General features: G+C 42.9%; 56 protein-coding genes, 1 riboswitch and 1 other annotated feature (2 of these 58 running past the window's edge). Of the genes, 55 read left to right on the top strand and 1 reads right to left on the bottom strand.

The features are described 5' to 3' along the window. The 42 genes from ftsA to AKG37_RS12615 all read left to right on the top strand — a co-directional run. On the top strand, positions 1–379 hold the 3' portion of the coding sequence (ftsA, locus tag AKG37_RS12815) for a cell division protein FtsA (RefSeq protein ID WP_060699154.1). The gene continues 944 nt to the left of window position 1, outside the view; only the last 379 of its 1,323 coding nucleotides appear in the window; the start codon falls outside the window, past its left edge; its stop codon occupies positions 377–379. A gap of 33 nt (positions 380–412) precedes the next feature. Continuing rightward, entirely contained in the window at positions 413–1,558 is a 1,146-nt protein-coding gene (ftsZ, locus tag AKG37_RS12810; protein WP_024424252.1) for a cell division protein FtsZ, read from the top strand. 302 nt (positions 1,559–1,860) lie between these two features. Next, positions 1,861–6,177 carry a S8 family peptidase gene (locus AKG37_RS12805; protein ID WP_060699153.1) on the top strand — a complete coding sequence of 1,439 codons (4,317 nt, stop codon included), beginning with the start codon at positions 1,861–1,863 and terminating at the stop codon, positions 6,175–6,177. 238 nt (positions 6,178–6,415) lie between these two features. Beyond that, positions 6,416–7,345 carry a sigma-E processing peptidase SpoIIGA gene (gene spoIIGA / locus AKG37_RS12800; protein WP_060699152.1) on the top strand — a complete coding sequence of 310 codons (930 nt, stop codon included), beginning with the start codon at positions 6,416–6,418 and terminating at the stop codon, positions 7,343–7,345. Positions 7,346–7,403: 58 nt separating this feature from the next. After that, on the top strand, positions 7,404–8,123 hold the full coding sequence (gene sigE, locus AKG37_RS12795) for an RNA polymerase sporulation sigma factor SigE (protein WP_060699151.1): 720 nt from the start codon (positions 7,404–7,406) through the stop codon (positions 8,121–8,123). Positions 8,124–8,266: 143 nt separating this feature from the next. Further along, a complete protein-coding gene (gene sigG, locus AKG37_RS12790; protein WP_034317964.1) occupies positions 8,267–9,046 on the top strand; it encodes an RNA polymerase sporulation sigma factor SigG in 780 nt (259 codons plus the stop codon). 150 nt (positions 9,047–9,196) lie between these two features. After that, positions 9,197–10,135, top strand: a complete 939-nt coding sequence (locus AKG37_RS12785; RefSeq protein ID WP_060699150.1) for a sugar-binding transcriptional regulator — start codon at positions 9,197–9,199, stop codon at positions 10,133–10,135. Between the two features lie 243 nt (positions 10,136–10,378). Further along, a complete protein-coding gene (locus tag AKG37_RS12780; RefSeq protein ID WP_060699149.1) occupies positions 10,379–11,623 on the top strand; it encodes an NAD(P)H-dependent oxidoreductase in 1,245 nt (414 codons plus the stop codon). A 12-nt stretch (positions 11,624–11,635) separates the two neighbouring features. After that, positions 11,636–12,067: a transcriptional regulator GutM gene (locus AKG37_RS12775; RefSeq protein WP_060699148.1), complete on the top strand. Its 432-nt coding sequence runs from the start codon at positions 11,636–11,638 to the stop codon at positions 12,065–12,067. 18 nt (positions 12,068–12,085) lie between these two features. Then, positions 12,086–12,616, top strand: coding sequence for a PTS glucitol/sorbitol transporter subunit IIC (gene srlA / locus AKG37_RS12770; RefSeq protein WP_060699147.1), 531 nt, complete (start codon positions 12,086–12,088; stop codon positions 12,614–12,616). Between the two features lie 13 nt (positions 12,617–12,629). Next, complete coding sequence (srlE, locus tag AKG37_RS12765) at positions 12,630–13,640, top strand: PTS glucitol/sorbitol transporter subunit IIB (RefSeq protein WP_060699146.1); 1,011 nt, start codon at positions 12,630–12,632, stop codon at positions 13,638–13,640. Between the two features lie 26 nt (positions 13,641–13,666). Next, positions 13,667–14,023 carry a PTS glucitol/sorbitol transporter subunit IIA gene (locus AKG37_RS12760; RefSeq protein ID WP_060699145.1) on the top strand — a complete coding sequence of 119 codons (357 nt, stop codon included), beginning with the start codon at positions 13,667–13,669 and terminating at the stop codon, positions 14,021–14,023. A gap of 131 nt (positions 14,024–14,154) precedes the next feature. Beyond that, positions 14,155–14,931, top strand: coding sequence for an ABC transporter ATP-binding protein (locus AKG37_RS12755; protein ID WP_060699377.1), 777 nt, complete (start codon positions 14,155–14,157; stop codon positions 14,929–14,931). Positions 14,932–15,010: 79 nt separating this feature from the next. Next, entirely contained in the window at positions 15,011–15,247 is a 237-nt protein-coding gene (locus tag AKG37_RS12750) for a YlmC/YmxH family sporulation protein (protein WP_008344958.1), read from the top strand. 284 nt (positions 15,248–15,531) lie between these two features. Then, entirely contained in the window at positions 15,532–16,323 is a 792-nt protein-coding gene (gene pgeF / locus AKG37_RS12745) for a peptidoglycan editing factor PgeF (RefSeq protein ID WP_060699376.1), read from the top strand. Positions 16,324–16,329: 6 nt separating this feature from the next. Then, on the top strand, positions 16,330–17,019 hold the full coding sequence (locus AKG37_RS12740) for a YggS family pyridoxal phosphate-dependent enzyme (protein ID WP_060699375.1): 690 nt from the start codon (positions 16,330–16,332) through the stop codon (positions 17,017–17,019). A 1-nt stretch (position 17,020) separates the two neighbouring features. After that, complete coding sequence (sepF, locus tag AKG37_RS12735; protein WP_003212271.1) at positions 17,021–17,479, top strand: cell division protein SepF; 459 nt, start codon at positions 17,021–17,023, stop codon at positions 17,477–17,479. A 6-nt stretch (positions 17,480–17,485) separates the two neighbouring features. Continuing rightward, the gene (locus AKG37_RS12730; RefSeq protein WP_060699144.1) at positions 17,486–17,767 is read left to right on the top strand and encodes a YggT family protein; all 282 of its coding nucleotides are present in this window, start codon (positions 17,486–17,488) and stop codon (positions 17,765–17,767) included. Positions 17,768–17,820: 53 nt separating this feature from the next. Continuing rightward, on the top strand, positions 17,821–18,597 hold the full coding sequence (locus AKG37_RS12725) for a YlmH family RNA-binding protein (RefSeq protein ID WP_060699143.1): 777 nt from the start codon (positions 17,821–17,823) through the stop codon (positions 18,595–18,597). A 26-nt stretch (positions 18,598–18,623) separates the two neighbouring features. Further along, positions 18,624–19,118 carry a DivIVA domain-containing protein gene (locus AKG37_RS12720; protein WP_008344947.1) on the top strand — a complete coding sequence of 165 codons (495 nt, stop codon included), beginning with the start codon at positions 18,624–18,626 and terminating at the stop codon, positions 19,116–19,118. 59 nt (positions 19,119–19,177) lie between these two features. After that, positions 19,178–19,415: a binding site (T-box leader), on the top strand. A 59-nt stretch (positions 19,416–19,474) separates the two neighbouring features. Next, positions 19,475–22,240, top strand: a complete 2,766-nt coding sequence (gene ileS / locus AKG37_RS12715; RefSeq protein ID WP_060699142.1) for an isoleucine--tRNA ligase — start codon at positions 19,475–19,477, stop codon at positions 22,238–22,240. Positions 22,241–22,400: 160 nt separating this feature from the next. Continuing rightward, entirely contained in the window at positions 22,401–22,775 is a 375-nt protein-coding gene (locus tag AKG37_RS12710; RefSeq protein ID WP_060699141.1) for a TraR/DksA family transcriptional regulator, read from the top strand. 94 nt (positions 22,776–22,869) lie between these two features. Further along, positions 22,870–23,337 carry a signal peptidase II gene (lspA, locus tag AKG37_RS12705; RefSeq protein ID WP_060699140.1) on the top strand — a complete coding sequence of 156 codons (468 nt, stop codon included), beginning with the start codon at positions 22,870–22,872 and terminating at the stop codon, positions 23,335–23,337. Continuing rightward, the gene (locus AKG37_RS12700; protein ID WP_060699139.1) at positions 23,334–24,248 is read left to right on the top strand and encodes an RluA family pseudouridine synthase; all 915 of its coding nucleotides are present in this window, start codon (positions 23,334–23,336) and stop codon (positions 24,246–24,248) included. The genes lspA and AKG37_RS12700 overlap by 4 nt, the downstream gene beginning before the upstream one ends. Before the next feature lie 170 nt (positions 24,249–24,418). After that, on the top strand, positions 24,419–24,961 hold the full coding sequence (gene pyrR / locus AKG37_RS12695) for a bifunctional pyr operon transcriptional regulator/uracil phosphoribosyltransferase PyrR (protein ID WP_007499718.1): 543 nt from the start codon (positions 24,419–24,421) through the stop codon (positions 24,959–24,961). A gap of 153 nt (positions 24,962–25,114) precedes the next feature. Continuing rightward, on the top strand, positions 25,115–26,443 hold the full coding sequence (locus AKG37_RS12690) for a uracil-xanthine permease family protein (protein WP_060699138.1): 1,329 nt from the start codon (positions 25,115–25,117) through the stop codon (positions 26,441–26,443). A 130-nt stretch (positions 26,444–26,573) separates the two neighbouring features. Further along, positions 26,574–27,497: an aspartate carbamoyltransferase catalytic subunit gene (locus AKG37_RS12685; protein ID WP_060699137.1), complete on the top strand. Its 924-nt coding sequence runs from the start codon at positions 26,574–26,576 to the stop codon at positions 27,495–27,497. Further along, entirely contained in the window at positions 27,481–28,767 is a 1,287-nt protein-coding gene (locus tag AKG37_RS12680) for a dihydroorotase (RefSeq protein WP_060699136.1), read from the top strand. The genes AKG37_RS12685 and AKG37_RS12680 overlap by 17 nt, the downstream gene beginning before the upstream one ends. Continuing rightward, the gene (locus AKG37_RS12675; protein WP_060699135.1) at positions 28,764–29,858 is read left to right on the top strand and encodes a carbamoyl phosphate synthase small subunit; all 1,095 of its coding nucleotides are present in this window, start codon (positions 28,764–28,766) and stop codon (positions 29,856–29,858) included. The genes AKG37_RS12680 and AKG37_RS12675 overlap by 4 nt, the downstream gene beginning before the upstream one ends. Further along, positions 29,843–33,058 carry a carbamoyl-phosphate synthase (glutamine-hydrolyzing) large subunit gene (gene carB, locus AKG37_RS12670; protein ID WP_060699134.1) on the top strand — a complete coding sequence of 1,072 codons (3,216 nt, stop codon included), beginning with the start codon at positions 29,843–29,845 and terminating at the stop codon, positions 33,056–33,058. Before AKG37_RS12675 ends, carB begins: the two co-directional genes overlap by 16 nt. Continuing rightward, positions 33,055–33,831, top strand: coding sequence for a dihydroorotate dehydrogenase electron transfer subunit (locus AKG37_RS12665; RefSeq protein WP_060699133.1), 777 nt, complete (start codon positions 33,055–33,057; stop codon positions 33,829–33,831). Before carB ends, AKG37_RS12665 begins: the two co-directional genes overlap by 4 nt. Then, positions 33,825–34,757, top strand: a complete 933-nt coding sequence (locus tag AKG37_RS12660; protein WP_060699132.1) for a dihydroorotate dehydrogenase — start codon at positions 33,825–33,827, stop codon at positions 34,755–34,757. The genes AKG37_RS12665 and AKG37_RS12660 overlap by 7 nt, the downstream gene beginning before the upstream one ends. Then, positions 34,729–35,433 carry an orotidine-5'-phosphate decarboxylase gene (pyrF, locus tag AKG37_RS12655; RefSeq protein ID WP_060699131.1) on the top strand — a complete coding sequence of 235 codons (705 nt, stop codon included), beginning with the start codon at positions 34,729–34,731 and terminating at the stop codon, positions 35,431–35,433. The genes AKG37_RS12660 and pyrF overlap by 29 nt, the downstream gene beginning before the upstream one ends. 7 nt (positions 35,434–35,440) lie before the next feature. Continuing rightward, a complete protein-coding gene (pyrE, locus tag AKG37_RS12650) occupies positions 35,441–36,079 on the top strand; it encodes an orotate phosphoribosyltransferase (protein ID WP_060699130.1) in 639 nt (212 codons plus the stop codon). A gap of 167 nt (positions 36,080–36,246) precedes the next feature. Then, positions 36,247–36,349: riboswitch (SAM riboswitch) on the top strand. 116 nt (positions 36,350–36,465) lie between these two features. After that, positions 36,466–36,570: a DUF2292 domain-containing protein gene (locus AKG37_RS18580; protein WP_369810469.1), complete on the top strand. Its 105-nt coding sequence runs from the start codon at positions 36,466–36,468 to the stop codon at positions 36,568–36,570. Positions 36,571–36,614: 44 nt separating this feature from the next. Next, on the top strand, positions 36,615–37,316 hold the full coding sequence (locus tag AKG37_RS12645; RefSeq protein WP_060699129.1) for a phosphoadenylyl-sulfate reductase: 702 nt from the start codon (positions 36,615–36,617) through the stop codon (positions 37,314–37,316). Positions 37,317–37,329: 13 nt separating this feature from the next. Further along, positions 37,330–38,394, top strand: coding sequence for an inorganic phosphate transporter (locus tag AKG37_RS12640; protein ID WP_047202130.1), 1,065 nt, complete (start codon positions 37,330–37,332; stop codon positions 38,392–38,394). Positions 38,395–38,451: 57 nt separating this feature from the next. After that, positions 38,452–39,588, top strand: a complete 1,137-nt coding sequence (sat, locus tag AKG37_RS12635; protein WP_060699128.1) for a sulfate adenylyltransferase — start codon at positions 38,452–38,454, stop codon at positions 39,586–39,588. A gap of 13 nt (positions 39,589–39,601) precedes the next feature. Beyond that, the gene (cysC, locus tag AKG37_RS12630) at positions 39,602–40,195 is read left to right on the top strand and encodes an adenylyl-sulfate kinase (RefSeq protein ID WP_060699127.1); all 594 of its coding nucleotides are present in this window, start codon (positions 39,602–39,604) and stop codon (positions 40,193–40,195) included. A gap of 28 nt (positions 40,196–40,223) precedes the next feature. After that, complete coding sequence (gene cobA / locus AKG37_RS12625) at positions 40,224–40,979, top strand: uroporphyrinogen-III C-methyltransferase (RefSeq protein ID WP_060699126.1); 756 nt, start codon at positions 40,224–40,226, stop codon at positions 40,977–40,979. 73 nt (positions 40,980–41,052) lie between these two features. Continuing rightward, on the top strand, positions 41,053–41,838 hold the full coding sequence (locus AKG37_RS12620) for a sirohydrochlorin chelatase (RefSeq protein ID WP_060699125.1): 786 nt from the start codon (positions 41,053–41,055) through the stop codon (positions 41,836–41,838). Beyond that, complete coding sequence (locus AKG37_RS12615; RefSeq protein WP_060699124.1) at positions 41,819–42,322, top strand: precorrin-2 dehydrogenase/sirohydrochlorin ferrochelatase family protein; 504 nt, start codon at positions 41,819–41,821, stop codon at positions 42,320–42,322. Before AKG37_RS12620 ends, AKG37_RS12615 begins: the two co-directional genes overlap by 20 nt. Positions 42,323–42,352: 30 nt before the next feature. Here the strand turns inward: AKG37_RS12615 and AKG37_RS12610 are convergent, their stop codons facing one another. Next, positions 42,353–44,062: an Rqc2 family fibronectin-binding protein gene (locus tag AKG37_RS12610; protein ID WP_060699123.1), complete on the bottom strand. Its 1,710-nt coding sequence runs from the start codon at positions 44,060–44,062 to the stop codon at positions 42,353–42,355. 165 nt (positions 44,063–44,227) lie between these two features. Here AKG37_RS12610 and AKG37_RS12605 point away from each other — a divergent pair, with 165 nt between their 5' ends. The 13 genes from AKG37_RS12605 to pknB form a co-directional block, all read left to right on the top strand. Continuing rightward, positions 44,228–46,903 (top strand): calcium-translocating P-type ATPase, SERCA-type, encoded by a 2,676-nt coding sequence (locus AKG37_RS12605; RefSeq protein WP_060699122.1) that lies wholly within the window; start codon positions 44,228–44,230, stop codon positions 46,901–46,903. Between the two features lie 83 nt (positions 46,904–46,986). After that, on the top strand, positions 46,987–47,862 hold the full coding sequence (locus AKG37_RS12600) for a YicC/YloC family endoribonuclease (RefSeq protein WP_060699121.1): 876 nt from the start codon (positions 46,987–46,989) through the stop codon (positions 47,860–47,862). A gap of 76 nt (positions 47,863–47,938) precedes the next feature. Beyond that, positions 47,939–48,208: an extracellular matrix/biofilm regulator RemA gene (gene remA, locus AKG37_RS12595; protein WP_008344898.1), complete on the top strand. Its 270-nt coding sequence runs from the start codon at positions 47,939–47,941 to the stop codon at positions 48,206–48,208. Between the two features lie 9 nt (positions 48,209–48,217). Further along, positions 48,218–48,832 carry a guanylate kinase gene (gene gmk / locus AKG37_RS12590; RefSeq protein ID WP_060699120.1) on the top strand — a complete coding sequence of 205 codons (615 nt, stop codon included), beginning with the start codon at positions 48,218–48,220 and terminating at the stop codon, positions 48,830–48,832. Positions 48,833–48,835: 3 nt separating this feature from the next. Further along, entirely contained in the window at positions 48,836–49,039 is a 204-nt protein-coding gene (gene rpoZ / locus AKG37_RS12585; RefSeq protein WP_008344896.1) for a DNA-directed RNA polymerase subunit omega, read from the top strand. Positions 49,040–49,156: 117 nt separating this feature from the next. After that, positions 49,157–50,374: a bifunctional phosphopantothenoylcysteine decarboxylase/phosphopantothenate--cysteine ligase CoaBC gene (gene coaBC, locus AKG37_RS12580; protein ID WP_060699119.1), complete on the top strand. Its 1,218-nt coding sequence runs from the start codon at positions 49,157–49,159 to the stop codon at positions 50,372–50,374. Next, entirely contained in the window at positions 50,368–52,779 is a 2,412-nt protein-coding gene (gene priA / locus AKG37_RS12575) for a primosomal protein N' (protein ID WP_239686116.1), read from the top strand. Before coaBC ends, priA begins: the two co-directional genes overlap by 7 nt. A 15-nt stretch (positions 52,780–52,794) precedes the next feature. Next, positions 52,795–53,277: a peptide deformylase gene (def, locus tag AKG37_RS12570; protein ID WP_060699117.1), complete on the top strand. Its 483-nt coding sequence runs from the start codon at positions 52,795–52,797 to the stop codon at positions 53,275–53,277. Between the two features lie 5 nt (positions 53,278–53,282). Further along, positions 53,283–54,236 (top strand): methionyl-tRNA formyltransferase, encoded by a 954-nt coding sequence (gene fmt, locus AKG37_RS12565; protein WP_060699116.1) that lies wholly within the window; start codon positions 53,283–53,285, stop codon positions 54,234–54,236. Beyond that, positions 54,223–55,566, top strand: a complete 1,344-nt coding sequence (gene rsmB / locus AKG37_RS12560) for a 16S rRNA (cytosine(967)-C(5))-methyltransferase RsmB (protein ID WP_060699115.1) — start codon at positions 54,223–54,225, stop codon at positions 55,564–55,566. Before fmt ends, rsmB begins: the two co-directional genes overlap by 14 nt. A gap of 3 nt (positions 55,567–55,569) precedes the next feature. Continuing rightward, on the top strand, positions 55,570–56,652 hold the full coding sequence (gene rlmN / locus AKG37_RS12555; protein WP_060699114.1) for a dual-specificity RNA methyltransferase RlmN: 1,083 nt from the start codon (positions 55,570–55,572) through the stop codon (positions 56,650–56,652). A 3-nt stretch (positions 56,653–56,655) separates the two neighbouring features. Next, a complete protein-coding gene (locus AKG37_RS12550) occupies positions 56,656–57,426 on the top strand; it encodes a Stp1/IreP family PP2C-type Ser/Thr phosphatase (RefSeq protein WP_060699113.1) in 771 nt (256 codons plus the stop codon). Continuing rightward, positions 57,420–57,671, top strand: the 5' end (the start) of a protein-coding gene (pknB, locus tag AKG37_RS12545) for a Stk1 family PASTA domain-containing Ser/Thr kinase (RefSeq protein ID WP_060699112.1). Its footprint extends 1,704 nt past the window's final position; the window shows 252 of its 1,956 coding nt (coding positions 1–252); its start codon is at positions 57,420–57,422; the stop codon falls past the right edge of the window. The genes AKG37_RS12550 and pknB overlap by 7 nt, the downstream gene beginning before the upstream one ends.

Below are 57,671 nucleotides of genomic sequence, written 5' to 3'. Positions count from 1 at the left end.
CCATGATTTGCCTGGCGGATTTGTTCTAACAGGTGGACAGGCAGCCATACCAGGCATCCTTTCTCTTGCACAAACGGTCTTGCAAAACAATGTAAGAATTGCAAGTCCAAATTATATTGGGGTGAGAGAGCCTCAATATATGACAGGAGTGGGTCTGATCCACTTTGCTTATCGCAATGCAAAGATTCAGGGTAGACAGGTTGGATTCCAAATGCCGGATGAGGCGTTTCATGAAGTGGGCGCATCCATGGAGCCGGTGTCTTCTGCACCACAAGTGAAAGAAGCGCAGCCAAGACCGAAAGTAAAACAAAAAGCACAACAAGAGACAAATAAAAAACCGGGCAAAATGAAAAAACTATTTAATATGTTCTGGGAATAGAATTAGATTTTCGACGGATTAGGAGGATTCAGCATGTTGGAGTTTGAAACAAATATAGACGGCCTAGCATCAATTAAAGTAATCGGAGTAGGTGGAGGCGGAAATAACGCTGTCAACCGAATGATCGAAAATGACGTACAAGGTGTCGATTTCATTGCAGTCAATACAGATGCACAAGCGTTAAATCTATCAAAAGCAGAAACAAAAATGCAAATCGGTGCTAAGCTGACAAGAGGGCTTGGAGCAGGTGCGAATCCTGAAGTCGGTAAAAAAGCTGCTGAAGAAAGCAAAGAACAGATTGAAGAAGTATTAAAAGGCGCAGACATGGTCTTTGTTACTGCTGGTATGGGCGGTGGAACTGGTACGGGTGCTGCACCTGTCATTGCAAAAATCGCAAAGGATTCTGGTGCATTGACAGTTGGAGTTGTGACTCGTCCTTTCACATTTGAAGGAAGAAAGCGTCAGCTTCAAGCTGTTGAAGGAATTGCTTCTATGAAAGAAGCAGTTGACACATTAATCGTGATTCCAAACGATCGCTTGCTTGAAATTGTTGATAAAAACACACCAATGCTTGAAGCATTCCGTGCAGCAGATAACGTGCTAAGACAAGGTGTTCAAGGGATCTCTGATCTTATTGCAACACCAGGTTTGATTAACCTTGACTTTGCTGACGTGAAAACTATCATGTCCAATAAAGGATCTGCTCTTATGGGTATTGGTGTCGCAACAGGTGAAAACCGTGCCGCTGAAGCAGCGAAAAAAGCCATTTCTTCACCACTTCTTGAAACGGCAATCGACGGTGCACAAGGTGTCATCATGAATATTACCGGTGGAACGAACCTAAGTCTTTATGAGGTACAAGAAGCAGCGGATATTGTTGCTTCTGCATCTGACGAAGATGTAAACATGATTTTCGGGTCTGTCATTAATGATAACTTGAAGGATGAAATTGTGGTCACTGTGATTGCAACTGGATTTATTGAGCAAGAGCCAGAGGTGACAAAACCACAAAGAAATCCATTAGGACAAGGATTAAAGCAAAACCAATCCATTCCTCAAAAGCGTGAAGTGAAACGTGAGGAGCATCAGCAGCCATCATCTCAGCCGAGACAAAATACACAATCAAGCGATGATACGCTGGATATTCCAACATTCTTGCGCAACCGCAATAAACGCTAATTGAGTATAGCTCATCCCCTTCCAATGGAAGGGGATTTTTTCATGCCTAAAAGAGAACGGGACTTGCACTTTTCTGATCAAAAAGTCTTGAGGGTGCTTGAATCATTTCATTTTTCATATGTATTTTGACTTATGGTGATTAAGGAAAAAGAATCATTTTTGATTCCTATTACAAAAAACGACAAAATGATGAACTTGATTTGACTACATTAAATAGAACACCATGAATCTTGTCATGAACAAAAGAAATGAGAGGAGTGAGACCTGCACTCTGTTTGGCCAATTGAGGAGGAGGGATTTGATTGAAAGTGAAATTTCGCAAAACCGCCGGCTATCGTTTGATGAGTCTTTTGGTGATTGGTACTTTAACAATGACAAACTTTGGGATGGTTCAAGCAAAATCGACTTCTACCTCATATCAGGAGGAAGCAGTTTCCTCCAAGAAAACAAAAGCAAAGATCTCATCTAGATTAATGAAACAGTTTCAGCAAAATGACAAGGTGACTTTTTTAGTCAAAATGAAGGAACAAACAAATACGCAAAAAGTGGCGAAGGATGCTGTTTCCAAAGCCAAAAAACAGAAATTAACAGCGGCTAAAACGCAGTACACAAAAAGGTCAGCTGTCGTATCAGAACTAAGAGCCACGTCTGAAGAGACACAGGGAGCGCTGCTTGCGTATTTGCAAAAGGAGCAAAAGAAAAAGCAAGTGAAGGATATTCATTCGTACTATATTGTGAATGGTCTTGCTGTGACGGGAACGAAAGAAGTCATGGAAAAGGTGGCTTCCTTTCCAGAAGTAGATCAAGTGCTGCCAAATGAAATTCGTCAAATCCATCGTCCTGTAGATTTGAAGATTTCAAAGCCGAATAAACAAATCAAAGCAGCAGATGGAGTCGAGTGGAACATTTCTCAGGTTCATGCCCCAGAAGCGTGGGCTTTAGGTTATGACGGTACTGGTACTGTTGTGGCAAGCATTGATACAGGTGTGGAATGGGAGCATCCTGCATTAAAAGAAAAATACCGCGGATTTGATCCAGCACGTCCGAATGAACCCTCTCATGAATTCAATTGGTACGATGCAACGACAGGATCTGAAACGCCATACGATGATTTAGAGCATGGTACACATGTGACGGGAACGATGGTTGGCTCTGAGCCAGATGGAGAGAATCAAATCGGAGTCGCACCAGGAGCAAAATGGATCGCGGTGAAAGCTTTCTCAGATGATGGTGGGACAGATGCTGATTTGCTTGATGCAGGTGAATGGATTTTAGCGCCAAAAGATGAAAGCGGAAACCCTCATCCAGAAAAGGCGCCAGACGTGGTCAATAATTCTTGGGGCGGTGGGCCTGGTCTTGATGATTGGTATAAAGATGTGGTCAATGCTTGGAGAGCAGCGGACATCTTCCCAGAGTTTTCAGCTGGCAACACCGATTTATTTAACCCTGGTGGTGAGGGATCAATTGCAAATCCTGCAAACTATCAAGAAGTTTTTGCGACGGGTGCAACGGATCAAAACAATAAATTGGGGTCTTTCTCTTTGCAAGGTCCATCTCCATATGGCGTGATGAAACCAGATATTGCGGCCCCAGGGGTAAACATTCGTTCTTCTATTCCTGGGAAAGGGTACGAGGATGGCTGGAATGGGACATCGATGGCAGGTCCGCATGTTTCAGCTGTTGTGGCTCTTCTACGCCAAGTACAGTCAGATCTTTCTGTTGAAGAGATCGAACAAATTCTCATTGATACAGCAAAGCCGTTGACAGATCAGCAATTCCCGGAATCCCCTAACAATGGCTATGGGGCAGGTTTAGTTGATGCCAGAGAGGCAATCATGGCATTAACAGATGGTATTGGCAAGGTTGAAGGACAGGTCACAAAAGAAGGAGAAGATTCTGAACCACCGGTTTTTTCTCATAAAGGACCGAATGAAATCTTTGCCTCTACACCAACACCTTTGACCATCACAGCAGAAGATGAAGTAGCTGTGACACATGTATCCTTGACTTACCGAGTAGATCAAGGGGAATGGGAGACGCTGCAAGCAAAACGTACGGATGGACATCATTTAAAAGGGACCTATGTTGTCCAGCTTCCTGAACTTGAGGGTGAAAACGTCACATACAGATGGATTGTGAAAGATTTTGGAGAAAATGAAGCCCCATCAGAACCGTATACGATTCCGATTAAAACATCCATCACGACTGGCTACTCGCAAGATTTTGAAGCATGGCCAAGTGGATGGTTCAGTGGTGGAACAAAAGATCCTTGGCAGTGGGGAAAACCGTCGACAGGTCCGAAGCAAGCCTTTACTGGAGAGCATGTCTACGCCACAAACCTAGACAGTTCTTATGAAAATCAAACAGATGCTCATTTATCCATGCCGATGATTGCTGTACCTGAGTCAGGCTCGTCCTTTTTACAATATCAATACTGGCATGACCTTGAAGCAAATTATGACTATGTGTATATCCATGTGCAGCCTGAGGGGGAAGAGGCTGTCCAAGTGGCAGCTTACACAGGCAAAACAAATGGATGGACAGCTGGCGAAGTTGATTTATCTGCATACAAAGGTCAAAACGTAAGGGTTATTTTTCAGCTCAGAACGGATGGCAGTGTGACAAAAGATGGTTTTTATTTAGATGATGTGAACATAACAGATCAAGCTCTGCCTCAAAAAGCAAAGAAACAACTTGGCGTTATCAAAAAAGAAAAGTCTCTACAGCAGCATAAGAAATCCGTCGATCCGAAAAGTGCAAAGCCTGCTAAAATAAAAGAAAAGCATGTCCGGATGAAAAAGGAAAAAAGCTTAGATGCTCCGTCTATTAAAGCTCTTCCAATGAAGGCAGAAATCAGTGTGCTTGAAAGCGGCAAATCTACGTACACAGATGAAGCGACAGGGAGATATCAGCTTTCTCATGGTGCGGGAGAATTTACATTAAAAGCTGAAGCATACGGCTTTGAATCACGCACCCAAAAGGTCAATATTTCCTCAAATAACGCGGCAGAGGCGAATTTCTCTTTGCAGCCACTTGAGAAACGAACGATTTCTGGCACCATTGTAAGCGAAACAACGGGTGAAAAAGTAAAGGGTGCCACCGTTTATCTTGTAGAGGATGCGAAAATTGAGCCGGTGAAAACAGATGAATCCGGTGAGTTTTCTCTAGAGGCATTGAGTGGTGTGTATACAGTCAAAGTTTTTGCGAAAGGGTTTAAAGGATATTCTTTCACAGCAGATGTGAGAGAAAAACCGCTTGAAAAAGCCATTCAATTAGAGCCTTTCATCGGTTTTGCCGGCGAAATTGGCTATGATGACGGAACAGCTGAAAATGCACGTGCTTTCTATGATCCTGGCAATGGATGGGCTGTGAAATTTTCATTAGAAAAGGGGAAGAAACAAGCGCAAGTGACAGGGGGGCTTTTCCGTTTTTGGACATCAGAGTGGCCAGCTCCCGGCGGAAATGAATTTGCGGTTGAAGTGTACGATGCTTCTGGGAAGGATGGAGCTCCAGGTGAGAAAATTGCCGGGCCTCTAAAAGCGAATGCGCTGCGTAATGGTGAATGGACAAAAGTCGATTTAGAGGATCAAGCCATTACGGTAGATGGTCATTTCTATCTTGTCTACATTCAAACGAAAAAAAATACTGAATCTCCTGGACTTGCAACAGATGAAGATGGGCCGAATGCTGAAAGAAGCTGGCAGCTGACAAGCGGTGCCTTTTCTCCTTCTCCAAAAGAAGAGGGCAATTATATGATTCGTGCGCTTGTTGACTATGAAGCAGATGTGCCAGAGATTATATCTCCAAAGGCAGGAACGATAACGAATAAAAATGAACTGGAGATTGAAGGAAATGCCTCTCCTGGACTTGATGTAGCGCTCTATCAAAACGATGAAGAGGTTGCCAAAGTAAAGGCTGACCAGTCAGGTGCTTTTAAAGAGAAGCTCACAGTTTCAAGTGGAGAGCATGTATTCACGGCAGCGACTGTTACAGAGAAAGGCTCAACAAAACGATCCGAACCAGTAAAAGTCATCATTGATCAAACAGCCCCATCACTGACGATTGATACACCGAAAAAAGGGGAAAAGTTTAATAAAGAATCGCTCACTGTAGAAGGAAAAGTAACGGATGATCACCTTGATCAAGTCACCGTGAATGGGAAAAAAGCCACCATAAAAGATGGGACATATTCTGCAAGAATACTGCTTGAGAACGGAAAAAATACGATCAATGTAACAGCGAAAGATGCAGCTGGAAACAAAACGACTAAAAAAGTGACGATCGATGTTCAATACGAGGCACCTGAAATTACTCAGCTGACTCCAGAAGAGAATGTCAATCTATCATCAGGAGAATCCGTTAAAATTTCATTTAACAGCAGGGAAAAGCTAGACGCAACATTTGTCATTCATATGCCGCTCACAAATGCGAGATCAAAGTTGCAAAATACAACAGAGCTGCCGCTTCGTGAGGTTGCCAAGGGAATGTATGAAGGCTACTGGACAGCTACTTCTACCGCCAAAGCAAAAGGTGCGGTCATAGAAGTGATTGTGCGGGATGATTATGGAAATGTCACAAGACAAAAGGCTTCAGGTACATTAAATATTAATGAAAAATAATCCTTAAACAAAAGACACGACTCCTTTGAGCGTGTCTTTTTCTTTTTGAAAGCTTGTCCGGGAGAACGTTCACTTGCTTCCCGTCTCATTCCTCGACAAAAACAATAACAATCCACCAAAAGTTCTCTATCATCCCCAACAAGAATTGACAGACTTCCATCTCATGACTGTTTTATACTGGTACAAACAAGTGCAAGTACTGCTTTTGATTCTTTGTTTCAGATGAAAGGAGCAGAAGGTGGTCATATATTTAGATGTGATTTGGCTGTTAAACTTTTGTTTTGATCTATTGCTTCTCTTACTCACGGCATTTATTCTCAAACGACAAGTAAAAAAAAGGCGATATATGTTAGGAGCTCTCATTGGATCGAGCATTGTTCTCTTGCTCTTTACACCATTTGCAATGTTTGTGTCACACCCTTTAGGCAAACTACTTTTTTCTGTCTTAATCGTGCTTGCGACCTTTGGTTTTCAAAGATTTCGTTCCTTTTTTCAAAACCTGTTTGCTTTTTACTTTGTAACATTTTTGATGGGAGGAGGCATGATCGGGGTTCATTCCTTTTTACAAACCAATACAGTCATTCAAGATGGGCTGCTGATTTCACAAAATGATGGCTTTGGTGATCCGATTAGCTGGCTTTTCGTTTTAACCGGCTTTCCTGCGATTTGGCTGTTTTCAAAGAAAAGATTAGGAGAGGTTGGTGCGAAAAAAAGACAGTATGATGAACAAGTGCTTGTAGAGATACACATTCACGGGGAGACCATCCGCTTAAAGGGACTCGTCGATTCTGGCAATCAGCTGTATGATCCTATGACGAAAACACCTGTTATGATCGTTCAGGCTGATCAGCTCATGTCCATTTGCGGAGAGCCGTTTATAGAACTCATAAAGCAGTCTCATCCTGTTGAAGTGATGCAAAAGCTCGATGATCGATTTCCGCTTCTTGATCGTTTAAGACTTGTTCCATATCGAGCAGTCGGTCATGATCATGGGTTTCTGCTGTGCTTAAAACCAGATACGGTCGTCATTTATACAAAAACGCATATGATCCAGCCGGCGAAGTGTTTTGTAGGCATGAGTCTGAGCGGTTTATCAGCAGATCAGGAATTTCAATCCATCGTTCATCCAGATATGTTAGACGGAAAAATCATCGAAGGGGTGTCTTAAGTTTTGGTGATGTCTTTTATCTTACGAGGTCAACTTGACATTTAGAAGGGAGAAGAAGATGAAAAAATTAAAATTTAAATTCACTTACTACTGGTATAAACTCCTCATGAAGCTAGGTCTAAAGAGTGATGAGATTTATTATATTGGTGGAAGTGAGGCGCTGCCGCCTCCATTATCAAAGGATGAAGAGCAGGAACTGCTTGTCAAATTACCAAAAGGTGATCAAACTGCAAGGGCCATTCTGATCGAAAGAAACTTGCGGTTAGTCGTCTATATCGCAAGAAAATTTGAAAACACAGGGATTAATATTGAGGATTTAATTAGTATTGGAACCATTGGCCTCATCAAGGCAGTGAATACCTTTAACCCAGAAAAAAAGATCAAACTTGCAACATATGCTTCCAGGTGTATTGAAAATGAGATTTTGATGTATTTGCGCCGAAATAATAAAATCCGTTCTGAAGTGTCATTTGATGAGCCGCTCAACATTGATTGGGACGGAAATGAACTGCTTTTATCAGACGTACTTGGGACAGATGATGATATTATCACGCGGGATATTGAAGCAAATGTAGATAAAAAATTGCTGAAAAAAGCATTGGAGCAATTGAATGATCGTGAAAAGCAGATCATGGAGCTCAGGTTCGGTTTGGTCGGCGGTGAGGAAAAAACCCAAAAAGATGTTGCTGACATGCTTGGGATTTCTCAGTCGTATATTTCAAGGCTTGAAAAAAGAATTATTAAACGATTACAAAAAGAATTTAACAAAATGGTCTAAAAAAATTTTTTTGAAAGCTCTGTCCCTTTGCTGTCAAAGGAATCAACTTCTTTTCTCATGATTCTCGTCATCCATCGTGCATATTTTTCCATTCCAAGGAGATACTGAACTTTGTATAACAGCTCCTGTAGGGAGGGAAAAAAGTGTCCAGAAATAAAGTGGAAATCTGCGGAGTCGACACCTCCAAACTGCCTGTTCTGAAAAACGAAGAGATGAGAAAATTGTTCAGACAGCTGCAAGATGAGGGTGACGATACAGCAAGAGAAAAGCTAGTCAATGGCAATTTGCGGTTGGTTTTAAGTGTGATTCAGCGTTTTAACAACAGAGGCGAGTATGTGGATGATCTCTTCCAAGTAGGCTGTATCGGATTAATGAAATCAATTGATAATTTTGATTTAAGCCACAATGTCAGATTTTCAACTTATGCGGTCCCTATGATCATAGGAGAAATCCGTCGATACTTGCGTGATAACAATCCGATTCGGGTGTCTCGCTCACTAAGAGATATTGCCTATAAGGCGCTTCAGGTCCGTGAGAGGCTGATTAGTGAGACAAGCAAGGAGCCAACGGCAGAAGACATTGCCAAAGTGCTGGAAGTGCCTCATGAGGAAATTGTCTTTGCCCTAGATGCGATTCAAGATCCTGTATCTTTGTTTGAACCGATCTATAATGACGGAGGAGATCCGATTTATGTGATGGATCAAATTAGTGACGAGCGGAACAAAGATACACAATGGGTAGAAGAATTGGCCTTAAAAGAGGGAATGCGCCGATTGAATGATCGGGAAAAAATGATTCTTCGCAAACGCTTCTTCCAAGGCAAAACACAGATGGAAGTCGCTGAAGAGATCGGGATTTCTCAAGCACAAGTCTCAAGACTTGAAAAAGCAGCCATTAAACAAATGAATAAAAACATCTTTTAAAGCCGCCGCTTATGTGCGGCTTTTTTCATTCTTGTGAGAGAGCACGTCTCTAGTATTGACTCTGTTATTTTTTTCATATAATCTGTTTTTAACAAATGTTATTTTAGATATCATTTGTTAGGGAACACTTAAGCGGAAAGAAGGGTTATTATGACATTCCATGATGAAAGAAGGCTGCTCATAAAGGTTGCGCATATGTATTATGAAGAAGGTGCCACTCAATCTAAAATAGCAGAAGCGGTTGGGGTGAGCCGTTCGCTCATATCGAAATATTTGGCAAAAGCACGTGAAGCAGGAATCGTGGAAATCATTATTCATGATGAAATGAATCAACAATATGGATCATTAGAAAGAAAAATTGAGCGGAAATATGGGCTGCGAGAAGTCGTCTGTGTGGAAACGCTCAGCCAAGAAACAACGAAAAGCCGAATCGGCGCTGCGGCGGCAGGCTTTTTGTTAAAAGTGATAAAGGATGGACAAGTTATCGGTTTTTCCTCAGGAACCACTTTGCATGAAATGGCAAAAGCGCTTACGTCTGTTCAGCATTATCCATCCGTGACATTTGTTCCACTTGTTGGGGGTGTGGGAAATGAAGATGTTGATATCCATGCCAACTATATTATTGGAAGATGCACAGAGGCACTCAAATCTAAATGTGAATTTTTACATGTGCCTGTCATGCTAGATACGAAAGAAGCGAAGGATGTACTAATCCGGCAGCCGTCAATCAAAAAGGTCATTGAACTAGGAGAATCATCAAATATTGCGGTTGTGGGAATTGGAGGGGTTCCGCAGCATTCAACGATGGTGAAATCTTATATGACAAGCGGTGAAGAGGATATTCTTCAAGCGAAGGATGTAGCGGGTGACATTTGTTACAACTTTATTGATCATCAAGGGGAAGTGTATCCTCACCCATGGAACGATCGGGTGATGGGCATAAGCCCGCAAAAGCTGAAAGAAATCCCGCTTGTCATTGGTGTCGCTGGAGGAGAAGAAAAAACGGAAGCAATCCGAGCGGCATTAGAAGGTGGACTAATTCATGTATTAATCACGGATGAACGAACTGGAGATGCTTTATTAACGTAACTACCTAATATGATTAGGTAGTTTTTTTGAGTCTTTAGACTCAAAAAAATTGAAAATTTTATCGATTTTATCTTGACACAAAGTTGACACATCATATAAACTAAATTCATAACAAATGATAAACAAAATAACAAATGTTACAATAAACAGTTTTTTGTTAATTTTTATAACATTTGTTAAAAGTTTCAGATTATTTTTCTAGCAATCTATTGGGAAGCAAGAAAACCTGAAAGGATGATTTAGATGTCAATCTATCAACAGTTGTTAGCTCGAGATCGCAGTGGAGATCCAATTAAAGTAGGGATTATTGGAGCAGGCCAAATGGGCTTTGGACTCATTTCACAAATTTCTAAAATTCCAGGCATGATTGTAGCAGGTGTTTGTGACATTCACCTTAGTGCAGCAGAGAAGGCAGCGAATTTTTACAAGCAGCATGCGCAGCCGCATCAAATGGTTGTCACAAATGATTACAGAGAAGTGATCCAATCAGATTTCGTCGAAGTTGTCGTAGATGCAACAGGTGTTCCAGAGGTCGGAGCAAACATTTCTTTGGAAGCGCTTAATTCGAAAAAACACCTTGTTCTGCTAAATGTAGAAGTTGATATTACGATCGGTTTGGTCATGCATAAATTATTCACAAATGCAGGACTTGTTTACTCAGGATCAGCTGGAGATGAACCGGCTGCAACACTAGAATTATATGAATTTGCGAAAACAATGGGACTTGAGGTGCTCGTTGCTGGGAAAGGTAAGAACAACCCATTCTTCCCAGAAGCAAATCCAGATACGTGTAAAGCAGAAGCAGATAGTAAACATATGAGCGCTCATATGCTCGCTGCCTTCCAAGATGGAACAAAAACAATGGCAGAAATGAACTTATTAAGTAACGCAACAGGGCTTTTGCCAGATAAAGTCGGTATGCACGGAGTCGAAGCGAATTTAGAGAATGTAGCAGATAAATTGAATCAAAAACAACAAGGCGGCGTACTCGATAACTTCGGAGTTGTTGAATATGTAAATGGCCTTGCACCAGGCGTATTTGTTATCGTCAAGAGTGATTTAGAGCCAGTGGATGAAGAGCTTCGTTACTTAAAAGTTGGAAAAGGCCCTCACTACACGCTTTACCGTCCTTTCCACTTAGCAAGTCTTGAAACACCAGTCACCATCGCAAAAGCGGTCTTACAGCATGATTCATCCATCCATCCAATCGGTGTACCAGTGTCAGAAACAGTAGCTGTTGCGAAAAGAGATATTAAAGCAGGGGAATCACTTGACGGAATTGGTGGATACTCCGTAAGAGGTGTACTTGAAACGCACCAAGACATGAAAACGAATGGGCACATTCCAATTGGCTTAATCAGCGGAAAAGTCGTCGCGAAAAAAGATATCAAACTAGGACAATTCCTAACACATGATGATGTAGAGCTTGATTCAAACACAACGGTGTGGAAGCTGCGTTCATTACAAGATCACTTATTCCAATCTTAAGGACGTGAGGCTATGGAAAAATTAGCAATCGTACTTTGTATCATTCTCGTTGTGCAGTATGGCTTATCTTTTATTCAAATCAAATACTACCGTAAAAGCATGGATTCACTCATTGATGACTATAAAGGAAAGCAAGGCTATCACTTGTTTTCTGGAATGGAGCGGCGCAAATTTGGTCCTGGGGCCATTGCGCTCATCATTGTGGATGAATCGTATATCATTCAAAAATGTCATGTACTTGGCGGCGTTTCGATCTTATCTAAATTTAAGGAACTGCCTTCATATGAAGGAAAGCACGTAGGGACGGTGCTGGACGAACACCATATGATGAAGCAAGCATTGAAAAAGCGCAAAAGGGGATCAGCTGTGATGCAGGCACTTTCCATGGCAGCTGAGCAGGCGCTTGTCTCGATTTCGAAAAAAAATATAACAAATGTGAACTAAAGAAAGGGGAGATGAAACATGGAATGGATTCAATGGTTTGGAGAGCACTTTATCGGAATGTTTGAAGCCGGCGGAAAGCAATTCATGGGTCTTGTTACAGGTATCGTTCCAACGCTTGTTGTATTACTTACTTTCACTTATGCTGTCATGAAGTTTATTGGAGAAGAGCGAGTGAATAGAGCCATTCAGTTTGCAGCGAAATATACCATTTTACGCTACACGTTAATGCCGATCTTATCCGTTCTTATTTTGACAAACCCAATGGCTTATACGTTTGGCCGCTTCTTACCTGAAAAACAAAAACCAGCATTCTATGATTCAGCTGTTTCATTTGTTCATCCGGTCACATCACTGTTCCCTTATGCCAACGCAGGAGAACTATTTGTCTACTTAGGAATTGCGAACGGAATTAAAGAGGCTGGATATTCAATGTCAGAGCTTGCTGTTCGTTACTTCTTGGTCGGGATCGTCGTTATTTTACTACGCGGAGTCATTACAGAATGGATTACAAAATATTTAGCAGGAAAAATGAAAGCGAATTCACAATAGGGGAGGGTTAGACATGACAAACCACAAAGTATTTGTTGCAAAAGGTGCTGGCGGATGGGGAGAAGGCTTAGAGCTTGAGCCAACCGGTAAAAAAAGAAAGGTTGTTTCCATTACAGGGGGAGGCATTCACCCGGTTGCACGTAAAATTGCAGAAATGACAGGGACGGAAGCATGTGACGGCTTTAAAAACTCCATACCAGAAGATGAAATGATGTGTGTTGTCATTGACTGCGGAGGAACTGCACGGATCGGACTTTATCCAATGAAGCGCATTCCAACTGTAGACGTTTTGGCATCCTCTCCTTCTGGACCGCTTGCAAAACATATTACAGAGGATATCTTCGTATCAGGCGTTACAGAAAAAGATATTTCCTTTGCGGAAGCATCTGATGGTGAGGCAAAAGCAGAAGGTCAGGAAAACAGTGAGTCGATTGACAAAGAGAATTTTAAAGAGACGTATGCAAAGCTGAAAGAGGAAAATATCGAGCGGCAGGAAAAAGGCAATTTCCTGATGAGATTCTCACGAGGAATCGGGAAAGTCACCGGTACGTTCTACCAGGCTGGCCGTGATTCTGTTGATATGCTTTTGAAAAACATTATTCCATTTATGGCTTTTGTCAGTATGTTAATTGGAATTATCAATTATACAAAAATCGGTGACTTGATTGCTCATTTTCTATCACCTTTGGCAGGATCTCTATGGGGGCTCTTACTGCTCGTTGTGGTCTGTACATTACCGTTTCTATCACCTGTCTTAGGACCTGGTGCAGTCATTGCCCAAGTCATCGGTGTTCTCATTGGTAGTCAAATCGCACTAGGAAACATTCCGCCTCAATTTGCACTTCCTGCACTATTTGCCATCAACGGTCAAGTAGGGTGTGATTTTATTCCAGTGGGTCTCTCACTTGGTGAAGCGAAGCCGGAAACGGTACAATATGGGGTACCAGCTGTTTTGTATAGCCGTCTTATTACAGGGGTTCTATCTGTAGTGATCGCATACGTTGCCAGCTTCGGTATGTATTAAGCGTATTAAAGGAGGAATCGAGATACATGGTAACACAATCTGTTGTAAAAGAAATCGGGATCTTAGTCCCGCAATTTAAAGAAGATAAGCTGGTTGTTTTATTTGGACCCGCAGCGCCGCAGGAATTAAGAGATATGTCCGTCATCCATGAGTTCGAACATGTAGAAGAAGAGCCGCTGAAATTAGGCGGAACCATTCAAGTGGGCGACCAAACGTATACCATTACTGCTCTCGGCAACAAAGCAAATGACAATTTTAAAGAGCTTGGCCATATTTCGATTTACTTCCAAGAGCCGTTTGATGATGTATTACCAGGAGCTGTCTTTGCATCCCCGCACACGTTTCCTGATATAAAAGAAGGCGTACGAATTGAAATTTCGTAACCATGTAAAAAAGCTGTTCCTAAAATAGGGGCAGCTTTTTTTATGTGAGGTTTACCAGAAAGAGCATTTGCGATATGCTGTAAACATTCATTATTTGTATATTCAGAATTTTTACTCAGGGGGAAATGATGGTGTCACTTGAATTGAAGAATGTTTCATTAAAACGAAATGGGAAATGGCTGCTCCAATCTATTGACTGGCAGGTAAACAAACAGGAGCACTGGGTGCTTTACGGTTTAAATGGTGCGGGCAAAACCGCTTTATTAAATATGCTCTGCTCATATTATTTTCCCACGTCAGGTGAGATGACAGTGCTAGGGCATGTCTTTGGCAAGGAGGCTCTTGGTGAAAAGCTAAGGAGGAAAATTGGACTCATCTCTGCGGGACTTAAAAAAAAACTGCACAGAGATGACAATGCATTTGAAATTGTGCTGAGCGGCGCATTTGCTTCTATCGGGCTTTATGAAACCCCGACAGATGACATGCGAGAGAAAGCCATTGATCTATTAAAAGCATTCGGTTCATTCAAATATGCCAACAGAACATATGAAACACTCTCACAGGGAGAGAAGCAAAAGGTCCTGATTGCAAGGGCTTTAATGAATGACCCGCAGCTTTTGATTTTAGATGAACCTGTGACGGGTCTTGATTTTTTAGCAAGAGAGCAAGTGCTGGAAACCATTTCATTCATTGCATCAAAGCCTGATGCACCCACGTTGCTCTATACAACCCATCACGCAGAAGAGATTCTACCTGTTTTTCAGCACACCTTATTATTAAAAGATGGGTCTGTTTTTCATCAAGGAGAAACAAAAGAGATGATGACAAGTGACATGCTTTCTTCGTTTTTTGAATGCTCGGTTGAGGTCATGTGGAGAAATGGTCGTCCTCATTTAAGCAAATTGTAGATAAAAGAAACTATTGGTCTGCGTCCCTGCTTTTCCATCATACATATTATAGTAGAAAACGAAAGGCGGGGAAGGACAGATGATCAGTATTTCTGAATTCCAAATCAAGGATGTCGTCGATGTGTCCAGCGGGAAAAAATTAGGCACGATTGGGGATATTGATATTAATGTCACAAGCGGCAAAATACAAGCGATTATTATTGGCGGCACAGGTAAAATGATGGGATTTTTCGGAAAAGAAGAGGAAATGATTGTCCCATGGCGAAATATAGTAAAAATTGGCGAAGATGTGATACTTGTCCGGCTATCTTCTTAACTCGTATAACTCCTCAATGAACCATTCAATTTTTCCTTAAAATAAAATCTTCATTCTTAGTAAACAATGTCTTTTTCGGGTAAAAAGATTACGTTTTCATATCAATTTGTAAAAAAACCTGCAGAAAGGGCACATTTGAGTGTAATATTTAATGAATCCCACTAACTGTCTATGCATGTCTTGTGGTAAAATAGGAGCGATATAAAGAGAGATGAATGAAAGGTGGGAGGCCAGCTTTGACACACAAATATGACCCCTTTCAGCAGAAATCATCTTATGCAATGATGATTCATGATTGGACGAACATGACTTGTTCTGGTAAAGAGGTATTGGCCGGATTCACGACAAAAAATGGCGGCTTCAGCCTTTCTCCATATCAATCATTGAACACTGGACTCCATGTTGGAGATGATGCTTCTAGTGTCCAAATGAATCGTCAAGTCATAGCAGATGCTGCTGCTGTGCCGCTCTCTGATTGGGTGTTTGCAGACCAAACACACGAGGATCGCATCCTGAAAGTCACCAAGGAGCAAAGAGGAAGAGGAAGTCTTCATTATCATGAAGCACTGCCTGGAACAGACGGCTTATATACGTCCGAACCGAACATAATGCTCGCTCTTTGTTTCGCTGATTGTGTTCCGCTTTATTTTCTAGCTCCGCAAAACGGATTAATTGGAACGGCTCATGCCGGCTGGAAAGGAACCGTCAAGCAAATTGGTGCAAAGATGGTTGATGAATGGGTCAGCCAAGAAGGTGCTAAAGTCGATCATATTCAAGTCGTCATTGGACCATCTATTGGCAGCTGCTGCTACATAGTCGATGACGTGGTCATGGATCAAGTGAAACAGCTTCCTTTTTCAACAGAGGATGTGTATTCCGAGATTTCACAAGGACAATATAAAATTGATTTGAAAACATTAAACAAAAACGTTTTGCTTCATGCAGGAATAAAGGAAGAAAATATACATGTCAGTTCGATGTGCACAAGCTGCAGTGATCAGCTTTTCTTCTCACACCGGCGTGATCAAGGGAGAACAGGACGTATGATGTCTTTTGTCGGGTTTAAGGAGGCATAAGTGCAATTGAATGTACGAGAGAATCTCAGACAAATAAATGAACAAATAAACGAAGCATGTAAAAGAGCCGGTAGACATCCAGCAGATGTATCGGTCGTTGCTGTCACAAAGTATGTCTCAATTGAACGAGCACAAGAAGCCAAGGAAGCAGGAATTTTGCACTTTGGTGAAAATCGTGACCAAGGGTTACTTGAAAAGCAGACGGCCATAACCGATGAAAACATTAGCTGGCACTTCATCGGCAGTTTACAAACACGAAAAGTAAAATCTGTCATTCAGACAATTGACTACTTACATTCGCTCGACAGGATGTCTCTTGCGAATGAAATTGAAAAAAGAGCGGATCATACAGTTCGCTGTTTCGTACAGGTAAACACATCTCAGGAGGAGTCAAAACACGGCTTGAAAAGTGAAGACGTCATTCCATTTGTGAAGCAGCTTGCGGATTTCAAACAGATTGAAATTGCTGGACTGATGACGATGGCTCCATTTACAGATGATCACACTGTGATTCGAAACTGCTTTAAAACATTAAAAAATCTTCAAGAAGAAGTAAAACATCTTAACCAAGTAAATGCACCTTGTCAGCATTTATCGATGGGCATGTCAAATGATTTTAAAATCGCAATTGAAGAAGGTGCGACATTCGTTCGGATTGGCTCTTCACTTGTTGGAAATGAAACAGGAGGTGCGTGACATGAGCATAAAAAATAAGTTTAAAAGCTTTTTCACTCTCGACGATGAAGAGTATGAGTACGAATATATTGATGAAGAAAGAGAACCCGTCCAAGAAGAAAAAGGCACGAAGGATAAAGCAGCATTTCAAGAGCGTCCGCAGACAGGAAAACAAAATGTCGTCAGCTTGCAAAGCGTGCAGAAATCCTCTAAAGTGGTGTTAAGTGAGCCGCGTGTTTATGCAGAAGCGCAGGAGATTGCAGACCATATTAAAAACAGACGTGCAGTCGTCGTGAATTTGCAGCGCATTCAGCACGACCAAGCAAAGCGAATCATCGACTTCTTAAGCGGTACTGTTTATGCAATCGGTGGAGACATCCAGCGTATTGGCTCGAATATATTCCTCTGCACACCTGATAATGTAGATGTATCTGGCACAATATCAGAGCTATTGACAGAGGAAGAACCTCAGAGGTGGTAAACCATAGTGATTCTAAATTTCATTTTTAGTATTTTAGGAACGGTATTAACGATTTACTCATTCGCGATTATTATTTACATCTTTATGTCATGGGTGCCATCTGCAAGAGAAACTGTGTTTGGCCGTTTTTTGACAAATATTTGCGAACCGTATTTAGAACCATTTCGTAAAATTATTCCGCCAATTGGCATGATTGATATCTCGCCAATTGTGGCATTGCTTGTAATTCGTTTTGCATCATCATATGGACTAAATGGTCTTTACAATATGATTGTACGCTTCATGTAAACAGGCTGCCGGGCTTGGCACTGCCAGGCTCTTTTACATAAGAGGGGAACAAAATGAGCGATATCTATCAGCATTTTAGAAAAGACGAACAGCCATTTGTCGACCAAGTGTTAGGCTGGAAAAAAATCGCACTCGACCAGTATCGAATGAAATTAACAGACTTTCTTGATCCGCGTGAGCAATTTATTACCGAGTCCGTCATCCAGCATGCTGATGAACTTGGAATCATGTTTTTTGGCGGGTATGAGGGAGCGGAGCGCAAAAGAGCCCTCATTTATCCTGATTATTTAGAGCCTTCTATTCAGGATGTTGAGCTGGCCTATTTTCAGGTGAACTATGCGAAAAAGTTTATGTCCATAGAACATCCGAAGCTTCTTGGCTCATTAATTGGGACAGGCTTGAAGCGTCAAAAATTTGGAGATCTGTTATTCTCAGAGGAAGATGTGCAGTTTATTTGTACAAGTGATGTTGCCGATTTTGTACGAGCGCAGCTGACGCATGTCGGGAGAGCATCCGTTTCATTAGAGGAAATCACGCAGGCAGATATAAAGCCTGTGATCACGAAGACTGATATCAAAGAAGATACCATTTCATCACTGCGGCTTGATGCTGTATGTGCGGCTGTCAGCCGTCAGTCTCGGCAAAAAGCACAGCTTTTAGTTAAAAATGGACTGGTCAAAGTCAATTGGAAAGTCACTGAGGACCCTTCCTTTACAATCGGTGAAGGCGATCAGCTCTCTGTCCGGGGATTTGGCCGCTTTAGCCTCAAAACGATTGATGGGAAGACGAAAAAAGATAAATTCAAAGTAACATTTGAGCTTCTGACATAACGAACTTGAATCTGGAGGTGGCGAGGTTGCCATTAACACCTAATGATATTCATAATAAAACGTTCACAAAAAGCTTTCGCGGCTATGATGAAGATGAAGTAAACGAGTTTTTAAGCCAAGTACGTAAAGACTACGAGATCGTACTTCGCAAAAAGAACGAGCTTGAAGACAAAGTAAACGAGCTTGACGAAAGACTAGGTCATTTTGCGACAATTGAAGAAACGTTAAACAAGTCAATTCTTGTGGCGCAGGAAGCTGCAGAAGACGTCAAACGTCATTCAGATAAAGAGGCGAAATTGATTATTCGTGAAGCAGAGAAAAATGCAGATCGTATTATCAACGAAGCTTTGTCAAAATCAAGAAAGATTGCGATGGAAATCGAAGAGCTGAAGAAGCAGTCGAAAGTATTTAGAACCCGTTTCCAAATGCTTATTGAAGCTCAGCTTGATCTTCTAAAAAATGACGATTGGGATCATTTACTGGAATATGAAGTTGACGCTGTCTTTGACGAAAAAGAATAAGCGCATCATCTTGACATGACGTGTGCATGTTGCATATAATACCATCATAAATTAACAAGAGATAAACGTTTGAAAGGGACACTCGCAGTTGTCAAATGCGTAATAAAGCGAATCAGGGACGGTGGAAGCCTGACATTACGAGACGCTGCAATGAGATCACCCCTTTAGTTCCTTTTCTGAAATGAATGAGTAAGAAAAGGCGTCTGATCACGTTACGATTTTAGAGTGGATAAGCGGCTGTTTCAGAGCGCTTGTCTAAAAGGGTGGTACCGCGAGACAAGCCTTCTCGTCCCTTATGGGATGAGAGGGCTTTTTTTATTGTTTTTTAATTAGAATTTGCATATGGAGGAATGGGTATGAACTACAAAGACACCTTATTAATGCCGAAAACAGAATTCCCAATGAGAGGGAACTTGCCGAACAAAGAGCCTGAAATCCAAGAGGAGTGGGCAGAGAAAGACATCTATCAAATGGTTTTAGAGCGGACAAAAGGACGCCCGACCTTTATTTTGCATGACGGACCTCCATATGCGAATGGTGACATTCATATGGGGCACGCACTTAATAAAATCCTAAAAGATTTTATTGTCCGTTTCAAATCAATGAATGGTTTCCACGCACCGTACGTGCCGGGCTGGGATACACACGGTTTACCAATTGAAACAGCCCTTACTAAAAATAAAAAAGTCAAACGCAAAGAAATGTCGACAGCTGAATTCCGCAAACTATGCGAGGAGTATGCTTGGAAGCAAATCGAAGGTCAGCGCAACCAATTTAAGCGATTAGGCGTCAGAGCAGACTGGGACAATCCATATGTCACGCTAAAGCCTGAGTATGAAGCACAGCAAATTCTTGTCTTCGGTGAAATGGCGAAGAGAGGCTATATTTACAAAGGGCTAAAGCCTGTTAACTGGTCTCCTTCAAGTGAGTCAGCTCTTGCTGAAGCGGAAATTGAATATAAAGACAAACGCTCACCATCCATTTACGTTTCATTTAAAGTGAAAGATGGAAAAGGCGTACTTGAAAACGGCGAACAATTCATCATCTGGACAACAACACCGTGGACACTTCCTGCAAACCTTGGCATTTGTGTTCATCCAAACCTGGAGTACAGTGTTCTTCAAGTGGGAGCTGAGCGATATGTTGTCGCATCCGAGCTAGTTGAACAAGTGGCAAAAACGCTTGGCTTTGAAGAGTATGAAGTCGTGAAAACACTAAAAGGAAAAGAATTAGATACCATCGTTGCAGAGCATCCGATCTACGGTAGAGACTCTCTTGTGATGCTTGGCGACCACGTGACAACGGATGCAGGAACAGGCTGTGTTCACACAGCACCAGGTCACGGGGAAGATGACTTTATTGTCAGTATGAAATACGGTCTTGATGTACTATGTCCAGTAGACGAAAAAGGTGTCATGACAGAAGAAGCGCCTGGTTTTGAAGGACTATTCTACGAAGATGCCAATAAAGCCATTACAGAACAGCTTGAAGCAAAAGGCGCGCTGAAAAAGCTCGACTTTATCACGCACTCTTACCCGCATGACTGGAGAACGAAAAAGCCAACAATTTATCGTGCAACAGCTCAGTGGTTTGCATCGATTAAAGACTTTAGAGAAGCGCTATTAGACAATATTAAAGAAACGAAATGGGTACCAGCTTGGGGCGAGACACGCCTATTCAATATGGTGCGTGACAGAGGAGACTGGTGCATTTCAAGACAGCGTGTATGGGGCGTTCCAATTCCGGTCTTTTATGCAGAAAATGGTGAGCCGATCATCACGGACGAAACAATCCAGCATGTATCTCAATTATTTAGAGAACATGGCTCGAATATTTGGTTTGAAAAAGAAGCGAAAGAGCTATTGCCAGAAGGCTTTACACATCCAGGTAGCCCGAATGGTGAATTCACTAAAGAGCAGGACATCATGGATGTATGGTTTGATTCCGGTTCTTCTCACCAAGCCGTTTTAGAAGAAAGAGAAGATCTTGTCCGTCCAGCAGACCTTTACCTTGAAGGATCTGACCAATATCGCGGCTGGTTTAACTCATCCTTATCAACAGCAGTTGCTGTCACTGGAAAAGCACCATATAAAGGTGTCCTAAGTCACGGCTTTACGCTTGATAAAGAAGGACGCAAAATGAGTAAATCATTAGGCAATACGATTGACCCAACGAAGGTTGCGAAGCAGCTTGGTGCAGAGATTCTAAGACTTTGGGTATCTTCTGTCAACTATCAAGCCGATCACCCAGTGTCTGATGATATCTTGAAACAAGTAGCAGAGGTCTATCGTAAAATCCGTAACACGTTCCGCTTCCTGCACGGAAACCTATTTGACTTTAACCCAGCAGTCAACGCAGTACCGGTAGAAGAGCTTCGCGAAGTGGATCAATATATCTTGATCAAATTAAACAAATTGATTGATAAAGTGAAAAAAGCTTATGATGATTACGAATTTGCTGTCGTCTATCATGCGATTCACAATTTCTGTACGATTGAGCTAAGCTCTTTCTATCTCGATTTTGCAAAGGATGTCGTGTACATTGAGCATGCGGATCACCCGGATCGCCGCAGCATGCAGACAGTCTTCTATGAAACATTAATGGCATTAGTGAAGCTGACTGCACCAATTCTTCCGCATACTGCAGATGAATTATGGAGCCACTTAAGCTTTGTTGAAGAGCCAAGTGTTCAGTTAACAGATATGCCAGAAGGTGTTACTGTTCCTGAAGCGGAAGCAACAGAAGCGAAGTTTGACCGTTTTATGGAAGTACGTGACGATGTGCTAAAAGCGCTCGAAATTGCGCGTAACGAGAAAGTCATTGGACGTTCTCTTGAAGCAAGTGTGACCCTTTATGCGACAGAAGAAGTGAAAAACCTTCTTGCATCCATTAAAGAAGATGTGAAGCAGCTCTTTATCATCTCTGAATTAACTGTAGAAGATGAGCAGCATGCAGATGCATCAGCGCCTGAATATACATCAGGACGAATTGTGGTTCAAAAAGCAGAAGGAGAACTGTGCGAACGTTCCCGTATTATTTCAAAAGATGTTGGTGCAAATCCGAAATACCCAACATTGTCGCTGAAAAATGCTGAAATCGTGGAGAAATATTACCAGAATTAACAGTGCGAAATCACCAACTAGCGCCCCGTCATATGCGGGGCGTTTTCTTTTTTGAGAAAATGACAGCGTTTAGAACGAAAGGAAAAATCTTATGGCTTTAAAGTGAGCTGGCGGGGCAACAATATGATTATCACGACAGGGCAGGAGTTGAAATAGCGACATGAATGGCGATCTAGAGACGATTTACACGGAACTCCTTCAAATGAAAGATGAACTGCAATCTAAACTGTTTGAATACGCATCATTTCGTTCACCCGCTGAGCATGTCACCTTGAATGAGGTCAAAACGACCACACTTCTTTATCACATCAAAGAAGAGCTGCAAGATGTGTCTCTCGCTATTGCAAAAATCGAGCAAGGAACTTACGGCATATGTGAGGCGACAGGAGATGTGATTCCGCTTGAACAAATGAGTATTCTTCCTACCGCCCGCACGGCTGATGACTTTTTATATCATAAGCAATATGAGAAAAAAGCATTCACTCCTTATCCTTACGAATCAACCGATTCTCATTTTGAAGCCTTCCACATGTAGGGAGGTTTTTGTCTGTCAACTAAAGTTTCTTTACTCCTTCCTGTTTTCTTGATAAAATGCTTAAAGATCAAAGTATGAAGATGGAGGAACGTGTGTGTTCTATTACATAATCGCATTCGTGATAATTTGTTTAGATCAATTAACAAAATGGCTCATTGTTAAAAATATGATGCTCGGAGATTCTGTTCCAGTGATTGATGGATTCTTTTATATCACGTCTCACCGAAATTCAGGAGCTGCATGGGGGATTCTCCAAGGACAAATGTGGTTTTTCTATGTGATCACACTCGTTGTTATTGCGGGAATTGTTTTTTACTTGCAAAAGTATGGACAAAAGGACAAGCTGCTTGGCATAGCGCTGGCCTTAATGCTTGGCGGAGCGATTGGAAACTTTATCGACCGTATTTTCCGTCAGGAAGTGGTTGATTTTGCTCATTTCGTATTTGGGAATTATCACTATCCAATCTTTAATGTAGCAGATTCTTCTCTCTGTGTAGGGGTTATTCTGCTCTTCATTCAAATGCTGTTAGATGGAAAGAAAAATAAGGAGTCAACTACATGAATCAAGTAACTATTGCCGTTTCAGAAGAACAAACGAGTGAACGGCTTGATAAATTTTTAAGCACGACAGAACCAGAATGGTCAAGAACACAAGTCCAGCAGTGGGTAAAAGATGGGCTGATTGAAGTAAATGGGAAACAAGTGAAGGCTAACTACAAAGTACAACCTGGAGATCAAATCAAAGTGGAGATTCCAGATCCAGAAGAACTTGATGTAGAAGCAGAACCAATGGATCTTGATATTTATTATGAGGATGCAGATGTGCTAGTGGTGAATAAACCACGAGGAATGGTCGTCCATCCAGCACCGGGTCATGTGTCAGGAACGCTTGTCAATGGCCTGATGGCACATTGTACAGACTTATCAGGGATTAATGGTGTGATGCGGCCTGGAATTGTCCACCGAATTGATAAGGATACGTCTGGTTTGTTAATGGTCGCAAAAAACGACATGGCACATGAGTCACTTGTTAATCAGCTTGTGGCAAAGACTGTCACAAGGAAATATACGGCTGTTGTCCATGGCATCATCCAGCATGATACTGGCACAATAGATGCACCAATTGGCAGAGACAAAAAAGACCGCCAAAGCATGACGGTCACAAAAGAAAATGCAAAACAGGCCGTCACTCACTTCGATGTGATGGAACGCTTTAAAGACTTTACCGTTGTAGAATGCCGACTTGAAACAGGTAGAACACACCAAATTCGTGTTCATATGAAATATATCGGGTATCCTCTTGCTGGAGACCCAAAATATGGACCAAGAAAAACAGTCGATTTTAATGGACAGCTTCTGCATGCAGGTGTTTTAGGGTTTGATCATCCTAGAACAGGTGAATATATAGAGTTCACAGCACCAATTCCAGCTGATATGCAAGCTTTCATTGATTCATTAAGAAATAACGATTGACAGGCCGTTCTTTTTCTGAAATAATAAACAAAGAAATTGAGATTCTTTAAAACAGTCCAGAGAGGCTGAGAAGGATAACGGATCAATTTGTGCATATGTATGTACAAATGAACGCCCCTCTCTGCCCTTTGCAGAAGGGGCTTTTTATTTGTCAAAAAGAGGTGTAAAAGATGGAACAAAAAGCAGTGATTCTTGATGAACAAGCGATTAGACGAGCGCTTACCCGAATTGCACATGAAATGATTGAGCGCAACAAAGGGATGAAGGATGTCATCCTTGCCGGGATCAAGACAAGAGGCATACATCTTGCAAAGCGCCTTGCAGAGCGCATCGAGCAAATTGAAGGAAACCCAGTAACAGTGGGTGAACTTGATATTACGCTATATCGTGATGACCTGACAAAGAAGACAGAAAATCAAGACCCGCTTGTAAAAGGAGCAGACATCCCAGCTGATATCAATGACAAAACATTGATTGTCGTCGATGATGTGCTGTTCACGGGCAGAACCGTGAGAGCAGCGATGGATGCGCTTGTTGATGTAGGCAGACCGTCATCCATACAGCTTGCCGTTCTCGTCGACCGAGGACACCGGGAGCTGCCGATTCGAGCGGATTATATCGGGAAAAACATTCCGACATCAAAAGCAGAAACAGTTATGGTTCAGCTAAATGAAGTAGATCAAAACGACCTTGTCGCTATATATGAAAAATAACCTTTTTAAATGCATTCCAGAGAGTTTGCAAAGAGGGCAATAACAGAGACACCAAGCACAAGTTAAGTGACGTGTATGGTTTTTCTAGGCCTCTTTGCGCATACTCGCAAAGAGGCTTTTTTAATGAAAAAGGACACATCTAGGAGGAAAATCATGAGTCAGCAAAAAGCCAATTTAGGCATTCGAGATATCCCAAAACCGTTCACATGGCTATCACTTAGCCTTCAGCATTTGTTTGCCATGTTTGGTGCGACCATTCTTGTACCAAAAATCATTGATATGAGTCCAGCCGTCGCGCTCATTTCAAGCGGAGTTGGAACGATTGTTTACTTAATCATTACAAGGGGACAAATTCCGGCGTATCTTGGATCGTCCTTTGCCTTTATCGCCCCCATACTGAATGTCAAAGCAACAGGCGGCCCTGGAGCCGCAATGGTTGGTGCCTTTATGGCGGGTGTCGCTTATGCGCTCATCGCCCTGTTCATTAAATGGCTCGGTACAGGCTGGCTGATGAAGCTTCTGCCGCCAGTCGTCGTAGGACCAGTCATAATGGTCATCGGTCTCGGACTCGCTGGAACAGCAGTCAACATGGCGATGTATGTTGATCCGAATGCCACCGAGCTTGTTTACAGCCTCAAGCACTTAATGGTCGCTGGCTTCACACTGGCTGTCACGATTATCAGCATGATTTTCCTAAGAGGATTCCTTAGTCTAATCCCAGTATTAATCGGTATTATTAGCGGCTATCTCTTTGCCTTAACACAAGGCATTGTGAACTTCCAGCCGGTCATTGATGCAAAATGGTTTGCTGTACCAGACTTCGTCTTGCCATTTGTCGACTATACACCTGCTGTGACCTTAAGCATCCTCACAGTGATGGTGCCGGTTGCCTTTGTTACAATGTCTGAGCATATCGGCCATCAAGTGGTGTTAAGTAAGGTCGTAGGACAAGACTTCATTAAAAAACCAGGTCTTCACCGCTCCATTTTAGGGGATAGTGCAGCGACAATCTTCGCTTCACTCATTGGCGGACCGCCAACAACAACGTATGGAGAAAACATTGGCGTACTTGCCATCACAAGAGTGTTCAGTATCTTCGTCATCGGCGGAGCCGCAGTGTTTGCAATCTGCTTCGGCTTTGTTGGGAAAATTTCAGCATTAATCAGTACAGTGCCGTCCGCGGTCATGGGAGGCGTATCGTTCCTGCTCTTTGGGATCATTGCTTCAAGCGGCCTAAGAATCCTGATTGATCATAAAGTGAATTTTGAAGAAAAGCGTAATCTCATTATTGCATCAGTCATCCTAGTCATCGGAATTGGCGGGGCATTCATTCAGGTAAAACAAATCAACCTCACATTATCTGGAATGGCACTCGCTGCAATTACAGGCGTCCTGTTAAATCTGATCCTGCCGCATCAAAAAGCAGAGGATGACGAGTCAACAGAATCAAATACAGACAACCTTTTAAAAGAAGTCCAGTGAGGCTGACAAGGGTTCTAAATGGAGCAGAAAGTGCGAAAGCGCCGCTGCTTCTTTTGGAGAACCCTAAGCTGCCGAGGCTTAGGGTTTTTTTGAACCTGAAAGTGATGAAAAACTAGAGGGGGAAGAAAAAATGAATGATCTATCGACAATGAGCAGCTTGTCTAAGGAAGAGATTTTACAGCTGATTGAAGAAGCCACTGCCCTTAAAAAAGGGAAACAAGAACATGGATTAGCTGGAGAATTTGTGGCTAACCTCTTCTTTGAACCAAGTACAAGAACACGTTTTAGCTTCGAAGTAGCCGAAAAGAAGCTGGGAATGAATGTCCTGAGCTTAGATGCTGCAAGTACCTCCGTTCAAAAGGGCGAAACCCTTTACGATACGGTAAAAACGCTGGAGTCTATCGGAGTGAAGGCATGTGTGATCCGGGACAGCACCGATGAATATTACAACGAGCTGATCGGGAAGGTTGGGATTCCTATCATAAATGCTGGAGATGGCTGCGGGCAGCATCCGACTCAATCCCTGCTTGATCTCATGACCATTTTTGAAGAGTTTGGCGGCTTTGAGGGCTTAACGATTTCGATTCATGGAGACATCAAACATAGCAGAGTGGCAAGGTCGAATGCTGAAGTTCTCTCAAGACTGGGAGCAACAGTGCTCTTTTCAGGACCTGCTTCCTTCCAGGATGAACAAAACCCGTACGGAACGTATGTCGAAGTAGATGAAGCCATCGCACAATCTGATGTGGTGATGCTGCTCAGAATCCAGCATGAACGACACGCTGAAAAAATAGGCAGTGAAGATTACTTATCGACTTATGGATTAACAGTAGGCAGGGCAAGCCAAATGAAAGAAGGCGCGATTATTATGCATCCAGCACCAGTAAACAGAGGTGTTGAAATAGATGATTCATTAGTAGAGTCAAAGCAGTCAAGAATTTTCAAGCAAATGGAAAATGGTGTTTATATCCGCATGGCGGTATTAAAAAGAGCTTTTCAAAATAGCAGACTACATCAAAAAGGGAGAGATTCTGTCTATGTCATATCTCATTAAAAACGGTTTTATCTTAACAAGTACTGGGGAAAAAGTGCAGCAGGATATTAGGATAGAAGGAGAAGTGATTCAAGCGATTGGTCACTTAGAAAGAGAAGACGGAGAAGAAATCATTGATGCAGCAGGACTATTTGTATCACCAGGCTTAATCGATCTGCATGTACATTTAAGAGAGCCAGGTGGAGAGAAAAAGGAAACGATTGAAACAGGCTCTAAAGCAGCAGCAAGAGGTGGATATACGACCATTGCAGCGATGCCGAATACAAGACCGGTTCCAGATACAAAAGAGCAAATGGAATGGCTCATGAATCGAATCGAAGAAACTTCATCTGTGAGAGTACTGCCATACGCCTCCATCACAACGAGACAAATTGGGGAAGAGATGACGGACTTTGCAGCACTAAAAGAAGCAGGCGCCTTCGCCTTTACAGATGATGGTGTTGGCATCCAAACAGCAGGCATGATGTATGAAGCGATGAAACAGGCAGCTAGTCTTGATCAAGCGATTGTGGCGCACTGTGAAGATAACTCGCTCATTTACGGCGGGTGCGTTCATGAAGGAGAATATTCAAAAGCAAATGGTTTAAATGGAATACCGTCCATTTGTGAATCGGTGCATATTGCAAGAGATGTTCTTTTAGCAGAAGCAGCGAATTGTCATTATCATGTATGTCATATCAGTACGAAAGAATCTGTGCGAGTCGTACGCGATGCAAAAAAAGCAGGTATTCGTGTAACGGCTGAGGTGTCACCGCATCACCTTCTCTTATGTGACGATGACATCCCAGGTCTTGATACAAACTATAAAATGAACCCGCCGCTCAGAGGAAAAGAGGATCGCGAAGCATTGATCGAAGGGCTTTTAGATGGAACGATTGATTTCATCGCAACAGACCATGCACCGCATACAGAGGAAGAAAAGAACGAAACTATGCAGCGTGCCCCTTTTGGAATTGTCGGGCTTGAAACAGCATTCCCTCTTCTGTATACACGATTTGTTAAAACAGGCGAATGGACATTAAAAGAACTCGTTGATTATATGACAATCAAACCAGCAGAAGCTTTCTCCCTTCCATATGGAAAGCTGGAAGAAGGACACATAGCTGATATCACACTCATTGATTTAAACAAAGAAATGGCAATCGATAAAAAAAGCTTCTTATCAAAAGGACAAAATACACCGTTTGACAAATTGACTGTATCAGGATGGCCGGTCATGACACTTGCATCTGGGAAAGTCGTTTATGAAGAGGGGAGACTAGTAAAATGAAGAGACGCTTAGTGCTAGAAAACGGAACAGTATTCGAAGGAACAGGCTTTGGCAGCTTAGAACCGTCAGTCGGAGAAGTCGTCTTTAATACTGGGATGACGGGCTATCAAGAAATTTTATCTGATCCATCATACTGCGGACAAATTGTCACACTCACTTACCCGCTTATCGGCAACTATGGCATTAACCGTGATGATTTTGAATCGATCACACCGTTTGTGAAAGGGCTGATTGTGAAAGAGCTTTGTGAAAAGCCCTCAAACTGGCGCTCTTCATACTCTCTCGATGAATATTTAAAAATGAAAAACATTCCGGGACTGAGCGGAATTGATACACGAAAGTTGACTAGAATGATTCGAAGTGCAGGGACTTTAAGAGGGGCGTTTGCAGGGCCTGATGAACAAGTGGAAGACGTGGTTCGCCGCCTTCAAACTGTGCAGCTGCCAACGGATCAAGTGAGTCAAGTATCTGTGAAAAATGCGTATCCAAGCCCAGGCAGAGGGAAAAGAATTGTCCTTGTTGATTTCGGCATGAAACACGGTATTTTGCGAGAGCTTAATAAACGTGATTGTGATGTCATTGTGGTGCCATACAATATCACTGCAGATGAAGTGCTGCAGCTAAAACCAGACGGCATCATGCTCTCAAACGGACCGGGGGATCCAGTCGATGTACCAGAAGCGGTTGAAATGATTCAGCAGTTGATTGGAAAGGTACCACTCTTTGGGATTTGCCTAGGTCATCAGTTATTTGCTCTAGCGTGCGGCGCAAGTACAGAAAAAATGAAATTCGGTCACAGAGGATCGAATCATCCGGTGAAAGAATTAGCAACTGGCAAGGTGACACTGACGTCTCAAAACCATGGCTACACGGTTAGCAAGATTAACGAAGACGTACTCGAAGTCACACATATTGCGCTAAACGACAATACAATTGAAGGATTAAAACATAAAGAAGCACCAGCATTCACTGTCCAGTACCACCCAGAAGCATCACCAGGTCCAGAAGATGCGAACTACTTATTTGACCAGTTCATGGAAATGATTCATACGACTGAGAAAGAAGGGGAAGAAGTATGCCAAAACGCGTAGACATCAAAAAGATTTTAGTAATCGGATCAGGTCCAATCATCATCGGTCAGGCAGCAGAGTTTGACTATGCAGGTACACAGGCTTGCTTAGCGCTAAAAGAAGAGGGCTACGAAGTCGTTCTAGTAAACTCAAACCCTGCGACCATCATGACAGATACAGAAATGGCCGACAAGGTATACATCGAACCACTGACACCAGAATTTTTAACACGAATCATTCGAAAAGAACGCCCTGATGCGATCTTGCCAACACTTGGCGGACAAACTGGACTAAACCTTGCTGTTGAATTATCAGACCTTGGCGTATTAGCTGAATGCGGTGTGGAAGTACTTGGTACAAAGTTGTCAGCGATCCAAAAAGCAGAGGATAGAGATTTATTCCGTAATTTAATGAATGAACTCAATGAACCTGTCCCAGAAAGTGAGATCATTCATAACCTGGAAGAAGCGATGGCATTCACGGATCAAATCGGTTTTCCTGTTATCGTCAGACCAGCCTATACATTAGGCGGCACAGGCGGCGGAATTTGTACAAATGAGCAGGAACTGAAGGAAATCGTTGAAAATGGTCTGAAGCTAAGCCCAGTCACACAATGCTTACTAGAAAAAAGTATTGCAGGCTTTAAAGAAATTGAATATGAAGTCATGCGTGACAGCGGTGACCATGCGATCGTTGTTTGTAACATGGAAAACTTTGATCCTGTCGGCATCCATACAGGTGACAGTATCGTTGTGGCGCCAAGCCAAACGTTAAGTGACCGTGAATACCAGCTGCTTCGTAATGTATCGCTTAAGCTGATCCGAGCACTTGGCATTGAAGGAGGCTGTAACGTACAGCTGGCGCTTGATCCAAATAGCTTTCAATACTATATCATCGAAGTAAACCCGCGCGTGAGCCGTTCTTCTGCGCTTGCGTCGAAAGCGACAGGCTATCCAATTGCTAAATTGGCAGCGAAAATTGCTGTCGGCTTAACACTTGATGAAATGATGAACCCGGTTACAGGTAAAACCTATGCAGCCTTCGAGCCGGCACTTGACTATATCGTGTCAAAAATCCCGCGCTGGCCGTTCGATAAATTTGAATCTGCCAACAGACGTCTTGGGACACAAATGAAGGCAACAGGTGAAGTCATGGCGATCGGCCGCACTTTAGAAGAGTCTCTTCTAAAGGCTGTACGTTCACTTGAAGCCGATGTTCATCACATTGAATTAAAAGATGAAGCGGACATCACAAACGAAGTGCTTGAAAAGCGGATTATCAAAGCGGGAGACGAACGATTATTTTATATCGCTGAAGCGCTTAGAAGAGGCTATACAGTCGAACAAATACATGAATTCTCAAAAATTGATTTCTTCTTCCTTCATAAGCTGGAAGGTATCATCGCTTTTGAGAAGACATTAAAAGAAAACAAAGGCAATACAGACGTATTAAAAGAAGCGAAAGAAAAAGGCTTCTCAGACATCTACATTAGCCGTGAGTGGAATATGAACGAAGCGGATGTCTACAAGCTAAGACAAGAAGCAGGCATTGTACCTGTATACAAAATGGTGGATACATGTGCGGCAGAATTTGAATCAGAGACGCCATATTTCTACAGCACGTATGAAGATGAAAATGAATCAGAGCGTACAGACAAGAAAAGCGTCATCGTGTTAGGTTCAGGTCCAATCCGAATTGGACAAGGCGTTGAATTTGATTATGCGACCGTTCACTCTGTATGGGCAATTAAACAAGCAGGCTATGAAGCAATCATTATTAACAACAACCCTGAAACGGTCTCAACAGACTTTAGTATTTCGGATAAGCTCTACTTTGAACCACTTACTGTAGAAGATGTGATGCATATTATCGACCTTGAACAGCCTGAAGGAGTCGTCGTGCAGTTCGGCGGGCAAACGGCAATCAACTTAGCAGATGAATTATCAAATAGAGGGGTTAAGATTCTTGGAACTTCTCTTGAAGACCTAGACCGTGCAGAAAACCGGGACAAGTTTGAACAAACGTTAGAAACTCTCGGCGTGCCGCAGCCTAAAGGGAAAACAGCTACGTCTGTGCCTGAAGCTGTAGCAATTGCAAATCAAATCGGTTACCCTGTCCTTGTCCGTCCTTCCTATGTATTAGGCGGTCGTGCGATGGAAATTGTTTACCAAGAAGCCGAGCTTCTTCACTATATGGAAAATGCGGTGAAGGTCAATCCGCAGCATCCAGTGTTAATTGACAAGTATTTGACAGGGAAAGAAATTGAAGTAGATGCCGTGTCTGATGGAGAAACTGTCGTCATCCCAGGCATTATGGAACACATTGAAAGAGCCGGAGTTCACTCTGGTGACTCGATCGCTGTCTATCCGCCGCAAACATTGTCTGAGGACATTAAAGCGAAGATTGCAGAATACACGATCAAGCTTGCAAAAGGACTCAACATTATAGGGCTTTTGAACATTCAGTTTGTTCTATCAAAAGGCGAAGTGTACGTACTTGAAGTGAACCCTCGTTCAAGCCGGACAGTTCCTTTCTTAAGTAAAATTACGGGCATCCCGATGGCGAACCTAGCGACAAAAGTGATTTTAGGTGACAAGCTCAAAAACTATGGCTATCAAGAAGGGCTTCACACAGAGCAAGAAGGTGTGTACGTCAAAGTTCCGGTCTTCTCTTTTGCAAAACTAAGAAGAGTAGATATTACCCTCGGACCTGAAATGAAATCAACAGGTGAAGTCATGGGGAAAGATGTCACGATCGAAAAAGCACTCTATAAAGGATTAATTGCATCAGGCATTCAAATTCCTAAAGATGGAACAGTTCTCCTGACTGTGGCAGATAAGGATAAAGAAGAAGGACTTGAGATCGCAAGAAGATTCCATTCTATCGGCTATCATATTTTAGCAACGGAAGGAACGGCGAATTACTTAAAACAAGCCTCCATTCCATCAAGTGTGGTCGGTAAAATCGGAGAAGAAGGAAAGAACCTGCTCGATGTCATTCGAAACGGGGAAGCTCAGTTTGTCATCAACACCTTAACAAAAGGAAAACAGCCGGCAAGAGACGGCTTTAGAATTAGACGTGAATCGGTTGAAAACGGAGTGGCCTGCTTAACGTCACTAGATACAGCAGAAGCCATTTTAAGAGTGCTTGAGAGCATGACATTCAGAGCAGATGAAATGCCAGAAGTGAAAACGAATGCTGAGGTGACAGTAACGATATGAAAAAAGCATACTTGACGGTCGTCTCAAACCGAGAGATCGCTGATCATATTTACGAAATGACATTAAAAGGTGACCTTGTGGACTCCTTTCAAACGGCTGGACAATTTCTTCATCTAAAGGTCAGCGAATCCATGACACCGCTGCTGAGAAGACCGATCAGTATTGCCAACATTCATGCTGAGCAAAAAGAAGCAACCATCATTTACCGTGCAGAGGGAGAGGGGACAAAGCTTCTCTCCCAAAAGCGGGAGGGAGAATTGGTCGATGTATTAGGACCGCTTGGAAATGGGTACGATCCTTCGGTTGTCCAGCCTGGGCAGACAGCATTACTAGTCGGCGGTGGAATTGGTGTACCCCCTCTATATGAGCTGTCCAAGCGTTTAACGAAAAAAGGCGTCATTGTGAAGCATGTCCTCGGCTTTCAATCGAAAAAGGATGTATTTTACGAGGAGAAATTTCAAGCACTCGGCGATACGTTTATCGCGACTGTTGATGGCACTTACGGTGCTAAAGGCTTTGTGACGAATGTGATTGAAGAACAGAAATTGTACTTTGATGTGCTGCTTTCCTGCGGTCCGACACCTATGCTCAAAGCACTGAAAGACACGTATCCTGATAAGCCTGTCTACATTTCAATGGAAGAACGAATGGGCTGCGGAATTGGTGCCTGCTTTGCTTGTGTCTGTCATACCGATCAGCTCGACAAACCTTACGTTAAAGTCTGTCTTGATGGTCCTGTTTTTAAAGCAGAGGAGGTGGCATTGTCATGCTAAACGTTGAGTTACCTGGATTATCTTTAAAGAATCCAATTATCCCTGCATCAGGCTGCTTTGGATTCGGGAGAGAATTTGCTTCATTGTATGATCTATCGTTGCTGGGCGGCATCATGATCAAAGCGACAACTCTTGAACCGAGATTTGGCAATCCGACACCTAGAGTCGCAGAGACAGGAGCTGGGATGCTCAATGCAATCGGCCTTCAAAACCCAGGTCTAAAAGGCGTGCTCGAAAATGAACTGCCTTGGCTTGAACAGTTTGATACGCCTATTATTGCAAACGTTGCTGGCTCACAGGTCGATGATTATGTTGAAGTAGCAAAACAAATCAGCCAAGCTAAAAATGTCCACGCTCTTGAACTGAATATTTCTTGTCCAAATGTCAAAACAGGCGGGATCGCCTTTGGTACAGATCCACATATGGCAGCATCATTGACAAAAGCTGTCAAGGAAGTCTCTTCCGTACCTGTCTATGTCAAGCTGTCTCCTAACGTGGCAAATATTGTGGAGATTGCGCAAGCAATTGAATCTGCTGGAGCGGATGGACTCACGATGATTAACACTTTAATCGGTATGCGTTTAGATTTAAAAACAGGGAAACCCATCCTTGCCAATAAAACAGGTGGACTATCAGGACCAGCAGTAAAGCCTGTCGCTGTGCGTATGGTACATGAGGTCAGTCAAGCGGTTTCTATTCCGATCATCGGAATGGGCGGGGTGCAAAATGCTGAAGATGTACTTGAATTTTTACTAGCAGGTGCAAGTGCGGTAGCTGTCGGCACAGCCAATTTTGTAAATCCGTTTATTTGCCCGGAAATCATTGAAGAGCTGCCTAAAGTGTTAGCAGCATATGGTTATTCGTCTATAGAGGAATGTATCGGAAGGAGCTGGAAACATGAAGCACTTGCCCATCATCGCGCTTGATTTTCCATCAGGGCAGGAGGCGCTTGCCTTTTTAGAACCCTTTGAAGGCACACCATTATTTGTGAAGGTCGGCATGGAGCTGTTTTACCAAGAAGGTCCTGTCATCCTTGATGCGCTGAAAGAAAAAAATTGCCACATTTTTCTCGATCTAAAATTACATGACATTCCAACAACAGTGCAAAAAGCGATGAACCGGCTTGCTGCACTGGGTGTTGATTTGGTCAATGTCCATGCTGCGGGCGGAAAACAAATGATGCAGGCTGCGTTAGAAGGGCTTGAAAGCGGGACTCCTGCTGGACAAAGCCGTCCGGGCATTATCGCAGTGACCCAGCTGACAAGTACGTCAGAAGACATGATGAGAAGCGAATTACTTATTGACCGGCCGCTGCAAGAGACGGTCATTCGGTACGGACAATTAGCCTATGAAAGTGGACTAGATGGTGTTGTTTGCTCTGCTTATGAATCTAAATCACTTCATGAGCAGATCTCACCATCCTTTCTCACTGTAACGCCAGGCATTCGTTTACTGAATGATCAAACCGACGATCAAAAGCGTGTGGCGACACCTGCCTATGCAAAGGAGCAAGGTGTTTCACAAATTGTTGTCGGAAGGTCGATCACAAAAGCTGAAAAACCAATAGAAGCCTATCATCAAATTTTGAAAGAGTGGGAGTGACTGCCAGATGAAATCAAAAATCGCAAAACATCTATTACAAATCAAAGCTGTCTCATTAAAACCAGATGAGCCATTTACATGGGCGAGCGGTATAAAATCACCGATTTATTGTGACAACCGGCTGACATTGTCATACCCGGAAGTCAGACACGACATTGCGGAAGGTCTAAAAGATTTAATTCTCACTCATTTTGAAGGGGCGGAGGTAATCGCTGGTACTGCAACAGCTGGCATTCCGCATGCGGCATTAGTAGCAGACCGACTGAACGTACCGATGTGCTATGTCAGAAGTAAGCCAAAAGCACACGGAAAAGGGAATCAAATTGAAGGAGCCGTATCAAAAGGGCAAAAGGTTGTCGTCGTCGAAGACCTGATTTCAACAGGAGGCAGTGTGCTTGAAGTGGTCGCTGCTCTTCAAGCTGAGGGCTGTGACGTACTAGGAGTTGCCGCGATCTTCACATACGGGCTGCCAAAAGCAGCGGCGGCTTTTCAAGAAAAAAACATTCCATATGTCACTCTGACAGACTATGACACATTGACAGATGTGGCACTTGAGCTGAAAGCGATTGAGCCTTCTGCTATGAACAAATTAAAGCGCTGGAAACAAGATCCTTCTTCTGAATCTTGGATGGAAGAAACGGTCTGATCAGACAAAGACCATAGTCAACAATGAAAAAGCTGTGCCTATTCGCATAGCTTTTTCATTTGGGTAAAAATAGTAAAATAGACTCAAATTTTAATAAAAACTAATCCTATCAATAAAGTCGGGTTGACTTTTGTTTGAATTGTGTTAATATTTAAGACAAATTAAAACACTTATCCAGAGAGGTGGAGGGACTGGCCCGATGAAGCCCGGCAACCTGCGATTCGCAAGGTGCTACTTCCTGCAAAATGATTCTATTTTGAAAGATAAGGAAATCGTGAGCTTCCTCATCTTTCTTTCGGACTGAAAGAAAGTTTTTTTATTTTAATGGTGAGGAGGAAGAGGAGATGGAAGTGAAACAAAATCAGGATGAGGACTTAGTGAAGCATATGCAAGAACTGATTGGGGATATGAAATTCGGTTCAATTACATTAATTGTTCAGGACGGTCAAGTGATTCAAGTGGAAAAAAACGAAAAAATCAGATTGAAGTAGTGCGTTAATAGCAATATGAGCGGTACTCCGGAAGGGGAGAAATCATGTTAACTTATGAAAATTGGCAAGAGCCGTCCATTACATTTCCAGAGGATGATTTGTATAAAGGGGCCCTATCAGTGCTGAAATGGGCGTACGGTCATTATGGTGACCAGCTTGTGTATGCATGCAGCTTCGGCATTGAAGGGATTGTTCTGATTGATCTAATTGCAAAAGTAAAAAAAGATGCGAGAATTGTCTTTTTAGATACAGGTCTGCATTTTAAGGAAACATACGACACAATTGATGCGGTAAAGGAAAGATACCCGGGATTAGACATTGTGCTGAAAACGCCTGAACTGACGGTTGAAGAGCAAAACGAGCAGCATGGTGATCAATTATGGAAAACGAATCCTCAAAGCTGCTGTCATATGCGTAAGGTCATTCCTTTGCAAGAATCCCTATCTGGTTATCCGGCATGGCTTTCTGGCTTGAGAAGAGAGCAGTCACCAAAACGAGCTGGGACGAATTTCTTAAATAAGGATGAAAAATTCAAATCAGTGAAAGTATGTCCGCTTATCCATTGGACGTGGAAGGACATATGGAGATATGCATCTAGAGAGGAACTTACTTATAATCCGCTGCATGACCAAGGATACCCAAGTATCGGCTGTGCACCATGTACACAGCCAGCATTTACGGCAGAAGATCTGCGTTCCGGCAGATGGTCAGGCACAGCAAAGACCGAGTGCGGATTACATGAGTAAGGGAGCATAATGTATGGAAATCGCCGCAATTTTATTTAGTCTATTCTTTGCTTTAAACATAGGCGCGAGTGGAGCAGCCGCTTCAATGGGCATCGCATATGGATCAGGTGCAATTCAAAAGCCCATTTATGCACTCAGCGTTTGTGCAGTTGGGATATTAGCAGGGTCAGTGATTGGCGGCGGTGAGGTCGTTAAAACGATCAGCTCTGGGATTATGCCAGAATCTGTTATCACACTTGAAATTGTCTGTATCATTATTGGCTCTGCTGCTTTATCACTTTTCATAGCGAATCTCATGGCCATTCCATTATCAACAAGTGAGGTCACAGTTGGGGCTGTGGTTGGTGTTGCCGTCGCTTATAAAGTATTGTTTGTGAAGTCCATTTTAGTGATTGTGGCATTTTGGGTGATCATCCCGATTTTCGCCTTTCTTTTTACCTTTGCTGTCGTCAAAATCATCAGAATGTTCCCTAAACGGAAGCTGTCTAAAAAAGGCACAGCTATTTTATCAGTTGTATTGATCCTCAGCGGGTTTCTAGAGGCGTTTTCAGCTGGTATGAACAATGTCGCTAATGCGGTCGGTCCGCTCGTCGCGTCAGGCGTTTTGTCAGTTGGGCAAGGAACTCTTTACGGCGGAATTTTTGTTGCACTTGGTGCACTTTTGCTAGGGAGAAGGGTACTAGAAACAAACGGAAAGAAAATCACCCGCTATCAAACAGGTGAAGGGATTCTCTTATCAAGTACCGGTGCAGGGCTTGTCATTGTCAGCTCTATTTTTGGGCTGCCCGTTCCACTTACCCAAATCACCTCTTCGTCCATTATCGGGCTTGGAATGGCAAAAGGCGGTCCCAACATTTTTCACAAGCATGTTGTGAAAAAAATGCTGAAAGTATGGGTGGTATCACCTTTCTTATCACTCAGTCTATCTTATTTGCTTGTGAGCCTTTTCTTAAAAGGAGACTATTACTCTATTTTTATCATGATGAGTGTACTGCTAGCCTCACTTGGAGCACTGAGTCTGATGAAGGCAGTCAAAAATGAAAGCAGCTCTATTCATGAGCAGGGCGGCGGGATTTAATCACAAATCCGACTATTAACATCTAATAAATATGAACATTGAGAGGAAGATGAACAAATGAGTTTAACACCACATGGTGGCGTATTAATTAATCGAGTAAATGAAGAATTTGATCTTAGCACGGCTGCGAAGGAAATTGAGCTAGATGCCATTTCCTTTGCAGACCTTGAACTCATTGCAATTGGCGGATATAGCCCAATTGAAGGGTTTTTAACAAAAGCCGATTATGAAGCAGTTGTCAGCAATATGCGGCTCGCAAGTGGTATCGTTTGGTCTCTTCCTATTACTCTTCCAGTGACAGAGGAAAAGGCGGCAGAAATCAATCAAGGTGATATCGTGCGTCTATCTTACAATGGTACAGTATATGGGGTTATTGAAGTGGAAGATCAATACACACCTGATAAAGAAAAAGAAGCAGTCAATGTATATAAAACAGATGACCGCGATCACCCGGGCGTGAAAAAATTATTTGAACGCGGTGACACATATATTGGTGGTAAAATTACACTGACAAAACGCAGCGAAAAGCCATTCCCGCAATTTACGTATGAACCAGAAGAAACAAGAAAACATTTTAAAGAAAATGGCTGGAAAACGATTGTTGGCTTCCAAACGAGAAATCCGGTTCACCGTGCCCATGAATACATTCAAAAGACAGCACTGGAAACGGTCGATGGTTTATTTTTAAATCCGCTTGTTGGTGAAACAAAATCAGATGATATACCAGCAGATGTGAGAATGAAAAGCTATCAAGTATTATTGGATGGATATTATCCAAAAGACCGCGTCTTTTTAGGTGTTTTTCCTGCTGCAATGCGCTATGCTGGACCAAAGGAAGCGATTTTTCACGCGCTAGTGCGTAAAAATTATGGCTGTACACACTTTATTGTCGGTAGAGATCATGCAGGTGTTGGTGATTATTACGGCACATATGAGGCGCAGGAGTTATTTGAGCAATTTACAAATGAAGAAATTGGAATTACACCATTGAAATTTGAACATAGCTTTTATTGCAATACGTGTGAAGCAATGGCAACGCCAAAAACGTGCCCGCATGATAAAAGCGAACATGTCATTCTTTCAGGTACAAAGGTGCGAACAATGCTGAGAAATGGTGAATTACCACCGAGTACGTTCAGCCGAAAAGAAGTCATTGAAACATTAATCGAAGGATTAAAAACGACGGTATCTTAAAGGAGGATATGACATGAGCAACGAACATATCGTGTGGCATGATTCATCTATTACAAAAAAAGAATATCAACAGAAAAACAAGCATAAAAGCGGCATTATCTGGCTTACTGGTCTAAGCGGATCAGGTAAATCAACGATTGCAAATGCAGCCGCTAGAGAGCTGTTTGAACAAGGTTACCAAGTCACCGTTCTTGACGGTGATAACGTACGCCATGGACTCAATAAAGATCTAGGGTTTTCAGATGACGATAGAAAAGAAAACATCCGCCGGATTGGTGAAGTAGCGAAATTATTTGTGGAGCAAGGAACGATTGTCATCACTGCTTTTATTTCGCCATTTCAGGAAGACCGCCACATTGTGAGACAGTTAGTTGAAGATGGAGAATTTCACGAAGTGTTTGTAAAATGTGATTTGAACGTGTGTGAAGAGCGTGATCCAAAGGGATTATATAAAAAAGCAAGAAACGGAGAGATTCCATTTTTCACTGGAATCGATTCACCGTATGAAGAGCCAGCTTCGCCTGAGCTTGTATTAGATACGGGTGAATTATCTCGTGAGGAATCAAAACAGCGTCTTGTTGATTATGTAAAAGGAACAACGAAATAATCGCCTGATGGCAGGGGGAGAAAGCAAGATGGGGAAAGTATACATTGTTGGTGCCGGACCGGGTGACCCAGACTTAATCACATTAAAGGCCCATAAGGCAATACAACAGGCAGATGTCATTTTATATGATCGTCTTGTCAATCAAGAGATTCTCGCCCATGCCAAACCGGAGGCGGAATTGATCTATTGCGGCAAGCTGCCAAATCACCATACGATGAGACAGGAAGCGATCAACGAAGCACTTGTTGCTCATGCAAAGGAAGGGAACGTTGTTGTTCGTCTGAAAGGTGGCGATCCCTTTGTGTTTGGGCGAGGCGGTGAAGAGATCGAGTGCTTAGCTGAGCATGGAATCCCGTATGAGGTCGTCCCGGGAATTACTTCTGGCATTGCAGCGGCTGCTTATGCAGGTATTCCAGTGACACATCGTGAATTTAGCTCAAATGTTGCGTTTGTCACAGGTCATTATCAAAAGGACGAACATTTTGAAGAGAAGTGGGAAGCGCTGGCTACAGGGATTGATACGCTTGTGATTTATATGGGGGTCAAAAACGTGAAAAGAGTACAGCGCCTGCTTTTGAAAAATGGACGGGACCCTGAAACCCCAGCAGCGTTTATACACTGGGGAACAACGACGAGGCAAAAGACGACTTGCTGTACGGTTGCGACACTATCTGAAACCGTTGAAAAAGAGGGGATCGAGCATCCAAGTTTAATTGTGGTAGGAGATGTCGTTCATTTTCACCATAAGCTGAACTGGTTTGAACCCGCATTAATCGAGAATTGAGAATGACAGAGAAAAGACACGTTATATATCGTGTCTTTTCGTCTGATCAATAGAAGTGAAAGGGAGGAGCCGCATGAAGCAGGCTGTACTTTATGTTGGGCATGGAAGCCGAGTAAAAGAAGCACAAGATAAAGCCATTTCTTTTATGAAAAGCTGCATGCCTTTAGTGGAAGCAGATATACAAGAAATTTGTTTTTTAGAGCTGACAGACCCTTCTATAGAAGAAGGATTTGAGGCCTGTGTGAAAAAAGGAGCGACACACATTGCGATCGTCCCGCTCCTCCTTTTAACTGCCATGCATGCCAAATCAGATATCCCGGTCGAAATTGAGAAAGTACACGCGCGTTTCCCGCAAGTGAAGGTCACATACGGAAAACCGATCGGGGTCAATCAAGAAGTGACGAAAGCGGTGGCAGCAAGAATTGAAGAAGCAGGATATCGAGGCGAGCGAGCGCGGATTCTTTTAATTGGCCGTGGGAGCTCTGACCCAGATGTGAAGCGAGATGTGTTTGGCATTGCAGGTGATGTCCGAAGCCTGCTTCCTCATGCAGAAGTTCTTCCGTGCTTTATTACAGCGTGTGAGCCAAATTATCGAGATGTTCTTGCGCAGTTAACAGCAGATGACGATATGCCTGTCTTTATCGTTCCTTACTTGCTGTTTACCGGAATTTTAATGAAAGAAATTGAAAGTGAAGCAGTCCAGGCTAGAAAACGGCTGAAAGATGTCCGCGTATGCCGGTATATTGGCTTTCATCCTCATGTCAAAGCGGCATATATTGAACGTGTGCAAGAAACCATTTTAAATAAAGACGATGCGTTTTGTTTCCAAGGAGAAAGCCATGCTTCCAGTCCATCTTGATTTAACGAATAAACAAGTGCTCATTGTTGGCGGCGGGCTGGTAGCGGCAAGAAGAGCGAACACATTATGCGATGAACGTTGCCGTATAACCGTTGTGAGTCCTGATCTTTGTGATGACATGTTTAATCTCGTTGATACATATAAGCTGACTTGGAAGAAGAAGAAGGTGGACGCTGAAGATTTGAAGGATGCATTTTTTATTGTCGCTGCTACAAATGATCCTTCAGTAAACGAATGGATCACGCAAACAGCACTGCCTCATCAGCTCGTCAACTGCGTGAGCCAATCAGAGCTTGGTAATGTGATCGTGCCAAAGGTGGTTAAGGCAGGAAAAGTGATGATTTCAGTATCTACAAGCGGTGCAAGCCCTGCCCGGACCAAACAGCTGGCTGCGGCCATTGAATCCTTACTTGAACAAGAGGATCTAGATGCACTTGATGCCCTTTACACGGAAAGAAAAAAACGACAAAGAAAAAGCCGATAAAATCCTTATATAAGATTTTATCGGCTTTTTTTATTTTCTCAGCTTTAGCACAAGATCCTCGTCAGGTGTGACAAATAATGTTTGCTGCTGATCATACGTAACAAAGCCAGGCTTTGCTCCGTTTGGTTTTTTCACATGACGGATTTTCGTATAATCGACAGGAACAGAACTCGACTCTTTTGCCTTCGAGAAGTAAGCGGCAATTTGTGCCGCTTCAAGCAGTGTTTGTTCATCAGGTTCTTGGTGCCGGATGACGACATGTGATCCAGGAATATCCTTTGTATGCAGCCAAATGTCATCACGAGCAGCTGCCTTTGTGGTCAAATGCTCGTTTTGTTTGTTGTTTTTTCCTACTAAAATCGGAATACCTTGGGACGATTCATACGTTTCGAGCTGAATGGCCGCCGGTTTTTTCTTTTTGGTGTTGCGTTTTTGTTTAGCACGCAAATATTTTCCTTCAACAAGCTCTTCTCTCATTTCCTCTAAATCCTTTGGAGAAGCAGAGGACAGCTGCTGAATCAGCTCCTCAAAATAAGCAATTTCTTCATGTGTTCGCTCAATTTGTTCATTTACAGCTTCTACAGCATTTTTTGCCTTTTGATATTTTGTAAAATATGCCTGTGCATTTTCAGAAGGGGTTTTGTTTGTTTTCAGCGGGATCGTGATTTCTCCGCCTTCTTCATCGTAATAATTGATGACAGTCGCTTCTTTGTCCCCTTTTTTGATTGCATATAAATTGGCTGTTAACAATTCACCATAGAGCTGATATTTGTGAGCATCTTGAGATTCTTCAAGGGTTCTTTTTAGTTTTTTGAGCTTGTTTTCATTTTTCTTCTTCTCATTTATAACAAACCGTTCAAGGTCAGCCGCCTGCTGTTTGACTCTGTCTCTCTCAGCTTTTCCGAAATAAAAGCGGTCAAGCAGCTGGCTGAGAGAGTCGAAAGTCTTTATCTCACCATGGACATGCTGAAGTTCTAATAAATAAAAATACTCTTTCCCGTCTTTTTTTGTGAGCTGCGGAGTAAAGGAATGCATGCGAATGAGCTGGAACATATCGAGCAGTGTATGTGGAATTGTTTCCTGATTGGCAAGACCGGCCCTGTGTACGGCTTCCTTTGCAAACAGCGGAGAAACCCCAGAGAATGTATCGACAATTTGATTGACGATCTTCCCTTCTTGAAAGCGTAAATGTTTCAAAATATCATCCTTTGTCACGTCAAAAGGATTCAATTTTTGCTGTGCAGGAGGCAGTAGATATTCATGGCCGGGAAGCACCGTTCGATAGCTGTTCACAGATGGTGAAAGATGTTTCAGGCCGTCTATGATCTGCTGCGTTCCATCTTCTACAAGAATGAAATTACTATGCCGTCCCATGATTTCAATGTAAAGCTTACGCGTCTGCTCATCGCCGATTTCATTTCGGCTTCGTACATGAAGCACAATGACCCGGTCAAATCCAATTTGTTCAAACCGTTCAATGAAGCCGCCCTCAAGATGTTTTCTGAGGAGCATACAAAACATTGGCGGTTCGCTTGGATTGTCATATTGATGGTCTGTGAGCTGCACTCTCGCGTAGCTCGGATGAGCCGATAAAAGGAGCTTATGATTTTTCCCGTTTGCCCGAATATGAAAAATCAGCTCGTGCTTATATGGCTGATGAATTTTTGAAATTCTCCCGCCGGTTAATGTCTCTTGTAATTCATTTGTCATACCGTATGTAAAAATGCCGTCAAATGACATGTTGGATACACCCTCTTCTTTCACACAAATCTACTGAAAGAACCTTCCATTTTCTCGTTCTTTAGGCAGTCTTATTATTATAGCATGATTTAGGACGAGTCTGAATAAACTGGCTTATAGAACACTGCATATGAGAGAGAACAAAAGAGGAGTGGACGAGGTCAAATGAATTGGCATGAACTGAACCAAACCGATTTATTAAAAACAATGAATACATCGATAGGTGACGGACTGTCAGAAAAAGATGTACAAAAGCGGCTTGAAAAACACGGGCCCAATGAATTACAGGAAGGAAAAAAGGCGTCGGCTCTGATCATTTTTTTAGCACAGTTTAAAGATTTCATGGTATTAATCTTGCTTGCAGCCACAATCATTTCTGCCTTTTTGGGAGAATACATTGATGCTGTAGCGATTGTAGCCATTGTTTTGATTAATGGGGTACTTGGTTTTTATCAAGAACGCCGGGCGGAAAAATCTCTGCAAGCGTTAAAAGAATTATCAACTCCGCATGTGTATGCAAGGAGAAATAATGAATGGATCAAGATTCCGTCTAAACATCTCGTACCAGGGGATATTGTGAAATTTTCAAGTGGAGACCGGATTGGAGCAGATATTAGATTACTAGAAACAAAGAGTTTAGAAATCGAGGAGTCTGCTCTCACTGGGGAGTCCATTCCAGCGGTCAAACACGCAAGTCCGCTTTCAAGTGACCATGTGTCGCTTGGGGATTTGACGAACATGGCCTTTATGGGGACGCTTGTCACTAGAGGAAGCGGCGTAGGAGTTGTCATTGGTACAGGAATGAATACAGCGATGGGACAAATTGCTGGTATGCTGGATGCAGCAGGCAATATGGAAACGCCGCTGCAAAGACGTCTCGAGCAGCTTGGGAAAATCCTGATTGTTGCTGCTTTATTTTTAACTGTGCTTGTTGTTGTTCTTGGTGTTGTGCAAGGACATGATTTGTATCATATGTTCCTAGCGGGAGTATCTCTTGCTGTTGCTGCCATTCCAGAAGGACTGCCGGCGATTGTAACTGTCGCTCTTTCCCTAGGAGTGCAACGGATGATCAAACAAAAATCGATTGTCAGAAAGCTCCCGGCTGTGGAAACACTCGGCTGTGCGTCAATCATCTGCTCAGATAAAACAGGAACAATGACGCAAAATAAAATGACCGTAACCCATGTATGGGCAGAGGGAAAAACGTGGAATATTTCTGGCACGGGCTATGAGCCATCCGGTGATTTTACCTTAAACGGGGAAGTCGTCCATGCCGACAAGCACCCAAGCCTGCAAAAGGTGTTATTATACGGGGCGCTTTGTAATACATCGACCATCGTTGAAAAAGATGGGGAGATGAGGCTTGATGGAGATCCGACAGAGGGGGCGCTGTTAACCGCAGCACGTAAAGCAGGCTTTACAGAGCAATTCATCGAAGCTGGGTTTCACGTTGTAGAGGAGTTTCCTTTTGACTCAGAAAGAAAGATGATGTCAGTCGTCGTTGAAACGAATCAAAAAGAGAGGTACGTCATTGCTAAAGGTGCGCCGGATGTATTAATGAACCGTTCAAGTCATATTATGCACGGCGGCCGTACAGCTTCCTTTTCAAGCACTCACCGGCAAGAAACAGAAGCCGCGATTCAAGGCTTAGCAAGACAGGCGCTTAGAACCATTGCCATTGCGTATAAAAAGGTCGGTCTGACAGAAAAAATCACCTCTGTAAAGCAGGCTGAAACCGATTTAACATTTATCGGGTTAGAGGGCATGATCGACCCACCGCGTCCTGAAGTCAGACGAGCAATTAAAGAGTGCCGGGATGCTGGCATTAAAACGGTCATGATTACAGGGGATCATGTGGAAACGGCGAAAGCGATCGCCAAAGACTTGAGTCTTTTACCGAGGAAAGGACAGGTGCTTGACGGGAAAGCGCTTGATCAGATGAGTGACAAAGAGCTTGAGCAAGCGGCTGAAAATGTATACGTCTTTGCCCGGGTTTCCCCTGAGCATAAGCTGAGAATTGTGAAAGCCTATCAAAAAAATGGCCATATTGTAGCGATGACAGGTGACGGGGTCAATGATGCGCCTGCGATCAAACAAGCAGATATCGGCATCTCCATGGGCATCACTGGTACAGACGTAGCCAAAGAAGCGTCTTCTCTTATTTTACTTGATGACAACTTTGCGACGATTAAATCCGCCATTAAAGAAGGCCGAAATATTTATGAAAACATTCGTAAGTTTGTCCGTTATTTGCTGGCATCAAATGTAGGAGAAATTTTGGTCATGCTGTTTGCAATGCTCCTGGCGCTTCCGCTTCCACTCGTTCCTATTCAAATCCTATGGGTAAACCTTGTCACAGATGGTCTGCCGGCTATGGCACTTGGTATGGATAAGCCAGAAGGCGATGTTATGAAGAGAAAGCCTCGTAATATGAAAGAGGGTATTTTTGCTAGAGGGCTTGGCTGGAAGGTCATCTCCCGAGGATTCCTCATTGGACTTGCGACCCTTTTAGCCTTTATATTTGTATATCACCGTGATCCAAACAACCTGCAATATGCACAGACTGTCGCATTTAGTACGCTTGTTTTGGCGCAGCTTATCCATGTATTTGACTGCCGCAGTGAACGGTCAATTTTTGAACGTAATCCATTTGGGAATCTCTATTTGATCGGTGCGGTTTTGTCATCACTTTTACTGATGCTTGTGGTCATTTATTATCCGCCGCTTCAGCCAATTTTCAAAACAGTGGCAATCACACCAATTGATTGGCTGCTCATCATCGGTATGTCTGCACTGCCAACTTTTTTACTGGCAGGATCACTTTTGACAAGAAAAAAATAATTGGTTATGGTATAATTTTGAGGTAATAGTGTCTGCTATTACCTTTTTCATTTTATTAATATGAAAGAATTGGGTGTTTTAACATGATACGCAGTATGACGGGATTCGGCCAAGCGAGTAAAACGGATGGAGAACTGACCGTGTCAGTTGAGTTAAAATCGGTCAATCACCGTTTTAAAGAGGTTCATGCCCGTTTGCCGAGGCCGCTTTTATATTTCGAAGATACATTAAAAAAGATCATTCTTCGTCACGTGCAGCGCGGTAGAATTGAGCTGTTTGTCACGATTGAAGGCGGTAAACTAGCAAGCCGGTCCTTGCAGATCGACTGGCCGCTGCTTGATGAATACATGAAAGCCGCAAAAGACCTTGAGGAACGCTATCACATTTCTGGCATTCAGCATGCACATGACTTATTGGGGCTGGAGCTTGCTGTTCAGGTAGAAGAGTCGGCCAGCCGAAATGAACAGTTAGAGCAATTGCTGATGGAAGCTTGCGAGACGGCTGTCAAGGAGCTTTGCTACATGAGAGAGCAAGAGGGAGCATCACTTCAAAAAGACTGTGAATTGAGGCTTTCTGAACTAGAGGCCTATACAGAAGAAATCAAAGTCTTCGCACCAGAGGTTGTGAGTCAGTACAAAGAACGATTGAACCAGCGATTGCAGGAATGGATCGGAGAGGCGCTTGACGAAAGCAGGCTGACAACTGAGGCTGCCATCTTTGCTGATCGATGTGATATCACAGAAGAGATCACGAGATTAAAAAGTCATTTTCAGCAGTTTCAGCAAATCTTGATGCAGGGCGGTGCTGCCGGCCGAAAACTAGACTTCCTTGTACAGGAACTCAACCGTGAAGTGAACACCATTGGATCAAAAGCGAACCATCATCATTTAACAAAGCTGGTCGTTGAAATGAAAAGTGCTATTGAAAAAATAAAAGAACAAGTGCAAAATATAGAATAGTCATTGTGTATGCTGTTTACAGTGCGTCTCTTTCGGCGAGACTAGAGACGTTTATATTACAGGGGGACGAAAGAAGATGACCATAAAGTTGATCAATATCGGATTTGGAAACATCATTTCAGCGAATCGGATGATTTCGATCGTCAGTCCGGAATCAGCACCGATTAAACGAATGATACAAGACGCAAGAGATCGAGGCATGCTCATAGATGCTACATACGGAAGAAGAACCCGTGCTGTTGTCATTATGGACAGTGACCATGTCATCTTATCTGCCGTTCAGCCTGAGACTGTCGCGCAAAGACTTTCTGTAAAAGAAGAAATCATAGATGAAGGGCAGGGGTAATACGCCATTATGAAAGAAAGAGGACTTTTAATCGTTCTCTCTGGACCTTCGGGAGTTGGAAAAGGAACGGTCAGACAAGCCATTTTCTCCCAGGAAGATACGAAATTTGAATACTCTATATCTGTAACGACACGCAAACCGCGTGAAGGTGAAAGAAATGGTGTCGATTATTTCTTTAAAACCAGGGAAGAATTTGAACATATGATTGAAAACAAAAAGCTGTTAGAATGGGCAGAATATGTCGGGAATTACTACGGCACGCCTGTTGACTATGTAGAACAGACATTGAGCGAAGGAAAAGATGTTTTCCTTGAAATTGAAGTGCAAGGCGCACTTCAAGTAAGAGAAGCATTCCCAGAAGGTCTTTTTATTTTCCTTGCACCACCTAGTCTTTCAGAACTTCAAAACCGCATTATTACACGCGGTACAGAATCTGAGGAGCTCATTCGAAACCGAATGGCCGCTGCGAAAGAAGAAATTGAAATGATGGATGCTTACGATTATGTCGTTGAAAACGATGATGTCGAACTTGCTTGTGAAAGAATCAAAGCGATTGTCCTTGCAGAACATCTGCGCAGAGACAGAATCGCACCAAGATATAAAAAAATGCTGGGGGTAGAATAAACTATGTTAGATCCTTCAATTGACTCATTGATGAACAAACTTGATTCAAAATATACACTTGTAACAGTGTCTGCACGCCGTGCACGTGAAATGCAGATCCATCAAGATCAGCAGATTGAAAACACAAAGTCTTACAAATTCGTAGGCAAAGCACTAGAAGAAATCGACGCTGGTCTTTTGACATTTGAAAAAGAGGAACAAGAATAACACATCGCTTCTGCTAAGCAGATACGATACGTTCAAAAAAGTCAAAACTATGATTGGTTTTGACTTTTTTGAATTGTAGACGAATTTGTGAAAAAGGCCGTTAAGGGGGACAAACAAATGTTACAGTCAAAAAATATTTTACTCGGCGTCAGCGGAGGAATCGCCGTATATAAAGCAGCAGCACTTACTAGTAAACTCGTACAGGCGGGCGCAAATGTAAGAGTGATTATGACGGAATCTGCCCGTGAGTTTGTGTCTCCGCTTACCTTTCAAGCTCTGTCTCGGGATGAGGTATATGTGGATACATTCAAAGAAAACAATCCAAAAGTCATAGCGCATATTGACGTAGCTGACTGGGCTGACCTCATTCTTGTTGCCCCTGCAACAGCACATACGATTGGTAAAATAGCCGCTGGACTTGCAGATGATATGCTCACAACAACTTTGCTTGCTTCAACGGCTCCTGTATGGATCGCACCAGCTATGAATGTGCATATGTATGATCACCCAGCTGTGAAACGGAACATTCGCACATTATATGAAGACGGCTACCGGTTTATTGAGCCAAGTGAAGGTTATTTAGCCTGCGGGTACATTGGAAAAGGGCGATTAGAGGAGCCTGAAAAAATTGTTGAACACATCCGTGCATTTTTTGAGGAGCCAAAAAGCTTACCGCTTTCAGGTAAAAAAGTCGTAGTGACAGCAGGCCCAACACGAGAAGTAATCGATCCTGTTCGGTTCTTTACAAATCGATCTACTGGAAAAATGGGCTATGCAATTGCTGAAGCTGCCCAGCAAATGGGGGCTGATGTTACACTGATTTCTGGACCTGTTTCATTAACTGCACCTGATCATGTACAAGTAGTGCAAGTTGAATCGGCTGAGGAGATGTATCAAGCTGCATTAGATGTATACAGGGAAGCTGACCTTGTCATTAAATCAGCAGCAGTCGCTGATTATACCCCTGTCACGACATATGCTCATAAAATGAAGAAACAGGACGGCGCATTAGAAATAGAATTCACCCGGACAAAAGATATTTTAAAAGAGCTGGGGAAAAGAAAAGAGCATCAAGTGCTGGTCGGGTTTGCAGCTGAAACGCAGGATGTAGAATATTATGCGAAAAAGAAAATTGAATCCAAGCATTTAGATATGATTGTCGCCAACAATGTGACAAAAGAGGGTGCAGGCTTTGGCACAGATACAAATGTGGCAGCGATCATTAGGGCAGATGGAACAAAAAAAGAGCTGCCGATGATGAGTAAAAAAGACCTCGCCTTTGAAATCTTAAAGGAGGCACAACAGCTGTTGCCAAAAGAGCGTGATCGATCATGATTGCTGAAGTCATAGTGGATGTCACAACGAAAGCCATTGACCGGCCATTTGATTACCGTGTGCCAGATCGGTTCAAAGATCTCGTCAAAGCGGGTATGAGGGTGGTCGTTCCCTTTGGCCCGAGGAAAATTCAAGGGTTTGTGACAAAAGTCAAAGATGAAACAGACGTAAAAACAGGAAACATCAAGGACATTGTTGATTTATTTGACTTATCGCCTGTTCTGACAGTTGAGCTATTGGAGCTTTCCCACTGGCTGACGGAAAAAACATTGTCCTATCATATTACGGCACTTCAATCAATGCTGCCCGCAGCCATGAAGGCAAAGTATGAAAAAGAAATTCAGGTGCTCTCAGAGGAAGAACTTCCGCAGTCATTGAAAGAGCTTTTCGGTCAGCGAGATAGTATTCTTTACGCTGACATCCCGGCTGAACTATTAAAGCAGATTCAAAAGCATGTCCAAAAAGGGCATTTAGAGGTGAGATACCACGTCTCGCAAAAATCTGGAAAGAAAAAAGTGCGCACGCTTCATGTAGCTGCATCGAAAGAAGAACTTGAAGAAAAGCAGCAGCAGCTAAAGAAAAATGCAGTGAAACAAAAAGCGCTGCTTTCCTTCTTGCTTCAAGCGGATAAGACAACCTTTTTAGCGAAAGATTTGCAGCAGCAAACAGGCACAAGTTCTCAAACGCTTAAAACTTTTATTCAAGAAGGACTGTTAACAGAAAGCTATGAAGAGGTCTATCGAGACCCGTATCAAGACCGGGAATTTACACCATCTGCTCCACTTGATCTCACGCCAGAGCAAAGAGAAGCGGCAAAGCATATTCATCAAGCAGTGAGTGATGATCAACACGAAACCTTTCTTTTGCACGGGGTGACAGGAAGCGGCAAAACGGAGATTTATTTGCAGACAATTGATCATGTCCTTCAAAAAGGAAAAGAAGCGATCGTCCTAGTTCCTGAAATCTCATTAACCCCTCAAATGGTGCAGCGGTTTAAAGAACGATTTGGCTCAAATGTGGCTGTTCTTCACAGCGGCTTATCGACAGGAGAAAAATATGATGAATGGCGGAAAATTCATCGCAAGGAAGTCAAACTTGTCGTAGGCGCACGATCTGCTGTCTTCGCACCATTTGAAAATCTAGGCATGATTATTATCGATGAAGAGCACGAGTCCTCTTATAAGCAAGAAGAAATGCCTCGTTACCATGCCAAGGATGTTGCCATTGAACGAGCAGGGCGGCATCAATGTCCAGTTGTATTAGGCAGTGCAACACCTTCGCTTGAGACTTATGCGCGTGCGAAAAAAGGCGTGTATACATTGCTGTCGCTAAAGCACCGCGTCAACCAGCAGCAGCTGCCGCACGTTTCGTTAATTGATATGAGAGAAGAACTAAGGGGCGGCAACCGGTCCATGTTTTCAGAGGAATTAATGCTCAGGTTAAAAGAAGTGCTTGAAAGGAAAGAACAAGCTGTCTTGTTCCTGAACAAAAGAGGCTATTCCTCCTTTGTGATGTGCCGTGATTGCGGATATGTGGAGCAATGTCCTCACTGTGAAATTTCTCTCACCTATCATCGCTATCAAAAGCGGCTAAAGTGTCATTATTGTGGTCACGAAGCACCAGTACCTGCTGAATGTCCAGAATGCCACAGTGAGCATATCCGCTATTTTGGTACTGGCACGCAGCGAGTAGAAGAAGAGCTGACAAAGGTGTTGCCTGAGGCGCGGGTCATAAGGATGGATGTGGATACAACGTCTCGAAAAGGTGCCCATGAAAAGCTTCTCACCTCTTTTGGTAATAAAGAAGCGGACATTCTGCTCGGAACGCAGATGATTGCAAAGGGGCTGGACTTCCCAGATGTCACGCTTGTTGGTGTACTCAGTGCGGATACATCCCTTCATATCCCTGATTTCCGTTCAAGCGAGAAAACATTCCAGCTTCTCACGCAAGTCAGCGGCAGGGCAGGGCGCCATGAAAAAGCAGGCTCGGTTATTATTCAATCGTATACGCCTTCTCACTACAGTATTGAATTAACAAAGCAGCACGACTATGAAGCCTTTTATGAACAGGAAATGCTGCATCGCCGCAACCAATCCTACCCGCCGTATTACTTCTTGGCGATGGTGACAGTTTCACATGAAGAAGTGACGAAGGCAGCACATGTCACTGATCAAATTGTCCAGTTCCTAAAAATGAACTGTGCACCGAATACACGAATCCTTGGTCCGGCTGCTTCGCCAATCGCTAAGATCAAAGATAGATATCGCTATCAATGCGTGATAAAATACAAAAGGGAAAATGAACTGGCAAGTTTACTACGGAAAATACAAGATCATTATCAAAAGGAAATGGAACAAAAACAATTGATGATTTCAATAGATATGAATCCATATATGATGATGTAAAACGGAGGGCTTTAAGTGGCAGTAAAACCAATCGTCACACATCCGGCAGAAGTGCTTGAACAAAAGACAGAGCCTGTCGATACGTTCGATAAAAAGCTAAAAAAACTGCTGGATGATATGTATGATACAATGCTTGAGCTAGATGGAGTCGGACTAGCAGCACCACAAATCGGTATTTCTAAAAGAATTGCAGTGGTAGATATCGGAGAAGAATCCGGCAGAATTGATTTAGTGAATCCCGAGGTACTTAAAGTAGAAGGAAGTCAAACAGATATTGAAGGCTGCCTAAGCTTTCCATCTTTATACGGTACTGTAGAAAGACCAAACTATGTGAAGGTAAAAGCCTTTGATAAGAAAGGCAAACCATTTACAATAGAAGCAGAAGGATTTTTAGCAAGAGCCTTATTGCACGAAATTGATCATTTAGACGGCATATTATTTACGTCGAAAATCATTCAAACCTATACAGAAAAAGAACTTGCGGAAATGGAAGGGTGAAGAAAATGGCACGTATCGTATTTATGGGAACCCCTGATTTCTCAGTACCTGTGCTGCAAACACTGATAACAGAAGGATACGAAGTGGTAGGGGTCGTCACGCAGCCTGATCGCCCGAAAGGCAGAAAACGAGTGCTGACGCCGCCTCCTGTGAAAGTGGAAGCCTTAAAGCACGGCATCCCTGTGCTACAGCCTGAAAAGGTGCGTCTTGATGAAGAAATTGATAAAGTACTGGCATTAAAGCCAGATTTAATTGTCACAGCGGCATTTGGACAAATTTTACCAAAACGATTACTGGATGAACCTCAGTTTGGCTGTATCAATGTTCATGCCTCTCTGCTGCCAGAACTAAGAGGCGGTGCGCCAATTCATTATGCGATCCTCCAAGGCAAAAAGAAAACAGGCGTCACCATCATGTACATGGTGGAGAGACTCGATGCAGGTGACATGATCAGTAAAGTAGAAGTAGAAATCGATGAATTAGACAATGTCGGAACATTGCATGACAAATTAAGTGCTGCAGGCGCTTCGCTTTTAAAAGATACAGTGCCAAATGTTCTGAGCGGGTCGATTTCTCCAATTCCGCAAAATGAAGAAGCGGCAACGTATGCACCAAATATTAAGCGCGAGCAAGAAAGACTAGACTGGACAAAAACCGGTGAAGAGCTTTACAACCAAGTTCGCGGCTTAAATCCATGGCCAGTTGCCTATACTGAATGGAACGGCGCTCACCTAAAAGTATGGGAAGCGAAAAAGGTTCCGCTTCAAGCGCAAGAAGAACCAGGGAAAGTGATCGAGCTTCAAAAAGAAGGTCCGGTCATTGGAACAGGGAATGAGCAAGGCCTTTTATTAACAGGTGTGCAGCCGGCTGGAAAGAAAAGAATGAGCGGCGAAGACTTCTTAAGAGGCGCAAATATCGAAATTGGACAGAAATTAGGGTTAATGAATGAAGAAAAGTAATGTGAGAGAAATAGCGCTGGACGCCTTAATCAAACTCGAACAAAACCAAGCTTACAGTAATTTGCTTTTGCAGTCAGTCATGAAAGATAAAGATTTAGCTGATCAGGACAAACCGCTGTTAACAGAGCTTGTATACGGTACACTGCAAAATAAGCTGGCATTAGATTATATGCTTGCGCCCTTTGTGAAAAAACCGCAAAAGGTGGCTCCGTGGGTTATGCAGCTTTTACGGATGTCTCTTTATCAAATGGTCTACCTTGAAAAAATCCCAGATCGTGCAGCCATTCATGAAGCAGTTGAGATCACGAAAAAGCGCGGGCATAAGGGGATTTCTTCACTTGTCAACGGCGTTCTTCGTTCCGTACAAAGAGAAGGCGTTCCGACATTTGATGCGATCAAAGATCCGGTAAAACGGCTTTCCATTGAGACAAGCCACCCATTATGGCTCGTGCAGGAATGGGTTCAGGCGTACGGATTTGAAGCGGCAGAAAGCATGTGCCGCATTCATTTAGTACCGCCAAAGCAAACCCTGCGCGTTAATCGAATGAAAACGGATCGCGTAGCACTTCAGCAAGACCTAATGGATGCAGGAATTGAAACAGAGCTCGGTGACTTATCTGAAGATGCACTCAAGCTCATGAAAGGATCCATCGTCTCGGCCCCTTCGTTTCAAGAGGGTTTTGTCACCATTCAAGATGAAAGCTCGATGCTTGTTGCTAGAGCGCTCGACCCTCAGCCGGGAGAAACAGTGCTTGACGCCTGTGCGGCTCCTGGCGGAAAATCAACACATATTGCAGAACGTATGAATGATGAGGGCAAAATTGTTTCACTTGACTTACACGAACACAAAGTGAAACTCATCAAACAAGCGGCAAAACGTCTAAACCTTTCTCACATTGAGGCAAAAGCACTTGATGCAAGGAAAGCGGCAGACTATTACAGCGAAGCTTCGTTTGACCGTATCCTCATTGATGCACCATGTTCTGGTTTTGGCGTCATCAGACGAAAACCAGATATGAAATATACAAAGTCTCCAGAAGACTCAGCAAGGCTTGCCGTTATTCAGCAGGCAATTTTGAAGGAAGCAGCCCCGCTTTTAAAGCCGGGCGGAACCCTTGTATATAGTACATGTACAATGGACCCAACAGAAAATCAACAAGTGATTCATGCGTTTTTACAAGAACACCAAGACTTCGAACCCGATCTATCTCTTAATGAACGGCTGCCTGAGCAGGTTGCTCCGTTTGTTCAAAACGGAAGTGTACAAATTCTTCCTCATTATTTCGGAACAGATGGTTTCTTTATTTGCAGCATGAGAAAGAAGGGATAAAAAATGACAGAACAAAAAGTAAGAAAAGAACTGAAGACAGATATGCCGTCGATCTACTCATTTGAGCTTGACGAAATGAAAGAATGGTTAAAAGAACAAGGCGAAAAGCCTTTCCGCGCAGCTCAAATTTTTGAGTGGCTTTATGAGAAACGTGTGACATCCTTTGACGAAATGTCGAACCTTTCAAAGGATTTAAGAGAAAAATTAAAAGATCAATTTGCGATCACGACATTAAAAACCGTGATCAAACAAACGTCTCAAGACGGAACCATCAAGTTTTTATTTGAATTACACGATGGCTATACCATTGAAACAGTGCTCATGCGTCACGAATACGGCAACTCTGTCTGTGTCACAACTCAAGTTGGCTGCCGAATTGGCTGTACATTCTGTGCATCTACACTTGGCGGGTTAAAACGTAACCTTGAAGCGGGAGAAATCGTTGCTCAAGTATTGAAAGTGCAGCAGGCGCTTGATGAAACAGAGGAGAGAGTCAGCTCTGTTGTCATCATGGGAATTGGTGAACCGTTTGATAACTTTGACGAAATGCTTGCCTTCCTTAAAATCATCAACCATGACAAAGGTTTAAACATTGGCGCTCGTCATATTACGGTATCAACAAGCGGAATCATTCCAAAGATTTATCAATTCGCTGATGAGCAAATGCAAATTAACTTTGCTGTCTCTCTGCATGCACCAAACACAGAGATCAGAAGCCGTCTAATGCCGATCAATAAGGCATATAAGCTGCCAAAATTAATGGAAGCCATTGAATACTACATTCAAAAAACGGGAAGACGTGTCAGCTTTGAATACGGCCTGTTTGGCGGAGTAAATGATCAAGTTCATCATGCGGAAGAACTTGCGGACTTATTAAAAGGAATCAAGTGCCACGTGAACCTCATTCCGGTGAACTATGTACCTGAAAGGGATTATGTAAGAACACCAAGAGAACAAATCTTCCTATTTGAAAAAACGCTGAAAGAACGCGGCGTAAACGTAACGATTAGACGAGAGCAAGGCCATGACATTGATGCTGCTTGCGGTCAGCTAAGAGCGAAGGAGCGTCAGGAAGAGACGAGGTGACGAATGTTGATAAGGGCAGCCTTTCAAACCGATACAGGAAAAGTCCGTCAGCATAATGAAGATGATGCAGGTATTTTTGAAGCAAAAGAAGACACTCTTCTAGCTGTTGTAGCAGATGGAATGGGAGGTCATCTTGCTGGTGATGTCGCCAGCAAGATGGCAGTCTCTTCTTTAAAAGAATACTGGGAAGAAGCATCTTCAATTCCAGCAAAACCAGCAGAGCAAGAAAGCTGGTTAATCTCAAAAATTAGTGACATTAATCATCAAGTATATGAACATGCGAAAAACAATGAGGAGTGCCAAGGAATGGGTACGACCATTGTTTGTGCGCTCGTTCATTTGCAAACGGTCACAATTGCCCATATTGGAGACAGCCGCTGCTACTTGCTAAGAGAAGGAGCACTAACCCAATTAACAGATGACCATTCACTTGTGAATGAGCTTGTGAAAACAGGTGAAATTTCAAAAGAGGATGCAGAATATCATCCAAGAAAAAATGTGCTCACGAAAGCATTAGGAACGGATCAACACGTTCAAATTGATGCACATACCTTTGAAGTGGATCCAGGAGATCAAATTCTACTTTGCTCAGATGGTTTATCGAATAAATTAGAAGAAGAGAATTTGATTCATATTTTAACGCAACCGACCGCACCAGATGAAAAAGTAACAGCGTTAATTCAAACAGCGAATGACAACGGCGGTGAAGATAACATTACAGCAGTATTGTTAGAAATCTCCTCCCTACCAGAGGAGGGTGACAGCAAGTGTTGATCGGAAAACGGATCAGCGGCCGTTATCAGATTCTTCGCGTCATAGGCGGAGGCGGAATGGCAAACGTTTATTTGGCGGAGGATATGATTTTAGATCGCGAAGTTGCGATTAAAATTTTGCGCTTTGATTTTGCAAGCGATGATGATTTTATTAGACGTTTCCGTCGTGAAGCGCAATCAGCCGCAAGCTTAGATCATCCAAATATAGTCAGCATTTACGATGTAGGGGAAGAAGAGGACATTTAT

It is taken from the genome of Bacillus australimaris, from assembly GCF_001307105.1.
GTDB lineage: Bacteria > Bacillota > Bacilli > Bacillales > Bacillaceae > Bacillus > Bacillus australimaris.
The sequence above is the reverse complement of the archived record's forward strand: the minus strand, read 5'-3'. Positions and strand labels throughout refer to the sequence as shown.

Coding starts and splice junctions, on each gene's coding strand:
- srlA (WP_060699147.1), top strand. CDS start 12,086: ATGGAATGGATTCAATGGTTTGGAGAGCACTTTATCGGAATGTTTGAA.
- AKG37_RS12785 (WP_060699150.1), top strand. CDS start 9,197: ATGACATTCCATGATGAAAGAAGGCTGCTCATAAAGGTTGCGCATATG.
- sepF (WP_003212271.1), top strand. CDS start 17,021: ATGAGCATAAAAAATAAGTTTAAAAGCTTTTTCACTCTCGACGATGAA.
- AKG37_RS12620 (WP_060699125.1), top strand. CDS start 41,053: ATGAAGCAGGCTGTACTTTATGTTGGGCATGGAAGCCGAGTAAAAGAA.
- remA (WP_008344898.1), top strand. CDS start 47,939: ATGACCATAAAGTTGATCAATATCGGATTTGGAAACATCATTTCAGCG.
- ileS (WP_060699142.1), top strand. CDS start 19,475: ATGAACTACAAAGACACCTTATTAATGCCGAAAACAGAATTCCCAATG.
- AKG37_RS12665 (WP_060699133.1), top strand. CDS start 33,055: ATGAAAAAAGCATACTTGACGGTCGTCTCAAACCGAGAGATCGCTGAT.
- AKG37_RS12615 (WP_060699124.1), top strand. CDS start 41,819: ATGCTTCCAGTCCATCTTGATTTAACGAATAAACAAGTGCTCATTGTT.
- sat (WP_060699128.1), top strand. CDS start 38,452: ATGAGTTTAACACCACATGGTGGCGTATTAATTAATCGAGTAAATGAA.
- AKG37_RS12660 (WP_060699132.1), top strand. CDS start 33,825: ATGCTAAACGTTGAGTTACCTGGATTATCTTTAAAGAATCCAATTATC.
- AKG37_RS12725 (WP_060699143.1), top strand. CDS start 17,821: ATGAGCGATATCTATCAGCATTTTAGAAAAGACGAACAGCCATTTGTC.
- pyrF (WP_060699131.1), top strand. CDS start 34,729: ATGAAGCACTTGCCCATCATCGCGCTTGATTTTCCATCAGGGCAGGAG.
- coaBC (WP_060699119.1), top strand. CDS start 49,157: ATGTTACAGTCAAAAAATATTTTACTCGGCGTCAGCGGAGGAATCGCC.
- srlE (WP_060699146.1), top strand. CDS start 12,630: ATGACAAACCACAAAGTATTTGTTGCAAAAGGTGCTGGCGGATGGGGA.
- AKG37_RS12680 (WP_060699136.1), top strand. CDS start 27,481: ATGTCATATCTCATTAAAAACGGTTTTATCTTAACAAGTACTGGGGAA.
- AKG37_RS12605 (WP_060699122.1), top strand. CDS start 44,228: ATGAATTGGCATGAACTGAACCAAACCGATTTATTAAAAACAATGAAT.
- AKG37_RS12700 (WP_060699139.1), top strand. CDS start 23,334: ATGAATCAAGTAACTATTGCCGTTTCAGAAGAACAAACGAGTGAACGG.
- pgeF (WP_060699376.1), top strand. CDS start 15,532: ATGATTCATGATTGGACGAACATGACTTGTTCTGGTAAAGAGGTATTG.
- AKG37_RS12600 (WP_060699121.1), top strand. CDS start 46,987: ATGATACGCAGTATGACGGGATTCGGCCAAGCGAGTAAAACGGATGGA.
- sigE (WP_060699151.1), top strand. CDS start 7,404: ATGAAAAAATTAAAATTTAAATTCACTTACTACTGGTATAAACTCCTC.
- pyrE (WP_060699130.1), top strand. CDS start 35,441: ATGAAATCAAAAATCGCAAAACATCTATTACAAATCAAAGCTGTCTCA.
- AKG37_RS18580 (WP_369810469.1), top strand. CDS start 36,466: ATGCAAGAACTGATTGGGGATATGAAATTCGGTTCAATTACATTAATT.
- AKG37_RS12690 (WP_060699138.1), top strand. CDS start 25,115: ATGAGTCAGCAAAAAGCCAATTTAGGCATTCGAGATATCCCAAAACCG.
- AKG37_RS12760 (WP_060699145.1), top strand. CDS start 13,667: ATGGTAACACAATCTGTTGTAAAAGAAATCGGGATCTTAGTCCCGCAA.
- AKG37_RS12750 (WP_008344958.1), top strand. CDS start 15,011: ATGATCAGTATTTCTGAATTCCAAATCAAGGATGTCGTCGATGTGTCC.
- carB (WP_060699134.1), top strand. CDS start 29,843: ATGCCAAAACGCGTAGACATCAAAAAGATTTTAGTAATCGGATCAGGT.
- AKG37_RS12550 (WP_060699113.1), top strand. CDS start 56,656: ATGTTGATAAGGGCAGCCTTTCAAACCGATACAGGAAAAGTCCGTCAG.
- ftsZ (WP_024424252.1), top strand. CDS start 413: ATGTTGGAGTTTGAAACAAATATAGACGGCCTAGCATCAATTAAAGTA.
- AKG37_RS12675 (WP_060699135.1), top strand. CDS start 28,764: ATGAAGAGACGCTTAGTGCTAGAAAACGGAACAGTATTCGAAGGAACA.
- fmt (WP_060699116.1), top strand. CDS start 53,283: ATGGCACGTATCGTATTTATGGGAACCCCTGATTTCTCAGTACCTGTG.
- cysC (WP_060699127.1), top strand. CDS start 39,602: ATGAGCAACGAACATATCGTGTGGCATGATTCATCTATTACAAAAAAA.
- AKG37_RS12610 (WP_060699123.1), bottom strand. CDS start 44,062: ATGTCATTTGACGGCATTTTTACATACGGTATGACAAATGAATTACAA.
- AKG37_RS12685 (WP_060699137.1), top strand. CDS start 26,574: ATGAATGATCTATCGACAATGAGCAGCTTGTCTAAGGAAGAGATTTTA.
- rsmB (WP_060699115.1), top strand. CDS start 54,223: ATGAAGAAAAGTAATGTGAGAGAAATAGCGCTGGACGCCTTAATCAAA.
- AKG37_RS12710 (WP_060699141.1), top strand. CDS start 22,401: ATGAATGGCGATCTAGAGACGATTTACACGGAACTCCTTCAAATGAAA.
- cobA (WP_060699126.1), top strand. CDS start 40,224: ATGGGGAAAGTATACATTGTTGGTGCCGGACCGGGTGACCCAGACTTA.
- gmk (WP_060699120.1), top strand. CDS start 48,218: ATGAAAGAAAGAGGACTTTTAATCGTTCTCTCTGGACCTTCGGGAGTT.
- pyrR (WP_007499718.1), top strand. CDS start 24,419: ATGGAACAAAAAGCAGTGATTCTTGATGAACAAGCGATTAGACGAGCG.
- rpoZ (WP_008344896.1), top strand. CDS start 48,836: ATGTTAGATCCTTCAATTGACTCATTGATGAACAAACTTGATTCAAAA.
- AKG37_RS12640 (WP_047202130.1), top strand. CDS start 37,330: ATGGAAATCGCCGCAATTTTATTTAGTCTATTCTTTGCTTTAAACATA.
- AKG37_RS12645 (WP_060699129.1), top strand. CDS start 36,615: ATGTTAACTTATGAAAATTGGCAAGAGCCGTCCATTACATTTCCAGAG.
- rlmN (WP_060699114.1), top strand. CDS start 55,570: ATGACAGAACAAAAAGTAAGAAAAGAACTGAAGACAGATATGCCGTCG.
- AKG37_RS12780 (WP_060699149.1), top strand. CDS start 10,379: ATGTCAATCTATCAACAGTTGTTAGCTCGAGATCGCAGTGGAGATCCA.
- AKG37_RS12775 (WP_060699148.1), top strand. CDS start 11,636: ATGGAAAAATTAGCAATCGTACTTTGTATCATTCTCGTTGTGCAGTAT.